The sequence below is a fragment of the Neorhizobium sp. AL 9.2.2 genome (genome assembly GCF_013317225.1).
GTDB classification, from domain to species: domain Bacteria; phylum Pseudomonadota; class Alphaproteobacteria; order Rhizobiales; family Rhizobiaceae; genus Neorhizobium; species Neorhizobium soli.
The window spans coordinates 55,699-113,369 of sequence record NZ_JAALXU010000003.1; the positions used below are offsets into that span (position 1 = coordinate 55,699).

The following is a 57,671-nucleotide window of genomic DNA, read 5'->3' on the forward strand; positions in this document are numbered from 1 at the left end:
TGGCGATGACGGCGGCATCCCTGCTGGCATTCGGCGATCTCTACCGCAACGGCGGGAAAACCAAGGGCGGCCGGCAGGTGGTATCGCAGAGCTGGATAGAGCAGTCCTGGACGCCACGCACGAACTCGCGCTTTTCCGGCGACGGCTATGGCTACGGATGGTTTCTGCGTGAGATCGGCGGACAGGATGTGAAGTTCGGCTGGGGGTATGGCGGGCAAATGGTCTACGTGGTTCCCGCGCTCGACATGACCGTGGTGATGACGTCGAAGGAGAGCGGTCCGTCTGCCCGAAACGGCTACCGTGACCAGTTGCACGACCTTCTCGCCGAGATTATAGGCGCTGTCGCGTCAGCGTAAGCGCCAAGCGTTCGCATAGCAGAGGTCGTCCTGACATGCGCTACGAGCATGCGGGGCCGTGTGAGCCCCGCATGTTTCATTGCAAATTGGACTGCCGGCTTAGCCGGAAATGTCGATGACGCCGCAGTCGCCGGCTTCCGAGGAAAATGCCAGCAGCTTGCCGCTGGCGCTCCAGCTCATGCCGGTGATGGCGCCCTTACCGGGCCGGCGCAGCAGCGCTTCCTTGCCGTCGGCAATGCGAACGCCGAGGATCATACCGTCGATAAAGCCGATGGCGAGCACTTCTTCCAGTGGATGAAACGCCACCTGCGTCACCATGATATTGGCGCGCGTGCCAAGTTCCATCGGTGCCTTGCCCATCGGGCCGTCCTTCGCCGAAAACGGCCAGACGATCGCGGCCGGCGCGCCGGAAGAGGCGAGCCACTTTCCCTTGACCGACCAGGACAGCGATTTCACCTTGGCCGGATAGCCGGTCATCCGCATGTGGCGGCTTTCGCCCGACTTGCTGTCGAGCTTCCAGCCGTGCAGGGCGTTTTCCTGCATCATGGTGACGAGGAAACGGCCGTCCGGAGAGAAGGTGACGCCGGTATGGGCGCCTTTCCAGTCGAGATCCTGCATCGGACTGTTGGTGCCGACCCAATGCAGCGATACGCCGTTATAGCGTGCAGCCGCTATCCGCAGGCCCTTGGGCGCGAAAGCGATCGCTTCGACGCTGCGCTCTTCCTTCACTTCCTTGACGGTGCCGTCGGAGAGCTTGACGAAGCTCGATTTCCCTTGCGCCCAGGCGACCGCACCCTGAGGGCCACCGGCAACGACGGAGATCCACTTGCGCGGCGTTTCCGAAATCGTGCTGACGGTGCCGTCATGGGAGATGCGCTGCACCCTGCCGTCTTCGCCGCCACTCAAAAGCGTGGCGCTGAAGGGGTCGCGGATGCAGGTCAACAGGCCGTGATGCGCGTCCGTTACCTTCTCACCGCCGTCAAGGCGGTGAATGGTGCCGGCTGCGGTGGCAAAGATCGGGATGTCGCCGAGAAAGTGAGCCGCGACGACATGACCGTCGATATCAAGAGGTGCAACGGTTGGCATCAGGCGACAGCAACCTCAGCCTGGCAAGCCATGAAGCTCTTCTGGATCTTGTCGAAATCGAGCTCGCGGCCGATGAAAACGAGGCGGCTTTCACGCTTTTCGCCATCCTTCCACGGACGCTGGTGATCACCTTCGACGATCATGTGCACGCCCTGGATGACATAACGCTCCTCGTCGCCCTTGAAGGCGATGATGCCCTTGAGGCGCAGGATGTTTGGACCTTCCGCCTGGGTGATCTTCTGGATCCACGGGAAGAAACGATCCGGGTTCATCTCGCCGCCGCGCAGGGAGACAGACTTCACCGTGATATCGTGGATCGGCGACATCGCATCGTGATGCGCATGATGGCCGTGGTCATGATGCTTGTGATCGTGCCCGTGATCATGATGATCGTGGTCGTGCGCGTGATGGTCATGCGCGTGGTGATCGTGGCTATGGTCGTGACCGCAATCGGGGCCGCAGACATGGTCTTCGTGGTCGTGGTCGAGGAAATGCGGATCGTTTTCCAGCGCCCGTTCCAGATTGAAGGCGCCCTGATCCAGCACGCGGGCGAGATCGATGCCCGAGCGGCTGGTGTTGTAGATACGGGCCGTCGGATTGATGGCGCGCACCACGTCTTCGACGATCGCCAGCTCTTCCGGGGTCACGAGATCGGTCTTGTTGATCAGCACGACGTCGGCAAACGCGATCTGGTCTTCGGCCTCGCGGGAATCCTTGAGGCGCAGCGGCAGATGCTTGGCATCGACCAGAGCAATGACGGCGTCGAGTTCGGTCTTTGCGCGAACATCGTCGTCCATGAAGAAGGTCTGGGCAACAGGAACCGGATCGGCCAGGCCCGTCGTCTCGACAATAATGCCGTCAAAGCGGCCCGGGCGGCGCATGAGGCCCTCAACGACACGGATCAGGTCGCCACGAACCGTGCAGCAGACGCAGCCGTTGTTCATCTCGTAGATCTCTTCGTCGGACTCGACGATCAGATCGTTGTCGATGCCGATTTCGCCGAATTCGTTGACGATCACGGCGTATTTCTTGCCGTGGCTCTCCGACAGGATGCGGTTGAGCAGGGTCGTCTTGCCGGCGCCGAGATAGCCGGTCAGCACGGTCACAGGAATTGGCTTTACAGCGACGGGAGCGGTGTTTTCAGTCATGGGAAACCTCTAAGGGTTCTGGAGCGCTCGGGGGAGCGCGGAAGCGTGTTGGCCTCATATAAGGGCAAGGCCGCGCGAGTTCAAAGGGGTTTTGAATGTTATATGATCACATCAGGGCAATGTAACCGCGTCGGTTTGCCGAAGAAGCTGGTCAAGCGTGAGAAGCGGCTCGCCGGCCAGTTTTGCATGCGCGTAATGGAAACAGTCGAAGTTGCTCAGGTGCCGCTTACCGATGCCATGTTTCTGAGCCACCGCGACAGCAAAGCTCAGAAGCGCACGCGGCGAGCCCGCCTCACGAATATCAATGCCGCGTGCGTCGAGCCATTCCACGACAGCGCTTTCTGCCTGGCCGTAGGCGCAGTCTAATTGGTCGGGCCGAGAAAGGACGATAATTGCTTCCCAGGCAGCGAGAGGAGACGTGAATGGCAGTGTCGATTTTGCCAACGCCCTTTCATAGGCTTCCGCGGTATCTTCGCCAGCCATCAACGATACGATCGCACAAGCATCGACAAACATGTGCGATCAATCCAGGTCGTGGTCGAGATCGTGATAGGCGGAAGCTGGGGGCACGGGTCGAGTCTGTTTGAAGGAAAGCCCGTGCTTTGCAAGGATGCGGCTGGCTGTCTCGCCTGGCGTCTCCTGCTGCGCGCGCTTGTCGATGGTTTCCCGCAGTGCGGTGACCACCGCTTGCGTGATTGTCGTTCCATCTATCTGCGCGAGCTCTTTCGCAAGTGCCTGAGCTTCTTCACTGCTAATGTTGAGGGTCATGAGACACCACCTTCGTATGCGCAAGTCTCGCACATTATGCGGCTCAGCGCTACTTCAACGCGTCAACATCAAACCGTGCCACATCCCGTAGCAACTCGATGATGCCGTTGACCGCATGCTTCACCAGCTGCTCGCCCCGTTCTGCGGTGGCAGCGGTTGCGTTGCCGGCGGCGCCCTTGGCGTTGAGGTCAGACATCTTCCACCCGAACGCATGTGGGCCGTAGGCGCGCAGGTGACGAAAGTCTTTCGCGAAATCTGTCTGGCGCGATGGGAAGTTTTCGGCCCTCTCCATGTTCACCCGGTCCGGCCACAGTGCCAGCATGACGGAGGTCTCGATATCGCCGCCGTGGATATCGATTGCCTTGTTTTCCGGAGCGATCCAGCCTTCGGGCTGGCCGAAGCGCGTCCAGCTCGTCGCCACCGCCAGCATGTTGAAACGGACGCGGGCCTCTGTCGTGACGGTCGTCAGCAGCGGCGCGTTGCCGCCATGGGCATTCAGCATCACCAGTTTGCGGATGCCTTGCTGGTGAAGTTCATCGGCGATGCCGAGCCAGCGGTCGATGGCCTCGGCGGCGGCCAGCGTCTTCGTTCCTGCCACATCCATGTGCTCGATCGAGTAGCCGACCGGCTCCACCGGGAGGAAGGTGACCGGAAGATCAGCCGGAAGGGCAGGGATGATGCGGTCGACAAGGCCCTGTGCGATCAGCGTATCGGTCTCGAAAGGCAGGTGCGGACCGTGCTGTTCGTGGGCGCCGAGCGGCAGAACGGCGATCCAGTCGCCTCTTTTAGCGCTTTCTGTGGACGGGGGCGTAACATCGTTGTCATGATAGCGCGGCAAGGGATGCGGCATCTGGCGGTCAATTCCGGGTTTCGATAAGGGTGGCGTGGTATATTTATAGCGCCGACTTCCATGACGCAAAACGGGCGGAGCCTATGAGCAAGAAAAAAGGCGACAAGAAATCCAAGTCGGGCAAGAAGAAGGACGGCGCTGGTCTTTCTGCAACCGACCTTGCGCCTGTCATTACACAGACCGCCCGGTCAATGCGCACCGCGTTGTCCCGCAGTCTGGTCGAAAGCGGCCTTTATGCCGGGCAGGACGGGGTGATCCTGGCGCTTTCCGAAGAAGACGGCATGACGCCGGGTCATCTTGCGAACCGCATGGGCGTCAAGGCTCCCACCATGACCCGCACGATCGGCCGCATGGAAGCGCAGGGATTTCTGGAGCGCCGGTCGGATGGAACGGATGGTCGCCTGACCAAGGTGCATCTGACGGAGACTGGTCTGAAGAGCGTCGAGCAGATCGGCCGCGCGGTGGCCGAGTGCGGCGAACTGGCGGTCAAAGGTCTTTCGGACAAGGAAGTTCGCACCCTTCTCAAACTTCTCAAAGCCGTCGAGCACAATCTTCAGTCGGATGAGGGCGATCGCGACTGAGGGTTGCGTTTGCCAACCTGCTCGTCCGAAAAATCCCGTCACAGGATTGTCGCATGGAATTAAATTGTTTATTTAAACTTTAATTCGGGTGCTCTGCGTGGGAATGCAGGCTGCATGGGAACGCGGGGGTAGATGGCGCAGAAAATCAAACTGTCGACGATTGCCGAAAGTCTCGGTCTTTCTACAGCCACGATTTCGCTTGCACTCAGGGACAGTCCGCTCGTGGCTTCCGATACCCGCGAGAAGATCAAGGAACAGGCGCGGGCGCTTGGCTACATCTACAATCGCCGTGCCGCCAGCCTGCGCACCTCGCGCTCCGGGATCATCGGTGTCGTCGTGCATGACGTGATGAACCCGTTCTACGGTGAAATTCTGAAAGCGATCGAGAGCGAGCTCGACCGCAGCCGGCATACGTTCATTCTCTCCAACCATTACGATTCGGTCGAAAAGCAGCGCACGTTCATCGAGACGCTGCTGCAGCTGGGTGGCGACGGCGTGATCATGTCGCCGGCGATCGGGACGCCGATCGAGGACATGAAGCTTGCCGAAGAAAACGGCATGCCGGCCATTCTTGTCGCCCGCTCGATGGAAGGCCTCGACCTGCCGACCTATCGCGGCGACGATGCTTACGGCATTTCGCTTGCCACCAACCATCTTATCGGACTGGGCCACCGGGCGATCGCCATGATCGGCGGCACCGACCAGACATCGACCGGTCGCGACCGTTACCAGGGCTACGTCAACGCGCTGCTGAAAGCCAATATCGAGGTCGATCCGAACCTGCGCATTCCGGGACCCCGTTCGATGCAGGGCGGGTTCGAGGCGGCGGTGCATTTCCTGTCCCTGCCGCAAAAGCCGACGGCTGCGGTCTGCTGGAACGATCTGGTGGCGATCGGCCTGATGAACGGCATCGCGCGGGCCGGGTTGACACCGGGCGTCGATATTTCCGTCACCGGCTATGACGATCTGGAACAAGCTTCGATCTCGACGCCGTCTCTGACCACCGTTTCCAACGGACAGGCCGATGTCGGGCGCTTAGCGGCGCGGGCACTGCTCGATCGTCTTGCCGGGAGCCATGAGCCTGACGGTCTCCATCTGATCAAGCCGGAAATGCGTCTGCGCCAGTCGACCGGCGTCTTTCGTCCACGCTGATTATTCTTCATAAAGAGGTTGCTGCATGTCTGAGAATCCTGCCACCATCTTCGTGCCGGGCCGTATTCATCCGCGCGTTCTGGAGCGTCTGAACGAAAGTTTCGAGGTCATCTCGGCTGCGAATGCGGAACTGGCATCCGTCGACGCCGAAACGAAAGCGCGCGTGCGTGGCATCGCGGTTTCCGGCAAATGCGATGCTGCCATCATCGATGCGTTTCCCAATCTCGAAGTCATCTCCAGCTTCGGTGTCGGTTACGACGGCACCGATACGAAGAAAGCTGCCGAGCGCGGCATCATCGTTACCAACACGCCTGACGTCCTGAACGACGAAGTGGCTGATACTGCCATTGCGCTGCTCCTCAACACGCTGCGCCAGTTTCCGAAGGCGGAAACCTATCTGCGCGAGGGACGCTGGGCGAGCGAAGGCCCGTTTCCGCTGTCGCCGTTTTCACTAAAGGGCCGCAGCATCGGCATTCTCGGCCTTGGCCGCATCGGTCTCGAGATCGCAAAGCGGCTTGAGCCGTTCAAGGTGACGATCGGCTATTACAGCCGCAGCCAGCGCTCGGATGTCGGCTATATCTACTATCCGTCCTTAAAGGAGATGGCTGAGGCCGTCGATACGCTGATCTGCATCGCGCCCGGGACGCCGGATACGTTCAAGATCATCAATGCGGAGATCTTCGAAGCGCTTGGGCCGGGCGGCGTGTTTATCAATGTCGGACGTGGATCGAGCGTTGACGAGGAGGCAATGATTGCCGCCCTCAGCGACAAGACAATTGCCGCAGCCGGCCTCGACGTCTTCTTCGACGAGCCGAACGTACCGGCGGAGCTGATCGCTCTCGACAATACCTGCCTTCTGCCGCATGTCGCATCCGCGTCGGTTCAGACCCGCAATGCGATGGCCGATCTTGTCGTCGACAACCTGATCGGCTGGTTCAAGGACGGCCGCGTGCTGACGCCGGTTCCGGAAACCCCCGTCAAAGGATAACTGGCAAACACGGCGAGGGTGTTTGATTCACGCGGTGCGGGCAACCGGTGTGCTGGTCTCACCGCTCGCCGATGCCGCGTAGGCGCGGACCGCATCGCCGAACGCCTTGAACAGGGCGGCCGAGGGCGCATCGGTTTCGGCCCAGTATTCCGGATGCCACTGGACGCCAACGGCGAAATTCTTCGCGTCGATCACCGACACCGCCTCGATCGTGCCGTCTGCGGCCGTCGCCTCCACCTTCAGGCGGGGAGCGGTCTTTGCAATCGCCTGGCGGTGGAGCGAATTCACCTGGACTTCGCCGGAAAATCCGAGGAAATCCGCGATGCAGGAGCCTTCCTTGACGAAGACCGGCTGGCGGATCGCGTACATCGCGTCGCGGTCTGGCACGTCGGGCTTGCGGTGGTCCCAGTTGCCCGGCTGATCCTGGATCTCGCTTGCCAGCGTGCCACCCAGCGCGACATTCAGCTCCTGGATGCCGCGGCAGATGGCAAGAAGCGGAATACCGCGTTCGATCGCGCGGCGGATCATCGGCAGCGAGGTGGCGTCGCGGCCGTGATCGAAGGGGCCGTCTCCCTCGGTCGCTTCGCGGCCGTAGAGCGACGGGTGGACGTTGCTGACGGCGCCGGAAACCAGCACGCCGTCGACCCGGTCGAGGATCGTGTCGACATCGTTGCCCTCCTCGAAGGCGGGAACGATGAAGCTCATGACGTCCGCCACTTTCAGCGCCGCGTTGACATACTGGTTGGGTGTGGCGTGCCAGAGGGCGCCTTCGAATTGCCTGAGATCGGCGGGAACGGCGACGATGGGCTTGCGGCACGAGACGGGCATGAACAATCTCCAGGCGGGGCAGTGGTTCTTATCCCGTATTGCTGCCGGAGGCGGGGTGAAGTCAAGCCGTAGCGACGCCGTGCAGCGTGAACCACGACGATCGCGGAAGACGAAAGTATAATGCGGTTTAACCTTGGCCCGCCGTCATTGTTACATGGTCTGCTTGCAAGCATTCAAGCAACATGATTACCTCATCTAGGACTGGCGAGGTATGGGAGGAGACATCTTCGCGGTCTGTTCAACCCGGGAGGATTTTTGATGGATCGTCGTTCATTCCTGAAAAAGACGGCAGTCGGCGGCGCGGGAGCCGCTGCAGCCACAGTGCTTGCTGTTCCGCTTTCGACACCTGCCATTGCCCAGCAGAACCCGAAGATCAACTGGCGCCTGACATCGTCATTTCCGAAATCGCTGGACACGATTTATGGCGGCGCCGACGATATCGCGAAGCATGTTGCAGCCGCCACCGACGGCAATTTCACGATCCAGCCGTTTGCAGGTGGTGAGATCGTCCCGGGTCTGCAGGCGGCCGATGCTGTCTCCGCTGGCACGGTCGAGATGTGCCATACCTGCTCCTACTATTTTGTCGGCAAGGACCCGACCTTTGCGATCGGCACGGCGATCCCCTTCGGCATGAATGCGCGCCTGACGAACTCGTGGTTCTACCAGGGCAACGGCAATACGCTGATGAACGAGTTCTATGCCAAGCATCAGATCTACGGCATGCCGGCCGGCAATACCGGGGCCCAGATGGGCGGCTGGTTCCGCAAGGAAATCAACACCGTCGACGACTTCAAGGGCGTGAAGATGCGCATTGCCGGCATTGCCGGGAAGGTGCTCGAAAAGCTCGGCGCCGTACCGCAGCAGATCGCCGGAGGCGATATCTATCCGGCTCTTGAAAAGGGCACGATCGATGCGGCGGAGTGGGTCGGTCCCTATGACGACCACAAGCTCGGCTTCTACAAGGTGGCCAAGTATTACTACTATCCGGCTTTCTGGGAAGGCGGCCCGACAATCCATGCCTTCATCAACCTCGACAAGTGGAACAGCCTGCCAAAGCACTATCAGTCGGCGCTGACCGATGCCTGCGCCTTCGCCAATACCAACATGATGGCGAAATACGACCTGAAGAACCCGATGGCGATCAAGCAGATCGTATCGCAGGGGACGACGTTGCGGCCGTTCAGCCAGGATATCCTCGAGGCCTGCTACACGGCGGCAATGGACGTCTACAAAGGTATTTCCGCAACCAACGCGGATTTCAAGAAGGTCTACGACGACCAGGTCGCATTCAAGAAGGAAGGTTACCTCTGGATGCAGCTTTCGGAGTACACGTTCGACACGTTCATGATGATCCAGCAGCGCAACGGCAAGATCTGAACGTCTACAGCGTTGCTCAGACACGTACCCCGGATCGCAAGGTCCGGGGTTTTCTTTTGCAGCCGAGGGATGGCGCCAGACTGGATTCACGCAATAGACGCGCTGCACGTATGCCCGGTTGTGTCGGCTCGACAATCACACGCTGGTATCTATGATGGTGGCGTTCGAAGGCAAAAGCAGAGCACTCCGTGGCCAGCCGGAGTATCGGTGAAGACGGGCTTCACCGACTTAAGGCAAAAGCCTTGCCGTCGAACAGGAGGTGATGCGATGTGGTTTCCACTGAGCATTACGTTGCTGGTTAGGAAATACCGGACGGGCTGGTCAGTGTCCGTCCGGTTCATTTTCTACATCAGATAACAAAGGGAGAGCAGAGTTCGCGCTTTGCTCTCCACTCCAATGTACTACTGCGCCGGTTTTCTGGCAAGACGAAGCCGTTAAGGGTTGATCTTGGGTGGCTCGCCGAAGTTGGGCATGCCGGGTAGTCCGGGGGCAGGTTGCGCGCCGCCGCCCTGACCGGGCGCACCATCCATCGGCGGCAGGCCAAAATTGGGCATCTGGTTGTTGCCGCTATCATTGCCGAAGCCGGGGATTTCGATCTTGATCGTATTGAGATCGACGTCTGGAGCCTTGTCCAGCCAGTAGGTGACGGATTCCGGCCAGAAGATGATGATGGCGACGAGGATCAGCTGCATCCCGAGCCACGGAATGGCGCCGAGATAGATGTCCTTCGTCTTCACAGTCTTCGGCGCGATCGAGCGCAGGTAGAAGAGTGCGAAGCCGAATGGCGGGTGCATGAACGAGGTCTGCATGTTGACGCAGAGCAGCACGCCGAACCAGATCAGGTCGATGCCGAGCGCGGTTGCGACCGGTGCCAGCATCGGCAGGACGATAAAGGCGATCTCGAAGAAATCCAGGAAGAAGGCCAGGAAGAAAATGAAGATGTTGACGAAGATCAGGAAGCCGAGGGCGCCGCCCGGAATATGAGACAGCAGGAATTCGATCCAGAGCCCGCCGTTCATGCCCTGAAAGACGAGGCTGAAGCAGGTGGCACCGACGAGGATGAAGACGACCATCGAGGTGATCGTCATGGTCGAATGCATGGCCTGCTTGACGAGGTCCCAGGTCAGGCGGCGGTGCATGGCAGCAAGCGCCATGGCGCCGACGACGCCGAGCGCGCCGGCTTCCGTCGGTGTGGCAAGTCCCATGAACAGGGTGCCGAGGACAAGGAAGATCAGCACGACCGAAGGGACCATGCCCCACAGCACTCTCAACACCAGCGCGGCATTGAGTTCGCCGCGGGCCTCCGGCGGCAGCGCCGGAACATCCTGGGGGCGGACGATCGAGGTGAAGAGAATGAACAGCAGGAAGATCACGACCTGCAGGATCGAAGGACCGATGGCGCCGAGATACATGTCGCCGACCGAACGGCCGAGCTGATCGGCCAGAACGATGAGGACGAGCGACGGCGGAATGACCTGGGTGATCGTGCCGGAGGCTGCGATTACGCCGGTCGCCAGCCGCGGATTGTAGCCGTATTTCAGCATGATCGGCAGGGAAATCACACCCATGGTGATGACGGATGCGGCAACCGTGCCGGTGATGGCGCCGAGGATCGCGCCCACGATGATCACCGCATAGGCAAGGCCGCCGGGAATTGCGCCGAACAGTTTTCCGGTGCCTTCGAGCAGGTCCTCGGCAAGACCGCAGCGTTCAAGAATGGCACCCATGAAGGTGAAGAAGGGAATGGCGAGAAGCAGGTCGTTGGAGACGATGCCGAAAATGCGCAGCGGCAGGGCCTGCATGAACGCATACTCGAAATGACCGGTGTAGATACCGAGGAAGCCGAAAAACAGCCCGACCGCGGAAAGGGAAAAGGCGACCGGAAAGCCGTAAAGCATGAAAATGATCATGCCCAGAAACATGGCCGGTGGCATTACGCCGTATTCAAACATGAGCTTGGTTTCCCCCCGGAATGGCGCGGTCTTATTGCAGTGGCTTTTCGTAGGTCGTGTCGACCTGGAGGGTGCCTGTAAGGCCGGCGATCCGCTTAATCAGCTCGGACAGGCCCTGAAAGGCAAGGAGCACGAACCCCGAGACGATGATGAATTTGACGGGCCAGCGGATCAGGCCGCCGGCATTCGAAGACACTTCGCCTTGCATGAAAGACAGGGAGAAGAACGGCCAGGACAGCCATGCCAGAAAGAGGCATGCCGGGATCAGAAAGATCACCAGGCCGATCGCATCGATCCACAACCGCTTGCGATCCGAGACGGCGCCGTAGATCAGATCGACGCGGACGTGTTCGTTGAGACGAAGCGTATGGGATGCGCCCAAGAGAACGATAAACGCGAACAGATACCACTGGATTTCCAGCCAGCCATTCGAGCTGTAGTTGAACGCATAGCGAATGCAGGCATTACCGGCACTGATCAGGCAGCAGGCCAGAACGAGATAACCCGCAAATTTTCCGACGATTTCGCTGACACGGTCAATTAACGCGCTGAATTTCAACAGGCCCGCCATACTCGCTCGCTCCCCAGCAGGTCTTTACCTCTGCCCGAATGAGGCGATGTAAACGAACGCTTATTAAAAGAAAAGACCCCCATAGGTCGCATAAATGCCGTTTCCAGGCATTGCGCGAAATATTATTGCGAAGGTGGTCGCGAGAGCGCATAATTGAGTTTGGAGAGTTTTAGCAATCCCTGTTACTGTTCATTGATCGCTTTTCGACGAACCCCCACAATCCAAGGGGTCGCACTCCGACAACAATCAATTTTTAAAACGTTTTCTCCATTGTCGGTCTGATGGCAAGGGAATGTGCCCCTATGAAGAATGCGGAAGCGCAAACGCTGCCGACAGAAGTGTATCTGTCGTTCGTCGAATCGCTGTTTAGAAATCGTGGAACGCTGTGGACTGGAATGGTGGTCCATATCCTGTCGTGCGCAGTGATTTTTGCGACGACGGGCTCTACCTTCTATATCATGCTGATTGCGGTGTTCTTGGCCGTCTTCACGTTCCGGGTCATCTCGTTCCGTCGCTTCGACAGTCTCGACCGTGCGGTTCTTTCCCGCGACGAGATCGAAAGCTGGGAAACACGCTACGTCTACGGCGCCGCGGCGACTGCTTTTCTTCTCGGTATCAGCAGCGCCTACGCGGTTCTTGTTCTGCGGGACATGATGGCCGCCTTCATGTGCATCGCGGTCACCATGGCGTCGATGGTGTCGATCGTCGGCCGCAACTACGGGTCTGCTCGCGCGGTTGCGCTGCAGACGACCGGCTGCTGCCTGCCGCTGATCATTGCCTGCGTGCTGACCGGCGAAATCAATCTTGCGCTAATGGCGCTCTTTCTCGTGCCGTTCGGGTTGACCACCCAGTCGATGGCGACGGGGGTGCGGGAATTTCTCTACAAGAACGTCATCGTTTCGCGCGAGATGAAGACGGTTGCCGACCAGCTCGACAGTGCGCTCAGCACCATGACGCATGCGCTGATCATGCTGGACGCCGATGGCCGGGTGCAGGTCGTCAACCGGCGCGCGCACGAATTGCTGGGACTGGGCGATGCCGAAGACCTGATGGGCGCGAGTTTCATTGCCGCCCTGCGCGACCGCGAAAACGCGTTTCCGGACGAGATCCTGACGCAGATCGGCGGCCTACTGGAAGGGCAGGCGGGCAAGACGCTGCTGCGTCTCAATGACGACACCTATCTGGAATTCTCGCTCAGCCGCCGTTCCGAGGGCGGTCTCGTGATGATCTTCGAGGATGTCAGCGCAAGGGTCGCTGCCGAAGAGAAAATCCTTCACCTTGTTCGTTTCGACACGCTGACCGGCCTGCCGACACGGGGACATTTTACCGAACAGGTCAAACGTCGGCTGGCAAATGCAGGTCCGGAGATGTGGGCCGGGCTTGCTATTCTTGATGTCGACGGGTTCAAGCATGTCAACGACATGCGCGGCCACGTGGTGGGCGACAAGCTTCTTGCAGCAATTGCCGAACGGGCAGCGGCGTTTGCGAGCGACGAGGTTCTGATCGGCCGGCTGGTGGGCGACGAGTTCGTTCTGCTGGTGACCGGCAAAGACGGTTCTTGCGCGATCGAGGCGCGTATCCGCGAGATTCATCGGACATTCGAGGGGGATTACCGGGTCGACGGGCTCAGTCTTTCGGTATCGCTCAACAGCGGTTGCGTCATTCTGCCCGCTGAAGATTTCGACATGGAATCCTGGCAGATCAAGGCGGACCTCGCCCTCAACGAGGCAAAGTCGACCGGCAACGGCACGGTTAGAACCTTCAGGCCGGAAATGGATGGTCGGTATGTGGCCGAGCAGCGTCTGCGGACCGATCTGCGCCATGCCATCGAAAACGGCCATCTGTCCGTCGTCTACCAGCCGATGTACCGGCCGGACGGGTCCGAGATGGAATGCTGCGAGGCACTGGTGAGATGGTCGCATCCCGAGCGCGGCTGGATCGGACCCAACATCTTCATCCCGCTTGCCGAAAGCATGGGCTTGATTTCGGACGTCACCCGGTTCGTGCTCGACAAGGCATGCGCCGACTGCGCCGAATGGTCGGGCGGTATGGCGGTCTCCGTCAATCTCTCGGTCAAGGATCTTCGTGGCGGTGCGATCACGGCAATGGTGGCCGAGACTTTGGCGCGCTACAGTCTGCCTGCCGCACGGCTGCATCTGGAAGTAACCGAAAGCTGCTTCATGGAGGAGCCTGTCGCCGTGAGTGCGACGCTCAGCCGGTTGCGCGCCAACGGCGTGACGATCGCAATCGACGATTTCGGCACCGGGTTCTCGAGCCTCAGCTATCTGGATTCCCTGCCGATCGATATCGTCAAGATCGACCGCGCCTTCGTGCGCGACATCGGTACCGATCCGCGCCGCATGAAGCTTTTGAGCGGCATCGTGCATCTTTCACGCGAGCTCGATCTCCGCATCGTTCTCGAAGGCGTCGAAACCCAGGAACAGCTGGATCTCGTGCGCAAGCACAATTTTGCGGACCTGGTTCAGGGCTACATCTTCTCGCCGCCGGTGCCGGTCGATGCGCTGGAGAGTCTGCGCGTTAACGGCGTTGCTCTCAGCAAGGCGGGTAGTCGTGCCGTATCGGGCCGCAAGAACGACGCGCCGCGGTCACTGAGCGCGGCTGGCTAGACGCGCTTCCCCATATCTTCACGGGCTATTTTTTGCACCCGCGGCATAAGGTTACCGTTGGCGGTTAACTATTTCTGTTTAAAGTTTGTTAAACATAATTTCGGCGATTGCGATCAAGGCTCAGTTCACGGTTAATCCTGGGTTAACGTCCCATGGATAATTCACATGCCGATAAAGCAATCTGTTCCTGAAGCACCATTTTCCGAAAAGCTCCTCGCATCCCTCGACCACATCGAATACCGCCGCATTCAGAGCGCCGAAGATTTCGAAGATATCGCCAGATTAAGATACAAAGCCTACAAGGCGCAGGATGTTCTCCCCGTCGGTGCGGTGGACATGCTCGATGAGATCGATTTCGACCGCAACGCCTATGTCTTCGGCATTCATCATTACGAAGAACTCATCGCGACGATCCGCGTCCATTACGTGACGCCTGACCATCGTGTGTGCCAGTCGACAGGCGTGTTTCCCGATGCGGTCCACGCTTTCCTCGATGCCGGGATGACGCTGATCGACCCGGCCCGGTTTGCGGTCGATCCGGCTGTCGTCGCCGAATTGCCGACGATCCCTTATATCACGCTGCGGCCCAGCATCATGGCTGCGATCCATTTCGATGCCGACCGGGTGTTGCAGCATATCCGCCCGCCGCATGCCTCGTTCTACAAGCGCATCTTCCTGGCGGATATCGTCGTGCCGCCAACGATGGCCGGCATCTACGGCTTCGAGCTCACGCTTCTTGCGTCACGCGTCAAGGAGGTAAGGCCGCAGTTGATGCGGCGGTTCCCGTTGTTCCGGTCGGAGGCCTATGAACGGCGGATGATGTTCGGCAACGAAGCGCAGTTCGACAGTCCGCCACTCACCGTTCTGCCGACCGCGAGGATCGCGGGAAGGCCGACCTCTCAGGAAATGGCGTTCGCCGAGTAGGTGTTAAAGCACCAGCCGCGGCGTGGCGCGATTGCGCTTTGAAGCGGTGTGTGTAATCTGGATCGAGAGGCGCTTTTCGGTGATCTGCCAAGGATTCGAAGAGCGAGGAGGAGGCTACCGCGCCACCCCGCCGTGATCGGCTCGTGGGCGCGGCATTGAAGGAGATCGATGATGGACAATCACCAGAGCGGACCTATGGAGACCGGTGCTCCCATGGATTATCGCGAGCACGAGAAAACCTACGAGGGTTTTCTGGCCGCTGCAAAATGGGGCACGATGTCTACCGTCGTTCTGATGATCGCCATGGCGGCCGGCTTCTTCGGCGGCGCCGGACTTCTCGGCGGCCTCATCGTTTTCATCATCCTGAATATCGCTGGCGTCTTCCTGCTGCGCTAAGCCGGATCTGTTTCTGTCGGAGCGCGGGTGTGACGTTGCACCCGCGCGACCCTGCCGACAGGTACTCCAGACGCTATTTCATTCCATCTTCACAACACTCGTTCGCAATCTGCGAACAATCCGTCTGCGCCCAATTCGCGGCAGGGCCCTAACGGATGCTGCTCCGGCATGCCATGTAGGGGGCAACACCTCTTCTCATGCGCATATTGCCGGAGCCCTATTATGAAGAAAATCGGTTTCCTATCATTCGGCCACTGGACGCCGTCGCCACAATCGCAGACGCGCTCTGCGGGCGACGTGCTGTTGCAGTCGATCGATCTTGCCGTCGCTGCCGAAGAACTCGGTGCCGACGGCGCCTATTTCCGCGTTCACCATTTCGCCCGCCAGCTGGCTTCGCCGTTTCCGCTTCTGGCCGCCGTCGGTGCGCGCACGTCGAAGATCGAGATCGGCACCGGCGTCATCGATATGCGCTATGAAAACCCCCTCTACATGGCGGAGGACGCGGGATCCGCGGATCTGATTTCGAAAGGACGCCTGCAGCTCGGCATCAGCCGCGGTTCGCCGGAACAGGTGATCGAAGGCTGGCGCTATTTTGGCTACGAACCGGGCGAGGGGATGACGGATGCCGATATGGGCCGCCGCCACGCCGAAGTCTTTCTCGACGTGCTGAAGGGCGAGGGTTTTGCCAAACCCAACCCGCGCCCGATGTTTCCGAACCCGCCGGGCATGCTGCGTCTGGAGCCGCATTCGGAAGGGCTGCGAGACCGCATCTGGTGGGGCGCAAGCTCCGATGCAACGGCAGTCTGGGCGGCCGGGAAGGGCATGCATCTGCAGAGCTCGACCCTGAAGAACGACGAGACGGGCGAGCCTTTCCACATCCAGCAGGCAAAGCAGATCCGCGCCTATCGCGACGCCTGGAAAGCGGCCGGCCATCAGCGCGAACCGCGGGTATCGGTCAGCCGCTCAATCTTCGCGCTGACGGACGATCGCGACCGGGCCTATTTCGGCCGCGGCGGCAAGGAGCAGGACTCGGTCGGATATATCGACGACAGCACGCGGGCGATCTTTGGTCGTTCCTATGCGGCAGAACCGGAAGCCCTGATCGAGGAGCTGCGCCAGGATGAGGGCATTGCCGAGGCCGATACGCTGCTTCTGACCGTGCCGAACCAGCTCGGCGTCGACTATAATGCCCATGTCATCGAGTCGATCCTGAAGCATGTGGCGCCAGCGCTCGGCTGGCGCTGAGGGCTGTCAGCTAAAGCGCGACAGACGGTAGGGGGCGAGAAGCGGTTCTTGCGCCCCTTCCAGGATTTCGGTGGCGGCGAACAGGCCGATCGCCGGAGCGAGCGTGATGCCCGAATGGGTGACGGCAATGTAGAGGCCGGTGAGGGTTTGACCGGTCTGATCTTCGGCACGTCCGATGATCGGAAAGCCGTCCTTTGGCGTGGGGCGATAACCGACGGTGTAGAAGTCCATGACCAGGCTGTCGCCGCCTTTGACGAACCGCTTCAGTTTGCCGAACAGCTCTTCCGCCGCGCCATCCGGATCGGTACCCGGATCCATGCCGCCGAAATCGGTCCCGGCGACGAGCCGACCCTCGGCGGTTTGCCGGACATGCAGTTCCGGCGCAATGACAAGGCCGTTGAGGATCGGTGCGACCGGCGTCGAGTGGACGAGGAGACCCGGTGGTGTGTCGACCGGAACGTCTATTCCGACAGAAGCGGCAAGGGTCGTGGTGCCGGCGCCGGCGGCGAGCACGATTTCACGGGCTGTGAATTCGCCGCTGTCGGTGACCACAGTTGCAACATGGCCTTCGCCATCGCGCCTGAGGGCAGTGACCCGGATGCCTTCGGTGAGAAGCATGCCGCGTCTTTGGGCGTCTGCGATGAGGATCTCGGCGCTCGCCTGCGGCTCGGCTACACCCTCCATCGCGGCGTAAAGCGCGGTGTTAGGCACGTCGTTCAAGGCCGGTTCGATGGCGGCAATCCTGACGGCATCGACCTCAGCGATATCGTAGCCCCAGCCGGAATGCTGGCTGGCGTAGGTCGTCAAGTCAGCCTGCGACATGTCCCAGCATAGGCCGCCCGCGAAAGATAGGGGCAGGGTGGGGACGTCCTTCGCAAGGCGTTTCCATTCGGCGATGGAGCGCATGCGCAGGTCGAAATAGGCGCGCGGATTGCCCCAGCTGGCGTTGATCCAGGCGAAGGAATTCGGCGTCGCTATGCCGCCTGGTTTTTCAAAGAGAAGATGGACTTTGGCGCCTGACACTGTGAGGTGCCAGGCAATCGAGGCGCCGACAATCCCGCCGCCGATGACGATGATATCATGGCGACCGGACTGCTGCATCGTCATGGCTCCGCTTAGCTATTGCCGCCGCGCGTACGTGCCGCGCCGTCCTGGGCCGGCTTGTAGTTCGGGTCCAGACGGACGGCATGCGAGAACGAACGGTTGGCGCGGGCACGGTCGCCGCGATGCTCATACACCAGTGCCTGGTTGGCCCAGGATTCGGCGAGCTTGTCGTTCAGCTCGATAGCGCGGTTGAAGTCGGCAAACGCATTCTCGTCGTCGTTCATGGCGAGATAGGAAATACCGCGACCGTTATAAGGCTCGGCCGAGCTGGAGGAGAGCGAGATCGCCTTGGAGAAGTCGTCGATCGCCTGCGCGTGCTGATTGCGGGCCTGATAGATCAGGCCGCGGTTGTGGTAAGCGCGACCATCGGTCGTATCGAGATCGATGGCCTTGTTGAAGTCACTGAAGGCTTCGTTGAGGCGGCCGGCCTGGCGATAGATATTGCCGCGGCCGATCAGGGCGACGTCGTAATTGGCATTGATCTGGAGCGCGCGGTTGTAATCGTTCGCGGCTTCGACAGGCTTGCCCATGTTGCGATAGACGAGCGCCCGGTTCGCATAGGCCTGGTAGAACTGCGGATTGATCTGGAGCGCGCGATTGAAATCGTCCAGCGCCCGCTTGAATTCGCCGGCGCGGCCGTAGGCCGACCCGCGAATGTTGTAGCCTTCCGGATCAGACGGGTTGGAGCTGATGACGGAGGACAGGGACGAGATGTTCTGTTCCGACCCCTGGGCGCGATCGACGCTGATCATGTCCGTCGACGTGGTCGTCGAGCAGCCGGCCAGCGCGAGCACTGCCACGATACCGATCGGAGCGAGGGCCTTGCGAATTGGGGCGACGGTCAAGGAATGGCCGGAGTTTCGGGTTCCATCGGAAAAAACGGCAGTCTTGGCGGCCATCAGGCGCTTGTCCTCGTATCGGGCTGTCAGGATCGGCAGAACGTGTCGGAATGTCGACTGTTCCGAATCAAAAAAGCGGCGGCGCCCATGTCGCCACCGCTCATAATCACATGAAAACGTCGAAAAAACGACCGATCAACGAGCAGCCGGACGGGCGGTTGCCGGGCGCGGCGTTGCCGGAAGAAGACCTTCGCGCTGCATGCGCTTGCGGGCCAGCTTGCGGACGCGGCGAACGGCTTCAGCCTTTTCGCGGGCGCGCTTTTCCGAAGGCTTTTCGTAGTAATCACGCATCTTCATTTCACGGAAAATGCCTTCGCGCTGCATCTTCTTCTTGAGAGCGCGAAGAGCCTGATCAACGTTGTTGTCCCGGACAAGTACCTGCACGTGAAATCCCGTTCCTTTGGTTTGTTATCGCCAGGGAATCTGCAGGATTCGAGGCGAGAGAATGTCGGAGCCCGGCGGATAGCCGAAGCGATTGGTGAAGGCACTTAACAGAGGAGATGTCAAAAGTCTACCCGCGGCTGCGGGCTTCTCAAGAATTTTACAGCCGCTGCTCCGCGCGGGGTTATATCAGCCCAGCGATGTCCTATATCCGCCACCAAGCCATAGTCGATTTGCGCCCATGCGGGAACCTGTTCCCAACCGGCCCAAGCCTTGTCCTGCTGAGCCACGCGGGACCGAACGGAGAAATCTCATGCGTAGTGCCATTCATTCCAGTTTCGGCGATCCGTCTTCCGTCCTGTCGATCGAGGATCGCCCAATTCCGCAGCCCGGCCCCGGCCAGATCCGGATCCGCATGTCGATGGCGGCGATCCACAATCACGATCTTCTGACGGTTTCCGGCGATTACGGCTACAAGCCCGACCTGCCCGCCGTCGCCGGCACCGAAGGAACCGGTGTCGTTGATGCGCTGGGCGAGGGTGTCTCGCACCTGAAGGTCGGGCAGCGTGTGGCGGCCTCAGGGCAGGGCACCTGGGCGGAGTATTATATCGCGTCGGCCATGGCGGCCGTGCCGCTTCCCGATTCGATTTCCGATGAGGCCGGCGCGCAGCTGATCTCGATGCCGCTCAGCGCCCTGACACTGCTCGATTTTGCGGGTGTCGAAAAAGGTGACTGGATCATCCAGAACGCGGCCAATGGTGCGGTCGGCAAGACGCTCGCGATGTTTGCCAAGCCGCGTCAGATCAATGTCATCAACCTCGTCCGACGTGACGAGGCGGTGCGCGAACTGGCGGATCTCGGCATCCAGAATGTCGTCTCGACGTCGCAGACCGGATGGCGCGAGACGGTCAATGCGCTCTCGGGCGGATCCTCGATCAAGGCGGGGGTCGATGGCGTCGGCGGCCCGGCCTCCGGAGACCTGCTGTCGGTGCTTGGCGAAAACGGCCTGCTGATCTCGTTCGGACTCATGTCGGGAACGCCGATGCAGCTTTCAGCCAGCGACATGATTTTCAAGCAGGCTGTGGTCAAGGGTTTCTGGCTCGCCAAGATCGCGCCCAAGCTTCCTGCGGAAAAGATGAAGAGCCATATCAGCGAGATCGTCGAGGCCGTCGCCAACGGCACCGTGACCCTCACCGTCTCCGAGGTCTTTGGTCTCGATGACATCGCCAAGGCGGCCAAGGCAGCCGGCGAGCACGGCCGCACCGGCAAGGTGCTGCTCCGGGCCTGATTTTGCCTCTCGATGACAAACCGGGGAAACTTTCCCCGGTTTCTGTCTGTCCAAATTTCACAGGAAGCCTGTGGCCGCGTTGACCGCCGGTCGCTCTAACGTCACGACCCCATCTTCCCTCCGCCGTCGTCACATGAACGTCGGCCGGGCCTTTCGTCCGAGGTTCCCGGGCCTGTTTTCCGCGCGTGTCGAAACAATCCTCTGAGGCGTCGCAAAACGGCCATTGCGGCGCATATTGATTTGCGATGGGTATGGTTCTACCCAAGAGCCTTACCGGCGGATCAAGGAGAAGCGGCCTCATGCGCAAATATTCGGTTTTCGCCATAGCCCGCGAGGCACTGCGCGCCCACAAGGGATGGGAGGCGCAGTGGACCTCTCCCGAGCCGCGCAGCTCTTACGACGTGATCATCGTCGGTGCCGGCGGTCATGGTCTGGGTGCCGCCTATTATCTCGCCAAGGAACACGGCATCACCAATATCGCGGTGATCGAGAAGGGCTGGCTCGGCGGCGGCAATACCGGCCGCAACACGACCATCATCCGCTCCAACTATCTCTATGAAGAGAGCATGGACATCTATGAGCATTCCCTCAAGCTGTGGGAAGGCCTGAGCCAGGAGCTCAACTACAACGTCATGTATTCGCCGCGCGGCGTGATGATGTTGTCGCACAACATTCATGACCAGCAGTCGTTCAAGCGTCACATCAACGCCAACAGGCTCTACGGCATCGACAACGAATGGCTGACGCCGGAGCAGGCCAAGGCCTTCGTGCCCGTTCTCGATATTTCGAAGACGGCACGCTACGCCATCAATGGTGCTGCCCTGCAGCGCCGCGGCGGCACGGCCCGCCACGATGCCGTTGCCTGGGGCTATGCGCGCGCGGCAGCCGATCGCGGCGTCCATATCATCCAGAACTGCGAGGTCACCGGCATCCGCCGCGGACCGGGTGGCGAGGTCCAGGGGGTCGAGACCTCCAAGGGCTTTATCGGTGCCAACAAGATCGGCGTGTCGGCGGCCGGTCATTCCTCGGTCGTGATGGAGATGGCGGGCGTTCGCGTGCCCCTGCATTCCAACCCGCTGCAGGCGCTGGTGTCGGAACCGCTGAAACCCATTTTCCCCTGCGTCGTCATGTCGAACACGGTTCATGCCTATATCTCGCAGTCCGACAAGGGCGAGCTGGTGATCGGCGCCGGCACCGACCAGTATAATTCATACTCGCAGACCGGCGGCCTGCAGATCATCACCCATACGCTTGATGCGATCTGCGAACTGTTTCCGATCTTCCGCAGGGTCAAGATGATGCGGCAGTGGGGCGGCATTACCGACAACACGCCGGACAGGTCGCCGATCCAGGGTGTCACGCCGGTTCCTGGACTGTTCGTCAATTGCGGCTGGGGAACCGGCGGCTTTAAGGCGACGCCCGGCTCGGCTAACCTGTTTGCGCATCTGATCGCTAAGGGCGAACCGCATAAACTGGCGTCGGGTCTCAATCTCGACCGGTTCCGCACGGGCCGCCTGATCGACGAGGCGGCAGCCGCTGCCGTCGCGCACTGATAGTGAGGGGATAGACCAGATGCTTTTGATCCACTGCCCCTATTGCGAAGAAGATCGCTCGGAACTGGAATTTCGCTGGGCCGGCGAGGCGCATATTGCCCGGCCGGAGAATATCGCGTCAATTTCCGACGAGGAGTTCGCGGAGTTCTTCTTCCTGCGCAACAACGAGAAGGGTCTCACCTATGAACGGTGGAGGCATATTCACGGCTGCGGCCGCTTCTTCAACGCGGCCCGCGATACGGTGAGCGACAGGTTCCTGATGACCTACAAGGCGGGCCTGCCGAAACAGCCGATCCCGGTTGCAAGCAAGGCGGCGGCGATTGCCGAGGAAAAGACCGTCGAAACCTGGGAAGCTACGGAAGGAGACGCAAGATGAGTTCTTCCTCCAACTCGGGCGAATTCCGCATCAAGGGCGCCGGCCGTCATACGCCGGCCCGCACCGCGCGCTTCACCTTCGACGGCAAAAGTTACACGGCGCTGGAGGGCGATACGGTCGCGTCAGCGCTTCTGGCGCATGGCGTGCATCTGCTCGGCCGCTCGTTCAAATACCACCGCCCGCGCGGCATCCTGACATCAGGTCCGGAAGAGCCGAATGCGCTGCTCGACGTGTCGCGCGATGCCGCTCGCCGTCAGCCGAATGTGCGCGCCACGGTGCAGGAAGTGTTCGATGGCGCAAAGATCGCCTCGCAGAACCGCTGGCCGTCGCTTAAATACGATATCGGCGCGTTCAACGACATGCTGTCGCCGTTCTTTGCCGCAGGTTTCTACTACAAGACCTTCATGTGGCCGCGGGAAGCCTGGCACAAACTCTATGAGCCGATCATCCGTCGCGCTGCGGGTCTGGGCGAAGCGCCGAAGGAAGCGGATCCCGATCATTATGCCAGCCGCTACGTGCATTGCGACGTGTTGATTGCAGGCGCCGGTGTCGCCGGCCTGACGGCGGCACTTTCGGCGGCGGCGACGGGCAAAAAGGTCATTCTCGTCGACGAACAGCCGGAAGTCGGCGGTGCGCTGCATTTCAACAGTTCCACGGTGATCGACGGCCAGAACGGTTTCGACTGGGCACAGGCCATGGCTGCAAAGCTGAAGGCGATGCCCAATGTCACGGTGCTCACCCGCACCACTGTGTTTGGCTATTACAATCACGGTTTCCTCGGCCTTGTGGAGCGGGTGACCGACCATGTCGCGCTTCCGGGCAGGGACCTGCCGCGTGAGCGTCTCTGGCAGGTGCGTGCGAAAAAGGTCGTGCTGGCGACCGGGTCGATCGAACGGCATATGGTGTTTGCCAACAACGACCGGCCGGGCATCATGCTGGCGTCTGCCGCGCGCAGCTTCCTCAACCATCACGGCGTTGCCGTCGGCCGCAATGTCGGCGTCTATACCGCGCATGACAGCGCCTATGAGGCGGCGTTCGACCTGAAGCGGGCGGGTGTGTCGATCGCTGCGATCGTCGACAGCCGCAGCCATCCGGGCGATGGTGTGCTTGCCGAGGCCCGTGCGCTCGGGATCGACGTGCTGACAGGCCATGCCGTGACCGACACGTCCGGCCGGCTGCGGATCAACTCCATCACCGTCACCCGCAATGGCGGCGCCAATGCGCGCAAGATCAAGGTTGACGCGCTGCTCATCTCGGCAGGCTGGACTCCGTCAGTGCATCTGTTCTCGCAGTCTCGCGGAAAACTGCGGTTCGACGAGGCAAACCAGCGGTTCCTGCCGGATATCTACGCCCAGAACTGCATCTCGGTCGGGGCCTGCAACGGAACCGACGATCTGGCCGATCTGATCGACGAGGCGATTGCCGCAGGCGGCGGTACAGCTGTTGTCTCGGGCGAAAACCGGTTCGAATGGACCGGCGGCATGATCGGGGCGGCCGAAGGGGCGGGACCTGATGATGCGGTCAAGGCCTTCGTCGATTTCCAGCATGACGTGACCGCCAAGGACATCCGTCTTGCGGTGCGCGAGGGCATGCATTCGATCGAGCATATCAAGCGCTTTACCACCAATGGCATGGCGTCCGACCAGGGCAAGCTTTCCAACATGCATGGCCTCGCCATCGCGTCGGAAATGCTCGACCGGCCAATCCCGCAGGTGGGTCTCACCACGTTCCGTGCGCCATACACGCCTGTCACCTACGGCACGCTGATCGCCCATTCGCGCGGCGACCTGTTCGATCCGGCCCGCAAGACGCCGATGCATGCGCTCGAAGCGGCTGAGGGCGCCGAGTTCGAGGATGTGGGCAACTGGAAGCGCGCCTGGTATTTTCCAAAGCGCGGCGAAGACATGCACGCAGCCGTCAACCGCGAGTGCAGAACCGTGCGTGATGTCGGCGGCGTGTTCGATGCCTCGACGCTCGGCAAGATCGAGGTGGTTGGCACGGATGCGGCGAAATTTCTCAACCTGCTCTACACCAATGCCTGGGATACGCTGAAACCCGGCAAGAGCCGTTACGGCATCATGACAAGGGAAGACGGGTTCATCTATGACGACGGTGTCGTCGGGCGTCTGGCGGAAGACCGTTTCCATGTGACGACCACGACCGGCGGTGCGCCGCGGGTGCTGCAGCATATGGAAGACTATCTGCAGACGGAATTTCCTCATCTCAACGTCTGGCTGACATCGACCACCGAACAATGGGCAGTGATTGCGGTTCAGGGTCCGAAGGCACGCGAGATCATCGCGCCTTTCATCGAGGGGCTCGATATTGCCAACGAAGCCTTCCCGCATATGAGCGTTGCCGAGTGCACGATCATGGGCGTTCCGGGGCGGTTGTTCCGCATGTCGTTTACCGGCGAGCTCGGGTTCGAGGTCAACGTGCCCGCCGATTTCGGGGCGGCCGTGTGGAAAGCGATCTGGGAGCGGGCGCAATCGATGGGGGCCTGCCTCTACGGCACGGAAACCATGCACGTTCTTCGCGCCGAAAAGGGCTATATCATCGTCGGCCAGGATACGGACGGCACGGTCACGCCTGACGATTCCGGCTATGGCTGGGCCGTCTCGAAGAAGAAGACCGATTTTGTCGGCATCAGAGGGTTGAAGCGTCCGGACCTCGTGCGCGAGGGACGCAAGCAGCTGGTCGGCCTGTTCACCAAGGATCCGACGGATGTGCTGGAAGAGGGCGCGCAGATCGTTGCCGATCCAAACCAGCCAAAGCCGATGACCATGCTCGGTCATGTGACCTCGTCCTACTGGTCGGAAACTCTCGGCCGATCGATCGCGATCGCGCTGGTTGCCGGCGGTCGGGCGAAGATGGGAAGCACGCTCTACGTGCCGATGGCGGACAGGACGATTTCGGTGGAAGTGACCGACATGGTGTTCTTCGACAAGGAAGGAGGCCGCATCAATGGCTGATTTTGCAATACCTCAGCGCGTACTCCCGATGACCGGTTTTCACGGCGGATCTTCCGTCGTCCGGCTTGAACCGGCAGCTCCGGCCGGCCGCATCTCGCTGCGGGCGAAGGCTGAGGATGTCTCAGCACTTTCAGGCTCGCTCGGCGTCGATCTGCCGACAAGGCCGAAGACGTCCGCATCCGCCAACGGCCGCACCGCGCTGTGGCTCGGACCGGACGAGTGGCTGGTGATCGACGAAAGCGAAAGCGGCCTGATGACCGCTGCCGCCAATTCCGGTGTGCTGCATTCCGCGACCGACGTGTCTCACCGCAACACCGCGATCCTGATTTCGGGTCCGGGTGCGGAGGCCGCGATCAACACGGGTTGCCCGCAGGATCTGTCGCTTTCAGTCTTTCCGGTCGGTGCCTGCTCGCGCACGCTGTTTGGCAAGGTGGAAGTGGTGCTTCTGCGCACGGCCGAGGAGGCGTTCCGGATGGAAGTCTGGCGGTCGTTTTCCGACTACGCCTTCGGCCTTCTCTCGGAGGGCGCGAAAGACGCTGCGCTCTAGCTCTTCGACCATCGCCTGACTTGAATTGGGTTCGACAATACCGCACCCTCCCATTGCAGAATGGGAGGGTTTTTTATGGTGGACGCTGGTTGGCCGGATATTCAGTGGGTCTTGCTCGGGATCGCTGCCGCCATCGCCGGGGGCGCGGTAGCGGCGAAGTTGTCCGGTGTCGAACTGTGGAAGGGCATTCTGGTCGGCGGAGTAGCGGTCATTGCGGCGCTACTGGCTTCGCTCGTGCCGGGGATCGACCGCAGTCTGTCGATGCCGATCGCCGGGTTGATCGCGGCCGGGGTTTCCGGTTCTGCGCTGGGGCTGACGGCATCCCGGACGGCGCCCCTTCTCATCGGTGCCGCCTTGCCGCCGCTCATCGGGTTGCTGATTCTGGAATTGGGATGACGCGACAGGAGATGAACGGGAGGTAACTCAGGCGTCTTCCGGCCGATCCTTCGGGTCGAACTGGACGATGGTGATCCAGGTGGCGGTCAGTGCCGGCTTTTTCTCGTTCTCGATCTCGATCGAAACCTCGTAGGTGGTCATCAGCATGCCGGCGCCGCGGAATCGGCTGTCGGCCAGCGTGAAGTGGCCGCGGACCCGCGCGCCACTCTTGACGGGCGACATGAAGCGGACCTTGTCGAACCCGTAGTTGATCCCCATCGTCTGTTCGCGGATTTTCGGCATGGTCTCGTAGTTCATGGCCGACAGCAGCGACAGCGACAGAAAGCCGTGGGCGATGGTGCCGCCGAATGGGCTTTCGGCCTTGGCGCGCTCTGGATCCACGTGGATAAACTGATGATCGAGCGTCGCATCGGCGAACTGGTCGATCATTGTCTGGTTGACGGTAATCCAGTCGGAAACACCCAGTTCCTGACCGACCAGTCCTGCAACATCGGCGAGGGAAATTTCACGCATGCGCTGCTCTTTCCGTTGGTTGTGATGCGGACTCTTACAGGCTTTGAAGGACTTGGCGACAGGTTTTTGCAGTGCATCAATTTTCGATGCAAAAGCTGACCGACCGGGGGGCAAGTGCCGTATCCCACGGCTGGTTATCAGGATAACAACGCCAGTTCGGGCCGGGAAGGGCGAAGGTTTGCGGGGTGTGGCCGCGGTTGACGATGATGGCGAGCCGCGTGGCCTTTCCGGTCGTTGCATCGTCGGTTTTCAGCATGAAACCGAGGACCGGATTGGCGGGGTTTTCCCAGTCGGAGACCTGCATCGGCTGGCCGCTTGGCGAGATCCATTCGATATCGCCATCGCCCGTGAGCAGGCTGGTTTCGGAGAATACGGAGAACCGTTTGCGGAGGGCTGAAAGCATTGCCGTGTGCTCGACCAGCGCCTCGTCGAGCGTTGCCCAGTCCATCCAGGTGATCTCGTTATCCTGCGCATAGGCGTTGTTGTTGCCGAGCTGGGAGCGACCGGCCTCGTCGCCCATCGTCAGCATGATCGTGCCTCGGCTGGCAAACAGCGTCGAAAGCAGGGCTTCGGCGTCCCTTCGACGGTCGGCGAGGATATCGCGGTCCCTTGTCACGCCCTCGGCGCCGTTGTTCCAGGACATGTTGTCGCCGTGACCGTCGCGGTTGTCTTCGCCGTTCGCCTCATTGTGCTTGTGCTCGTTGGACACGAGATCCATCAGCGTGAAGCCGTCATGGGCGGCGAGGAAATTGACCGTGCGCGTGTGTCCGGAGAAAAGGTCAGACGAGCCGGCAAGCCGGGTGGCGAGCGCGCCTGTCGTCCACTCGTCGCCGCGCCAGTAACGGCGGATGTCGTCGCGGGCGCGGTCGTTCCACTCGAGGAATTTTTCCGGAAAATTGCCGAGCTGATAGCCGCCGGGGCCGATATCCCAGGGTTCGGCGATCATGACGCGGTCTTTCAGGACCTCGTCTTCGAGCATCGCGGTCAGCGTTTCGCTATCGGCGTCGAAACCGTTCGAGGTGCGACCGAGGATCGGCGCCAGATCGAAGCGGAAGCCGTCGACGCCAGCGTGGATCACGAAATGGCGCAACGTATCGACGATCAGGCGCCGGACTTCGGGATGGTCGCAGGCGAGCGTGTTGCCGGTACCGGTGTCGTTGATGAGAAGGCCCGGCTCGTCTTTCGCGTGGCGATAGTAGGCGAGGTTGTCGATCCCGCGCATCGACAGCGTGGCACCGTAGCGATCGCTTTCGCCCGAATGGTTGAACACGAGATCGAGGATGACGCCGATGCCGGCCTCGTGCAGGGCGGCGACGGTATCGCGCAGTTCCTGGACGCCACCGGGGCAAAGGCGCGGGTCGAGCGCCATGAAGGCGATGGGATTGTAGCCCCAGCCATTGGTGAGACCGAGCGACGGGAGGTGCCGTTCGTCGATCCAGGCGGTGATTGGCATCAGCTCGATCGCGTCGACGCCGATCCTGTTGAGATGGGCGATGACCGCTGGATGCCCGAGCGCTGCGACCGTGCCGCGGATATCTTCCGGCACGTCGGGGTGGAGAATGGTGAAGGGTTTTACGGCGACTTCGTAGATCAGTCCGCCGGGGGTAAACCGCGGCGCCTCGATCTTGGCTGCGACGTGCTCCGTGACGATCGCCTTGGGCACCAGGCCGGCCGTGTCGAAGTTGAACTGCGAGAGGTTCGGATCGTAGACGAAGGGGCGGTCGAGTTCTTTGGCGTAGGGGTCGACAAGCAGTTTCGACGGGTCGAACCAGAGGCCTTTATCCGGATCGTAGATGCCATGGGCACGAAAACCATAGCGCTGGCCGGGTCTGATCGAGGGAAGGTCGATGCGGTAAAGGTTGTCGTCGCCGCGCGTCATCGGGTGGCGGGCGGTTTCCGTCTCGCCATCGGCATCGAACAGGCAGAGTTCGATCTTTTCCGCATGCTGCGACCAGACCGAGAATTCCGCCATCTTATCCAGGAGAACAGCGCCGCGTCTTTGAGCGTGTGCGTGAGACATATCGGGTTCCTTATCGCTCATCCATTTCGCCAGCGACCGTGCGTTCGCGGCTGACAATCAGCCTGCCTTCTCTCCGCTTGGTGGGAAGAAGAGACGTGTCCTATGGAAGTAGGGTCCCGTGTCGCTGCGGCAAATCCTTCTCCCCGATTGCGGGGAGAAGGTTGCTGTCGCCGGATGAGGGGCAATGTCACCCGGCAGCCTTGATCAGGTGATCACCGTTGGGGCATCCCGGCCGGACCGCTTCTTGAGATCCGAAATCTCGTCTGCCACTGCGATCAGGTCGGCGAGCGCCGTCTGGGTCTCGATGTCGTGGCGGCTGGCATCGGGTTCGTAGCGCTCGACATAGACGCGGATCGTCGCACCCGACGTGCCGGTGCCCGACAGGCGGAACACGACGCGGGAGCCACCTTCGAACAGGATGCGGATGCCCTGGTTCTTCGAAACGGAGCCGTCGATCGGGTCGAGATAGGCGAAATCGTCAGCAAATTCGACCTTGAGTGCGCCGAAGGTCTGGCCGGGGAGCGTCGGGAGCTTTTCGCGCAGGCCCGCCACGAGAGCGTTCGCTGCATCCGAATCCACTTCCTCGTAGTCGTGGCGGGAATAGTAGTTGCGGCCGTATTCGGCCCAATGCGACTTGACGATTTCAGCGACGCTCTCGTTTCTGGCTGCCATGATATTCAGCCAGAACAGAACCGCCCAGAGGCCGTCCTTTTCGCGCACGTGGTCGGAACCGGTGCCGAAGCTTTCCTCGCCGCAGACGGTGGCCTTGCCGGCATCGAGCAGATTGCCGAAGAACTTCCAGCCGGTCGGCGTTTCGTACATGCCGATCTTCAGCTTTTCGGCCACGCGGTCGGCTGCCGCACTTGTCGGCATCGAACGGGCAATGCCTGCAATACCCTTGGCGTAGCCCGGTGCGAGCGTCGCGTTTGCTGCGATGATCGCCAGGCTGTCCGACGGTGTCACGAACATGCCCTTGCCGACGACCATGTTGCGGTCGCCGTCGCCATCGGAGGCGGCACCGAAATGCGGGCCGCTCTTACTCATCACGTCGTCATAGAGTTCCTTGGCATGGACAAGGTTCGGGTCCGGATGATGACCGCCGAAGTCGGGAAGCGGGATCGCGTTGCGTACCGAACCCTCGGGCGCGCCAAGCCGGTTCTCGAAGATTTCCACGGCATAGGGGCCTGTGACGGCGCCCATCGAATCGATCGCAATGCGGACGCCGCTCGCAAGCAGGGCGCGGATTGCCACGAAGTCAAACAGCTGCTCCATCAGTTCGGCATAGTCAGCGACCGGATCGATGACCTGGACTTCCATTCCGGAGATCTTGAACGTTCCGACTTCGTCGAGGTCGATATCGGCGGAGTCGACGATCTTGTAGGTGTCGATCACCTTGGTGCGGGCATAGATCGCGTCGGTGATCTTTTCAGGCGCCGGGCCGCCGTTGCCGGTGTTGTACTTGATGCCGAAATCTTCGTTCGGGCCGCCGGGATTGTGGCTGGCCGACAGGATCAGGCCGCCGAAGGCGTGGTATTTGCGAATGATGTTGGAGGCGGCCGGCGTCGACAGGATACCGCCCTGGCCGACCATGACCTTGCCGAAGCCGGAAGCCGCGGCCATCTTGATCGCCTTCTGGATGACTTCGCGGTTGTAATAGCGGCCGTCGCCGCCGATCACCAGCGTCTTGCCGGCAAAACCCTCGAGACTGTCGAAGATCGCCTGGATGAAGTTCTCGGCGTAATTTTCCTGGGCGAAGACGGGCACCTTCTTGCGCAGGCCGGAGGTCCCAGGCTTCTGATCCTGATAGGGCGTGGTCGATACGGTTTTGATCATCTCAAATGCCTTTTCTTGCAAGTAGGTCGGAATAGAGCGCGGCGTAGAGGCCAGCACTCCTTTCCCAGGAAACGTCGGATTTCATGCCCTGCTTCTGCATTTCCGTCCAGACATCAGGGTCCTTGTAGAGACGGATGGCGCGGCGCAGGGCGCGGCCAAGATTGTCGGCTGTTGCCGGGCCGAAGGAGACACCGGTTGCGGCCTTCGCAGCGAGTGCGGCGGGGCTGGCGTCGATGACCGTGTCGTTGAGGCCACCGGTGCGGGCAACGACCGGGATGCAGCCGTAACGCAGACCGTAAAGCTGGGTGAGGCCACACGGCTCGAACCGGGAGGGGATGATGATGGCATCGGAGCCGCCCTGAAGCAGGTGCGACAGCGGCTCGTCATAGGTAGTCAGAACCGAAACGCTGCCCGGATGGCGGCCTGCAGCGGCGTGAAATGCGGTTTCGAGCGCCTGATCGCCGGAGCCGAGCACCGCCAGCCTGCCGCCGGCTTCGACAAGGTTGTCGATCTCCTGCGCCAGCAGATCCATGCCCTTCTGCGAGGTGAGGCGGGAGATGACGCAAAACAGCGGACCGTCGCTTTCGACGAGGCCGAACCGCTCCTCGATCGCCCGCTTGTTGCCGGCGCGGCTTGCAAGGCTTTCGGCACCGTAGCGGGTGTGCAGGTTGATGTCGGTTTCCGGGTCCCAGATTTCAGCGTCGATGCCGTTGACGATACCCGTCAGATCCACGGAGCGGCGGGAGAGCAGACCCTCGAGCCCCATGCCGTATTCGCCGCTCAGAATTTCCTCGGCATAGGAGGGCGAGACGGTGGAGATTGCCCAGCTCGTCTCCAGCCCGGCTTTCAGATAGCTGATGCCGCCGAAATATTCGATCCCGTCCATGGCGAAGGCATGATCCGGCAGACCGAGAAAGGGGAAGATATCGGCGCCGAACATGCCCTGGAACGCGATGTTGTGAATGGTGATCAGCGTCGGGATTTCAGGCGTTTCCGAGTAGCGCATAAAGGCCGGAAGCATGGCTGCCTGCCAGTCGTGCACATGTGCGATGTCGGGCTTCCAGCCCGCGATGCCGTCCTGCGCAATGATCGCACCCGCCTTGGACAGCGCCGCGAAGCGTCTCCAGTTGTCGGGATGGTCCTTGCCCGTCTGATCGAGATAGGGGCCGCCCGGCCTGTCGAAGAACATGGGGCAGTCGAGCACCAGGAGGTCTAGCCCCTGGTGCGTGACTTCGAGGATATCAGCACTGGCACCGAGAAGGTCGTCGAAACTCATGACGAGTTTTGCATCCTTCAGCACCCGCATGACAGCCGGATAGCCCGGCATCAGGGTCTTCACCGAGATGCCCTGGCTCTTGAGTGCCAGCGGCAGAGCGCCGGCCACATCGGCGAGACCGCCGGTTTTCACCAGCGGAAAGACTTCGGACGCGACCGACAGAACATTCATCGGAGGATCCCGTTCACAGCTCGAGCTTGTCGATCATCGCCTGGGTGATCAGGCAGATACCGCTCTCGGTGCGGCGGAAGCGCTTGGCATCGAGTTCGGGATCCTCTCCGACGATCAGGCCTTCCGGAATGGTCACGCCGTGGTCGATGATGACGTCGCGAAGCTGGGCGCGCCGTCCGATCCGCACGTTCGGCAGCACAACCGCGCCTTCGAGCTTGGAATAGGAATTGGCACGCACGCCGGTAAACAGCAGGCTTCGGTTGAGCGACGAACCGGAAATGATGCAGTCGCCGGAAATGACCGAGGATGTTGCCGAACCGCGGCGGTTTTCGTCGTCATGCACAAACTTTGCCGGTGGGGTAATTTCACCGAAGGTCCAGATCGGCCAGGACTTGTCGTAGAGATCAAGGCCGGGCACGATTTCTGTCAGGTCGATGTTGGCCTGCCAGTATGCGTCCACCGTCCCTGCATCGCGCCAGTAGGGCTCGCGCTCGAAATCGGACCGGACGCAGCTATCGGCAAAGCGGTGCGCGACGGCCTTACCGTGCTCGACGATGTAGGGAATGATATCCTTGCCGAAGTCGCGGCTTGAGCCTTCGGCTTCCGCGTCGCGTTTCAGCGCTTCGATCAGGAATTTCGTGTGGAAGACGTAGATGCCCATCGAGGCCAGCGCGAAATCCGGATTGCCGGGAATTCCTGGTGGGTCGGCCGGCTTTTCGACGAAATCGATGATCTCGTCCTTCTCGTTGACATGCATGACGCCGAAGCCCGTGGCTTCCATGCGCGGAACCTCGAGGCAACCGACGGTGACGTCGGCGCCGGAGTTCACGTGCTGCTGCAGCATGTACTCGTAGTCCATCTTGTAGACGTGGTCGCCGGCAAGGATGACCATGTATTCCGGCGCGTAGCCTTCGATGATGTCGATGTTCTGGAACACCGCGTCGGCCGTGCCTTCATACCATTGCGTTTCCGAAACGCGCTGGGAGGCGGGCAGGATGTCGAAGCTTTCATTGCGCTCTGAACGCAGGAAGTTCCAGCCGCGCTGCATGTGGCGGATCAGCGAATGCGCCTTGTACTGGGTCGCAACGCCGATGCGGCGGATGCCGGAATTCAGCGCGTTCGACAGCGCGAAATCGATGATGCGCGCCTTGCCGCCGAAGTAGACCGCTGGCTTGGCGCGGCGATCCGTCAGTTCCTTCAGGCGACTGCCGCGGCCGCCGGCCAGGACATAGGCCATCGCGTCGCGTGAGAGTGGCTGTATGCGTTTGTCGTTCATGGTTCTCCCTCCCGGTCGTTATTGCAATTCCAGCATGATCGTCGCCAGAGGCGGCAACGTGATGTCGGCGGTGATCGTTCCTCCCGCATTCACCGCCTGCACGCGTCCGCCATTCCCCTTGCCGGTGCCGCCATAGATCTCGGCATCGGTGTTGAGGATTTCCCGCCATCTGCCCTCGCTTGGCAAGGGAATACGGTAATTTTCCCGGTAGACCGGGGTGAAATTCGTGATCACCGCCACCGGCTTTTCCCCCGGCGCCATACGCAGCCAGGCAAACACGGAGTTTTCGGCATCATCGGCAATCAGCCAGCGGAACCCTTCGCTCTCGCAATCGCGGGCATGCAGGGCGGGCTTGGAGCGGTAGCAGAAGTTCAGATCGCGGACGAGACGGCGCATGCCTTCGTGCGGGCTGTATTGCAGCAGGTTCCAGTCCAGCGACCGCTCCTCGCTCCATTCGCTCCACTGGGCAAATTCCTGGCCCATGAACAGCAGCTTCTTGCCGGGATAACCCCACATGAACCCGTAATAGGCGCGCAGATTGGCGAATTTCTGCCAGTCGTCGCCGGCCATCTTGGCGATCAGCGACCCCTTGCCGTGCACGACTTCGTCATGGCTGAGGGGCAGGACAAAGTTTTCGGAATAGGCGTAGACCATGCCGAAGGTGATGGCGCTGTGGTGATGCTTGCGGTGAACAGGCTCGCGCGCGAGATAGCTCAGCGTGTCGTGCATGAAACCCATGTTCCACTTGAACCCGAAGCCGAGACCGCCTTCGTGGACCGGCGCCGATACTTTGGGCCAGGATGTGGATTCCTCGGCAATGGTCATCACACCGGGATGATTGCCGTAGGAAAGCGAGTTCATCTTCTGCAGGAAGCGCACGGATTCGAGGTTTTCGCGGCCGCCATATTCGTTCGGCACCCATTCGCCCTCGCGGCGCGAATAGTCGAGATAGAGCATCGAAGCGACCGCATCGACACGCAGGCCGTCGAGGTGGAATTTTTCCGACCAGTAGAGCGCGTTGTTGACGAGGTAGGACAAGACTTCGAGACGGCCGAAATTGTAGATCGCCGTGTTCCAGTCGGGGTGGAAACCCTGGCGCGGATCTTCATGCTCGTAGAGTGCGGTGCCGTCGAAATGGCGCAGCCCGTGCGCGTCGACCGGGAAGTGGGCGGGCACCCAGTCGAGGATGACGCCGATGCCGACCTTGTGGCAGCCGTTGACGAAGCGGGCAAAGCCTTCCGGCTCGCCGAAACGGGCCGACGGCGCATAGAGACCGGTGGTCTGGTAGCCCCAGGACGGATCATAGGGATGTTCGGTAATCGGAAGGAATTCGATATGGGTAAAGCCCATGTCGGTGCAGTAGGGAATGAGTTCGGCGGCAAGCTCGTCCCAGGAGAGGAACGAACCATCCTGCTTGCGGCGCCATGAACCGGCGTGCACTTCGTAGATCGAGATCGCCTGCCGGCGGTGATCGGCCTTTTCCCAGAATTCCCGATGGGCTTCGTCATCCCATTTCTGCACCAGTTCCGGCGTGGTGACGGACGCCGTCTTCGGGCGCATTTCGGCGCGCCGGGCGTAAGGGTCGGCCTTGAGGGGCAGAACTTCGCCGTCGCTGCCGACGATCTCGAACTTGTAGGGGGTGCCAGCCAGGATATCGGGCGCGAAGATTTCCCAGATGCCGGTGTCTTGACGCAGCCGCATGATGTGGCGGCGGCCATCCCAGGTGTTGAAATCGCCAACGACAGAGACGCGCTTGGCATTCGGTGCCCAGACGGCGAAGTGATATCCCTCGACGCCCTCGTGCTTCATCGGATGGGCGCCCATCTTGTCGAACAGGCGAAGATGCGATCCCTCGCGGACGAAATAATCGTCCATCGGTCCCAGAACCGGGCCGAACGAGTAGGGGTCCGTCACCGCCCACTCGTCATCACCGCGGCGGGCGCGATAACGGACGGGCTGGCGTTGCGACGCGGAGACGATGCCTTCGAAATAACCGGCTTCGTGGCGGCAGGTGAGTTCGCCCAGTTCCGTGCCGTTCAGCGCCGTGGCCGTGACGGCCTCGGCGCCGGGGATGAAACAGCGGACCCTGTAGACGTCCCCGACCTTGTGCAGGCCGAGAACGGCAAAGAGGTTTGTATGCCTGCCTTCCAAAATCGCCTCGATCTCGGATAACGGGATTTCTCCAGGAGCTCTCCCGTCATCGAGCGTACGCGGCGCTTTTGTCATCAGGCTCTCCAGATTTCCGACGCGTATTGGCGAATGGTTCTATCGGAGGAGAACCAACCCATGCGGGCGGTGTTGAGAATAGTCTTCGAATACCATGATTTAGGGTCCGACCAGATTTGGTCAACGCTGCGCTGCGCCGCTGCGTAAGCATCGAAGTCGGCGGCAACCATGAACCAGTCGTGATTGTAGATCCCGTCCATCAGGACCGTGAAACGCGACCGGTCATCCGGCGAGAACACGCCGGTCGCGATGGCATTCAGGGCCTGTGCAAGTTCCGGAGACTGGTCGATAACGGCGCGGGGATCGTGGCCCTCGTCGCGGACCTTCTGCACCTCGTCGGCTTTCAGGCCGAAGATGACGATGTTGTCTTCCCCGACATGGTCGCGCATTTCGACATTGGCGCCGTCGAGCGTGCCGATCGTCAGTGCCCCGTTCAGGGCAAACTTCATGTTGCCGGTTCCCGACGCTTCCATACCGGCCGTCGAGATCTGCTCGGAAAGATCGGCCGCGGGGACCATGATCTCGGCGAGAGACACGTTGTAGTTCGGTATGAAGACGATCTTCAGGAGACCGCGCACCGACGGGTCGTTGTTGATGACGCGGGCCACATCGTTGGCGAGCTTGATGATCAGCTTGGCGTTGTGGTAGCTCGGCGCCGCCTTGCCGGCGAACAGTTTGACACGCGGCACCCAGTCAAGTTCCGGATGCGAGCGGATCTGGTCGTAGAGCGCTACCGCCTCGATGATGTTGAGGAGCTGGCGCTTGTATTCGTGGATGCGCTTGATCTGGATGTCGAACATGGCCGACGGATCGAGCCTGATGCCCATGCGGCTGCCGACCAGATTGGCGAGTGCGATCTTGTTGGTGCGCTTGATCGCAGCAAACTTGTCCTGGAACGAGCTGTCGCTTGAGAATTTCTCAAGATCTGTCAGCGCCTCGGTGTCATCAAGGAATTTGTCGCCGATGGCGTCCTGGATCAGCGAAGTGAGGCCCGGATTGCACTGCATCAGCCAGCGGCGAGGGGTGATGCCGTTGGTCTTGTTGTTGATGCGGGTGGGATAGAGCGTGTGCAGGTCCTGGAACACAGTGACCTTCATCAGGTCGGTATGCAGGGCCGAGACGCCGTTGATCGAATGCGAGCCGACAAAGGCAAGGTTGCCCATGCGCACGCGGCGCTCGCCACCCTCGTCGATCAGCGAGATCGAACGGATCTGGGTTTCGGAGAAGTTCTTTAGCTTGCGCGCTTCCAGCAAGATCTTGGTGTTGATCGCATAGACGAGCTGCATGTGGCGCGGCAGCAGGCGCTCGAACAACGGTACCGGCCAGCTTTCCAGCGCCTCGGGGAGAAGCGTGTGGTTGGTGTAGGAGAAGGTCTTGCGGACGATCTCCCAGCTCTCGTCGAAATCCACGCCGTGGATGTCGACCAGAAGGCGCATCAACTCGCCGATCGAAATTGCCGGATGGGTGTCGTTGAGCTGGATCGCGACCTTGTCGGGAAGATTGGTGAAATCCGGATACTGCTGCAGGTGGCGGCGCAGGATGTCCTGGAGCGAGGCGGAGGAGAAGAAGAATTCCTGGCGCAGGCGCAGTTCCTGGCCGGCCGGGTTGGCATCGGCCGGGTAGAGAACGCGGGTCAGGCTTTCGGCCTTGTTGCTTTCGCGCAGCGCACCGATGTGGTCACCGGCGTTGAAGGCGTCGAGCAGGATCGGATCGATCGGCTGGGCCGACCAGAGGCGCAGCGTGTTGACGCGCTTGCCACGCCAGCCAACGATCGGCGTGTCGTAGGCCATGGCGATGACGCGTTCGGCCGGCTTCCAGACATAGCGCGGCGCATCGTCGTAACCGCCGACCGTGTCCACCGTGCCGCCGAAGCCGATTTCGTAGGAGCTTTCGCGGCGCTCGAATTCCCAGGGGTTGCCGTGGGCGAGCCAGGTTTCCGGCAGTTCCACCTGCCAGCCATCGGCCATCTGCTGACGGAACAGGCCGTGGACGTAGCGGATGCCGTAGCCATAGGCCGGGATCTCGACGGTTGCCATGCTCTCCATGAAACAGGCGGCGAGACGGCCGAGGCCGCCGTTGCCGAGGGCTGCATCGGGTTCGAGGCCGGCAATGACAGCCACATCGACGCCGAGCGATGTCAGCGCATCGCGAATTTCCGACATCAGGCCGAGATTGCTGACGGCATCGCGCATCAGGCGGCCGATCAGGAATTCCAGCGATAGATAGTAAACGCGCTTCTCGCCTGTCTTGTAGACCTTGCGGGTCGAATCCATCCACCGGTCGATAATGCGGTCGCGCACCACCAGGATCGTTGCTGTCAGCCAGTCATGCGGCTTGGCGACCTGCGCATCCTTGCCGATCCGATAGGTCAGGCGCTCGATGATCTCCTCCGCCATGATTTCAGGCCGGGAGCTGCGTGGTGCCGGAAAGGGGAGTTCGACGTTAGAAGAGGTCTTGTCCATGTCGCGCTAACTTTCTGGTTAAGCGTGAGAATTGCGTCCGATTCGGACCCTCGTTGAAGATCTGGGAAACCAGTTATGCACCGTTACGAAACGCTTGCAACGGGCAATGATATTGGTCTTGAAATATGTCATGGGCATGTAAAATCGCAAAAAAGCAAAACCCCGCCGGTTGGACGGGGTTCTGCAAATAATCAAACGTTCCGAGAGACTTAGACTGCCGCCTAGTTGGTGAGGCGAACCGCAGATTTTGCCGCCTTGTTGGCGATATCGCCGAACGCGTTGACGAGATCGGTCATGTCTTCAGGCTCGTAATAGTAGTCGCTGGCGCTTGCGCAGGTGCTCAGCAGCGACTTGCCCTTGTCCGGCGCCATGAAGGCAACGGTGAAGATCTTGATGCCATCGGCCTTGGCGGTTTCGCACTGGCTGCGCACTGTTCTGTCCAGCGCCGGATTCCAGTTGGCACTTTTGCCGGTCATCTCGCCATCCGTCATCAGCACGATGTAGCGGTTGAAGGTGGCATTGCCCTTGGCCGTATGCGCCGTTGCCTCGGTCGTGTTGCTCGATTTCAGTGCATTCAGTGCGAGGGTCATCGCGCCGCTGGCATCGGTGCCGCCGGTCGGAACGCTTGGAAGCGCCGCCACGTACTTGGCAGCCTCGGTCGTACCCCATGTCATCGGTGTCGGAGACTGCGTCTCATCGGTGTAGGAAACCGCACCGACACGGATCAGCGTATTTTTCGGGTCGGACGTCTTCAGCGACGTGAACAGCCCCGTCGCCGCCGTCTGCAGGGCCTCGATCTTGCGGATGTAGCAGGGCCAGTAGAAGGCGACCGACGGCCAGTCAGCGTTGGTGTAGTTGTCACAGTAGGACCGCAGTGTATTCCTGTCGCTGGTGACAAAGGACATCGAGCCGGACCGGTCAAGCGCCAGGTACATCGAGATGCCGTTGGTCGTTTCCGAACTGCTGGATGCCGTGGCCGCGATATTCAGCGTGATGGACTGGCCGCCGATCATGCTGGTGATCGGGTTCAGCTTCATCGTGTACTTGGTGTTGAGCGCCACCGTATAGCCCTTGCTGGAAGCGCTGTTGTTGGTGGTTTTGGCGCTGACGGCGGTGGCCTTGCGGATCGCCTCCTGCTGCGCTGCCTTTTCTTCAGGTGTGGCGTTCGCGTCTATGCCATTGGCAAGGATCTGGCCGGCAAGGTAGTCGGTCGCCAGTTCCTGGGCGTCCTTCTCGTTCATGCCTTTCTGGGCCATCGATGAGGCAGCTGCCAGTGCCGCGGAATCCGCCAGACCCTGCATCTTGCTCTTGATCTGCATGGCATTGGTGAAATCAAGCGCGACGCCCGCCGAACCCAGGAGGATGGGCAGGAGCACCGCTGTCATAAGGCCGAAATTTCCGTCGCGGTTCTTGGCAAACCGCGTCCAAATTGATGCTGTCATCGCACTTACCCCCGTGCCGAAACCGCGCAACTCATTTGCACTAACACGTGGTCTTGATAGCGCGGAGCGGGTGGAGGAACCGCTAAATCAACCCTTAAAAATTGAACCAACACGACGATTCAGCGCCAAAACGGGTCTATCTGACCGGTATCACATCAACCCCCTGGATGATCTTTCGATTTCCGTAACCTTTGAGCACGCCGATGACAGGTGCGATATCGGAATAGTCACGGCCGTAGGCGACAACGATATGGTCGGTGCCGGCCATGATGTCGTTGGTGGGGTCCAGTTCGGCATAGCCGACCGCCTCGCCGCACCAGACCTTGACCCAGGCATGCATCGCGTCGGCGCCTTCCAAACGCTCCTTGCCCGGGGGCGGGAGCGTGCGCAGGAAGCCCGAAACATAGCCTGCGGGGATGCCGAGGCTGCGCAGCGCCGTGATCATGATATGGGCGAAGTCCTGGCAGACGCCGCGCTTCAGCTTGAAGGCCTCGCGCGGGGTTGTGTCGACCTTGGTCGCCTTGGAGTCATACTTGAAGTCGTCGTAGATGCGGGTGCAGAGCTCCTTTGCGATCTCCAGCACCGTCTGGCCCGGCTTGACGACGTCGCGGGCATAGGCGGCAATCTGCGGATCTTCGGGCAGGCGAGGGCTTGCGCCCGTCAGGTTGTGCGGCGAGCTGCCGTCGACGCTAAGATACGCTGCAAGCTCCCGCCTCAAGCCATCGAGCCGTGGCGACAGATCCGCGGAGATTGTCGGGGTCTCGACCATGACGCGCGCCTGCATACGGATGTCGAACCGTTCATGCGGCGCGCGCAGCAGGATGGAGGTCGCCTGCTGGCCGAAGAAATCGATGAAGGTGGCTTTCTCCTCTGCGTTCGGCGTGACGGTGATCGTGCCTGCAATCAGCCGCTGGCGGCCGGGCAGCGACAGGGGCAGGACCCGGATCACATGCCGTGCGACCGAGGCCGGCTGGTCATAGACATAGCCCATGTGCATGGAGAGGTCGTAAAGCATGGCGTGTCCTCTCTCCCGCTCAGTTGAAATAGGTTCGGGCGAGAATATCGGAAAGCCGTTCAAGCTCCTGCTCGAGCTTGCGGTAAACCTCCACATCCATGCCCTCGGGGGTCATGACCGCGAGGCCCGAATGCAGCCGCATCGCTTCCCTGTAGAAGGGCGACATCTGGCCGTTGAGAACCGCATTCGGCAGTTGCTCGACTTCGGTGCGGATCTCGGCCAGCTGGAACAGGATCGAACGCGGGTTGAGCGGATCGAGCGCAAGCAGGTCGGCGACCGTCAGCCGCGCGGTGTTGACGTTGTAGCGCCGACGGTGGGTCATGACGCTGTCGCCGATTTCAAGCAGCATGTCGAGCGAACCATCCGGTGCGTCCGGGCCGGACATATGGGCGAGCAGCCGCGTCATATGCAGGCCGCGCTCAAGGTAGCGGCCGATGGAAAGAAAACGCCAGCCCGTGAAGCGATACATGTTTTCGTGCACGAGACCGGCAAAGCCCGCCAGCTTGCGCAGAAGGATGGTGCTGGCATGGGCGGCATCGTCGCCCGGTTGTGCGGTCTCATGAAAGCGCTTGGTGGTCTTGGCAAGATCCGTGAGGGCCAGCCAGCCATCCGGCGAAAAGCGGTCTCGGATGTTGCTGGCCGAATAGATGGCGCTGTTGAGGTGAGACAGAAGCGGCGCCGGCACGGCCTTCGCCATGTCCATATCGATCGATTTCAGATAGCCGGCGACGTCGACGAGAAGCGGCGCGTCCGGATCTGCTGACTCCGCGTAGCGCAGGTGCCAGGAGCGCAGGATGCGCAACGCACCCTCGGAGCGCTCGATATAGCGGCCGAGCCAGAACAGATTGTCGGCGGCGCGTGACGGAAGCGACCCCGGCATGTTGCGGGTAAAGCTTTCCTCCGGCGGCAGCAGGGTCGGCTTGTCGACGGGCTTGTCGGAAACGATCCAGACATCGGCCGCGGTGCCGCCTGCCTGCATGGCAATTGCGGCCACGTCGTCGCCGGAGCCGATACGGGCAAAACCGCCGGGCATGAGCTGCCAGCCATCTTCGGTGCGGGCCGCGAAGACGCGCAGCGACATCGGCCGCGGCACCAGCTTGCCGTCGACATAGGCAGGCGTTGTCGACAGCGTCACGACTTCCTGGCCGACGAGCTTGGCGCCTTCGCTCGACAGCCACTCGCCGATCGATTCTTTTGCAGTCTCTCTCAGAGCAGAGCCGAGAACCGACTGGCCGTTGTCGTCGAAGAAGGGCAGGCCGGAATAGGCCGGGCCGATCACCATCCGCCCGATATTCTTGGCCACATGGTCCCGCTCGGCCTTCTGGCCGCACCACCAGGTCGCGATCGACGGCATGATCGGCGCTTCGCCGAGAAGGCGGCGGCAGATGGCGGGCATGAAGGCGAGAAGCGCCCGGGTTTCGAGAATGCCGGAGCCGAGCGCATTGACGAGTGTCAGCGACCCGGACCGCAGCGCCTGCACCATGCCGGGCGTGCCGATATGAGAGCTCTGGTTCAATTCCATCGGATCGGCATATGATGCGTCGAGGCGGCGCCAGAGAACGCCGATGGGTTTGAGACCCGCCGCGGTGCGGACCATGACGCGGTTGTTGAGAACGGTCAGGTCCTCGCCTTCCAGCAGCATAAAGCCGAGATAGCGGGCGATATAGGCGTGTTCGAAATAGGTTTCGTTGGCGGGGCCGGGGGAAAGAACCGCAATCCGGTCGTCGGGATATTGCTTGTGGCTCTGCAGCGCATCGCGGAAGGCGCCGAAGAAGGAGGCTAAGCGGTGGACATGGCTTTCGGCATAGATATCCGACAGCGCGCGTGTGGTGGCGACGCGGTTTTCCAGCGCAAAGCCTGCGCCTGACGGGGCCTGCGTGCGGTCAGCCAGCACCCACCAGTCGCCATCCGGACCGCGGCCGATTTCGAACGAACAGAAATGCAGGTAATGGCCGCTGACCGGCTTTATGCCCACCAGCGGGCGCAGAAACTCCGGGTTTCCGGCAACGAGCTGCGGCGGCAGAAAGCCTTCCTCGACCAGCTTGTTGTCGCCGTAGATATCGGCAAGCATCGCTTCCAGAAGGTCGGCGCGCTGCTTGAGGCCGCGGGAGATCTCCTCCCATTCCTTTTCTGCGATCAGGACCGGAATATGGCTGATCGGCCAGGCACGCTCGCCGCTGCCGCTTCCGGCCGTGGTGCCGGGTGCCGCATAGGTTCGGTAGAACACGCCGGCATCGCGCAGGTAGCGGTCGGCGCGGGCAAACCGTTCATGCAGCTCTGCCTCCGAGAGACGGCTCAGATGCGCGATCAGGTTCTCCCAGACCGGCTTGATGCGACCTTCGGCGTCCAGCATCTCGTCGGTGACGCCGGCCAAGGCCGCGTAGCCGAGGATCGGGTCAATGCCGATCTCGCCAACGCCTCTCTCGCCAATGGCGGCTTCCGCCTTGGCGTGCTCTGTTGCCGGTCCGTTGGACATGGCTTGCTGTCAACTCCAGTTAAAACCCAGGCGGTCCGTTTAAATCCCGGGTGGCCGGCGCAGATCGAGTGTCAGCGGAAATTCGGGCGATGGCATTTCCTGCATCAAAGCATAACTGCCGGCCGTGTGTCCCCACGGTTCGAACCGTGCGAGCCTTCGCGCTTCCGCTTCGTTGCCATTGACCGGAAAGGTCTCATAGTTGCGACCGCCCGGATGGGCAACATGATAGATGCAGCCACCGATCGAGCGGCTGGACCATGTATCATAGATATCGAATGTCAGCGGCGTATTGACCGGCAATACCGGATGCAGGCCGGATGACGGCTGCCAGGCCTTGAAGCGCACGCCGGCGACCGAAACCCCGGATATGCCCGTCGGCGTCAACGGCACGGCGCGACCGTTGCAGGCGACGGTATAGCGCTGCGGATTGCTGGTTTCGAGCCGCACCTGCAGGCGTTCTACTGAACTGTCGACATAGCGCACCGTGCCGCCGATCGCGCCCTGTTCGCCCATCACATGCCAGGGCTCCAGCGCCTGGCGCAGTTCGAGCTTGGCGCCCTCGTATTCTACCTCTCCGAAGAACGGGAAGCGGAACTCGAGCTGTGCCTCGAACCATTCGGGCCGAAGGTCGAAGCCGTTTTCGCGAAGGTCCGCCAGCACATCCATGAAATCGGCCCAGATGTAATGGGACAGCATGAACCGGTCCGCCAGCGCCGTGCCCCAGCGGGTAAACCTGCCCTGAACCGGGTTTTTCCAGAAGCGGGCGATCAGCGCGCGGACAAGCAGCTGCTGGGCGAGCGACATGCGCGCATTCGGCGGCATTTCGAAACCGCGGAATTCGACAAGGCCGAGGCGACCGGTGGGTCCATCGGGGGAAAACAGCTTGTCGATGCAGATTTCCGAACGGTGCGTGTTGCCGGTGACGTCGGTCAAGAGGTTGCGGAACAGCCGGTCGACGAGCCATGGCAGCGGTGCTGCACCCTGGCCCGGCATCGGCACCTGCGACATCGCGATTTCGAGCTCGTACATCGAATCGTGACGGGCCTCGTCGAGACGCGGTGCCTGGCTGGTCGGTCCGATGAACAGGCCGGAGAACAGGTAGGACAGCGCCGGATGGCGCTGCCAGTGCAGCACGAGGCTTTTCAGCAGGTCCGGGCGACGCAGGAACGGGCTGTCGTTCGGGTTGGCGCCGCCGACCACCACATGGTTGCCACCGCCGGTGCAGGTGTGGCGGCCGTCGATCATGAACTTGTCGGCGCCGAGACGGCTCTGGCGGGCCTCCTCATAGATCGCCGTTGTGGTCTCGACCGTCTCCTTCCAGCTTGCGGCAGGATGGATGTTGACCTCGATGACGCCAGGATCGGGCGCGACGCGGATGACGTTGATGCGCTCGTCATGCGGCGGCGCGTAGCCTTCGATATGGACGGCGAGACCGAGCTTGGTCGCGGCGTTTTCGGCAGCAGCGATCAGTTCGAGATAGTCCTCGATCTTTTCGACCGGCGGCATGAAGACGCAGAGACGGCCATCGCGCGGCTCGACGGAAATTGCCGTGCGCACCGCGCCGCCGATTTCACCGAGTGTCTGCTCGACGCGGCCGGGATTGGTCGGGTCGCCGGCCGTGAACGACTGCTCGGGCATCGCCCGGCCTTCGGTCGCTTCGTGACCCGGCGGGACGATCACGTCGGGCAGGGCGGTGCGGGGGATCGAGGGATCGGCCTCGTGGATATAGGGGAATTGCGATGGCGGAATATAGGGAAGCGTGCCGAGCGGCAGGCGGTATCCGACCGGGCTGTCGCCGGGCACAAGGAAGATCTTGCCGCGACGGGTGCTCCATTTTTCGCTGATCCAGCGCTTTTCGCCCATGCTGCCGCCTCTCGCGTGCGACTGCCAGGCCTGAACAGGCAGGATATAGCCGGACGGGTTGGTCAGGCCGCGCTCGAACACGCGGGCGATGCGGTTGCGCTCTTCCGGGTCTTTGAGTTTCGAATTGGATGGATCGACATTGTCAGGCAGCGAGCCTTCCTTGATGATCCACTCGGCCGGATCCTCATAGGCCGGCACGACCATCTCTTCGCCGATATCGAGTTCCGCTGCGAGTGCGGTCAGGAATTGCTGCGAGTCCTGCTCGCCGCTGCCATAGTCGCGGCCTTCTTCGGCCACCAGATCCGGGTTGCTCCAGATCGGCTTGCCGTCCTTGCGCCAGTAGAGCGAGAAGGTCCAGCGCGGCAGGCTTTCGCCCGGATACCATTTGCCCTGGCCGTAATGCAGGAAGCCGCCCGGCGCGAACTTTTCACGCAGCTTGCGGATAAGGACGTCGGCCTTTTCGCGCTTGGTGGGGCCGACGGCGCCGGTGTTCCATTCGTCGGATTCGAAGTCGTCGATCGACACGAAGGTCGGTTCGCCACCCATGGTGAGGCGCACGTCCTGGGCTTCCAGCACGCGGTCCACCTGTTCGCCGAGATCGTTCAGCGCGTCCCAGCTCTCATCCGAGAAAGGCTTGGTGATGCGCGGATGTTCGGCAACGCGCGTGACGTTCATGGCGAAGTCGAACGACGTGTTCGCCTCGCCGAAGTAACCGCCTGAAATCGGCGCGGCGTTGCGGTAATGGGGCGTGGCGGCCAGCGGAATGTGGCTTTCGCCGGTCAGCAGGCCCGATGTCGGATCAAGGCCGATCCAGCCGGCGCCTGGCAGATAGACTTCGCACCAGGCATGCAGATCGGTGAAATCGACTTCGGTGCCGGAGGGGCCGTCGAGCGCCTTCAGGTCCGGCGTCAGCTGGATGAGGTAGCCGGAGACGAAACGGGCGGCGAAGCCCAGATGGCGCAGGATCTGCACCAGCAGCCAGCTCGAGTCGCGGCAGGAGCCCATGGCCGAGGTCAGCGTCTGCTCGGGCGTCTGGACGCCGGGTTCCATGCGGATGACATAACCGATCGCCTGCTGCAGGCGGGCGTTGATACCAACCACCATGTCGACGGTTGGCTGGCCGGGCGACATGTCCAGCGTCTTCAGATATTCAATGAGCGCCGGTTCCGGCGGCTCGGGCGTGCGGTAGATCGACAGGTCTTCGATAAGGTCGGCCGGATAGGTGAACGGCCAGGCCTGCGCCTCCTCCTCGACGAAGAAGTCGAAGGGATTGTAGACCGTCATGTCGGCGACGAGGTCGACCTCGATCTTGAATTCGGTCACCGGTTCGGGAAACACGAAGCGGGCCAGGTAGTTGCCGTAGGGGTCCTGCTGCAGGTTGACGAAGTGATTCTCCGGCGTGACCTTCAGCGAATGCGACAGCACTTTTGTGCGGGAATGGGCGGCGGGCTTGAGCCGGATGATCTGCGGCCCCATCCGGACCGGCCTGTCATAGCTGTAATGGGTGAGATGGTAGATGCTCGCCTTGATCGACATTATGCCCCTTGCCGGCCTTGTTGAACGGGCCGTTACGTCATCGTTGCCGCGAGTTTGTGCAATGCATGAAAAGAATGCAAGGCGGGGCAGGCTGTTTTCCCGCTCACGTCGAAAGGTGAGCTTCGTTCGGTTTTCGCTCGTTGTGCCGGGTAAGGGTCATCCGGCTGAGATTGCCCCTCATCCGCCTACCGGCACCTTCTCCCCGCGGGCGGGGAGAAGGGCGCAGGCTGCGCGCACAGAGTCAGATCAGGGTACGTGCCCACTCCCCGCGAGCGGGGAGTGGGGCATTCCCAGGTATTTCCGTTAGGCCGCGACGGCTTCCGTCGGGACCTTGGCGCCGGTCATGAAGGCGACGGCGTCGGACATCGTGTAGTCTTTCGGGTTGATGACGGTCAGTCGTTTTCCGAGCCGGTGGATGTGGATACGATCGGCCACTTCAAAGACATGCGGCATGTTGTGGCTGATCAGCACGATCGGAATGCCGCGCGAGCGCACGTCGAGGATCAGTTCCAGAACCTTGCGGCTTTCCTTGACGCCGAGCGCCGCCGTCGGTTCGTCGAGGATGATCACCTTGGAACCGAAGGCCGCAGCGCGCGCCACAGCCACACCCTGGCGCTGACCGCCCGAGAGTGTCTCGACCGCCTGGTTGATGTTCTGGATGGTCATCAGGCCGAGTTCGGAGAGCTTGCCGCGGGCAAACTTTTCCATGGCGCCATGATCAAGCTTGCGCAGGTATTTGCCCATGAAACCCTTGCTGCGGATCTCGCGGCCGAGGAACATGTTGTCTGCGATCGACAATGCCGGCGAGAGCGCGAGGTTCTGGTAGACGGTCTCGATGCCCGCATCGCGGGCCTCGATCGGCGAACGGAACTGCACCGGCTTGCCTTCCAGCGTGATCTCGCCCTCGTCTGGACGGATCGCGCCTGAGATCGCCTTGATCAGCGAAGACTTGCCGGCGCCGTTATCGCCGATGACGGCGAGGATTTCACCCGGATAGAGGTCGAAATCGGCGTTGTCGAGGGCGGTCACCCGGCCGTAGCGCTTGACCAGGCCGCGGGCGGCGAGGATGGGTTGAGTGTTCGGATCGCGTGCCATCAGCCGGCTGCCTTTCTGATCCATTGATCGATTGCGACGGCGGCGATGATCAGCACGCCGATCAGGAGGTAGGTCCACTGGACGTCGGTGCCGAGCATTCGAAGGCCGAACGAGAACACGCCGACGATGAGGGCGCCGAACACCATGCCGAGGATCGAGCCGCGGCCGCCGAACAGCGATATGCCGCCGATCACCACGGCGGTGATGGATTCGATGTTGGCGAACTGGCCCACTGTCGGGGAAACCGAACCGTTGCGGCCGATCGAGACCCAGCCGGCAAGCGCGCAGATGGTGCCGGCCAGAACGTAGACCGAAATCAGCATGCGCTTGACGTTGACGCCGGAAAGCTCTGCCGCTTCGGGATCGTCACCGACTGCGTAAAGATGTCTGCCCCAGGCGGTCTGGTTGAGCACGTACCAGAGGACGGCGACCAGCAGCACCATCGCGACAACGCCGAAGGTGAAGACGGCGCCGCCGACCTTGAACGTCGTGCCGAGGAACTGCAGAAGCGGAGCCGTCGCCTCGATTTCCTGCGAGCGGATCGTCTCGTTGGAGGAATAGAGGAAGTTGGTGGCAAGCACGATCTGCCACATGCCGAGCGTGACGATGAAGGGCGGCAGTTTCACACGGGCGATCAGGAAGCCGTTGATGAAGCCGCAAATCGCGCCGACCGCGAAGCCGCAGGGAATGGCGATCTCGACAGGAACCCCGTAGCGGAAGACCATCTGGCCCATGACGACAGAGGAAAGGACCATGATGGCGCCGACCGAAAGATCGATGCCGGCGGTCATGATGACAAGTGTCTGTGCCGCGCCGATAATGCCGGTGATTGCCACCTGCTGCAGGATCAGCGTCAGGGAGAAGGCGTTGAAGAATTTTCCGCCGAGAAGGATGCCGAACACCAGCAGGGCTGCGACGAGGACGATCAGCGAAACCGCCGACGGACTGGTGTGCAGGAAGTGCTGGAATTTCTGGACTGGCGTTTTCTTGTCGCCGTCGAAGGATGCGACGTCGGTCGAACTGTCCTTCAGAACCTTTTCGTAGTCATGATGCGGCGATGCCGCCGTTGGCTCGGTCATGGATGTTCCTCCGAGAAATTCCGTTGTCGCTCGACAGTGAGAGACCCTCTCCGGCCTGCCGGCCATCTCTCCCACCCCGGTGGGAGAAGACTTGCGGCGGACGCAGGGATTGTCTGAGCGGTTGCCGCCGGATCAAGCCCTCCCCGTTGCGGGGAGGGTAGTGGTTTGATCTTTCAAATGCAGGTGGGGATCAGCCCCAGCACTTGTTCAGACCTTCCTTGGTGTCGATCGACTTGATCGCGGGAACCGGCTTGTCGGTCACGAGCGTCACGCCTGTGTCGAAGAAATCCTTGCCGGCAGTCGGCTTCGGCTTTTCACCGGTATCGGCGAACTTCTTGATCGCCTCGATGCCGAGCGACGCCATCTGCAGCGGATACTGCTGCGAGGTTGCACCGATGACACCGCCGGCAACGTTCTTGACGCCTGGGCAGCCGCCGTCGACGGAGACCAGAAGCACGTCCTTCTCGCGACCGACGGCCTTCAGCGCTTCATAGGCGCCGGCTGCTGCCGGTTCGTTGATCGTGTGAACGACGTTGATGGTCGGATCCTTCTGGAGAAGGTTTTCCATCGCGGTGCGACCGCCTTCTTCATTGCCGTTGGTCACGTCATGGCCGACGATGCGCGGATCGTCTTCGTCGCCGATCTTGTTCGGATCCTTCGGATCGATGCCGAAACCGATCATGAAGCCCTGGTCGCGCAGGATGTCGACGGAAGGCTGCGACGGGGTAAGGTCGAGGAAGGCCACCTTGGCTTCCTTGGCCTTGTCGCCGAGCGTTTCCTTGGCCCACTGGCCAATCAGCTTGCCGGCCAGAAGGTTGTCGGTCGCAAACGTCATGTCGGCCGCGTTGATCGGCTCCAGCGGCGTGTCGAGCGCGATGATCAGCATGCCGGCGTCGCGAGCCTTCTTGAGGTTCGGCACGATGCCCTTGGTGTCGGACGCGGTGATCAGGATACCCTTGGCGCCGTCGGCAATGCAGGTTTCGATCGCGGCAACCTGGCTTTCGGAATCGCCATCGATCTTGCCGGCATAGGATTTCAGCGTGACGCCGAGTTCCTTGGCTTTTGCGGTCGCACCGTCCTTCATCTTCACGAAGAACGGATTGGTATCTGTCTTGGTGATGAGGCAGGCGGAGACGCCGGCTGCGTGCGCCGGAGCGGAAAACGCAACGCCGAGGACAAGCGCCGCAAAGGCGCCAGAAAGCACAGTCTTTTTCATGATATCTCCTCCCGAGAGATCTTTTCCCCAAGCCTGGGGCGATTGATGCAAATGTTCAGAAACACCGGGTGCCATCGAATTCGACGAGCGCCGTCTCCAAGCCTCCCATGTCCTCTGCAGCCCGGATTAAGACCAGTTTTCCATGAGCTGTCAATAATTAATTCCGATTGAATTATTTATCCACGGTGGCATATTCGGCGTGCGTGGAGCGACGATCCACGGCGAGTTTCGGGAGGAGTTCCAATGTCGATCGCGGGAAGTACCGCGACAGGGTCGATGCCGCTCGGCAGTTTTTCGGGCGGATCGAACCAGGTTCGCGTGCGTGCCTATAACGAGAGGCTGGTCCTTTCGCTTGTTCGCATGCACGGCGAAATGTCGAAGGCGGACATTACCCGCGCCAGCGGACTGTCGGCGCAGACTGTGTCGGTGATCATGCGATCGCTCGAAAAGGACGGGCTTCTGCTGCGCGGCGAACCGATCCGCGGCCGGGTGGGGCAGCCGTCGGTCCCGATGCGGCTCAATCCCGATGCCGTGTTTTCCTTCGGGGTGAAAATCGGCCGGCGCAGCGCCGATCTGGTGCTGATGGATTTCGTCGGGCAGATCCGGATGCATCATCACGAAACCTACGCCTACCCAGTGCCGCAGAAGATCATCGAGATCATCGGCAAGGGGATCGGCAGGCTCGAGGGCCAGCTCAGCATGGTCGAGCGTGAGCGGATCGCCGGCATCGGGATCTCGGCGCCGTTCGAACTGTGGAACTGGGCAGACGAGGTCGGCGCGCCTGCGGGCGCGATGGACCTCTGGCGCGATTTCGACCTGCAGCAGGAGGTCTCCGCCTCGACCAAGCATGCCGTCTACCTGCAGAACGACGCGACCAGCGCCTGCGGTGCGGAGCTGGTGTTCGGGATCGGTCCGTCCTATCCGGACTTCGTCTATTTCTTCATCGGGTCATTTATCGGCGGCGGCATCGTTCTGAACTCCGCGGTGTTTTCCGGCCGTACCGGGACGGCAGGCGCCGTCGCGCCACTTCCGGTGCGCGGCAGGGACGGTTCAACCCGGCAGTTGCTCGACGTCGCTTCAATTTTCGTTCTCGAGAACATGCTGAAGGAAAAGGGGATCGATCCGGAGCCGCTCTGGTATTCGGCCGACGAATGGATCGATTTCGGCGCGCCGCTCGATCTGTGGATCGGCGAGACGGCGGCAGCGCTTGCCCAGGCCATCATTGCCAGCGCCTCGATCATCGATTTCGGGGCTGCCGTGATCGATGGCGGCTTTCCGTCATGGGTGCGCAAGCGGATCGTCACCGAGACGATCGAGGCCGTCAAGCGGCTGGACCTGCAAGGCGTCATCATCCCCGATATCATCGAGGGCAAGGTCGGCAGCCACGCCCGCGCCATCGGCGGCGCCAGCCTGCCGATCTTTGCGAAATACCTCACCGATCCGAGTGTGCTGTTCAAGGCGATGTGACGAGCGGACGTCTGCATTCGATTGTGGGACGCTCGACGCTGTTCCCAGTCAGCCGTGAACGGCACGCCTTTCTCGCACCTTCGCAATTCCCTTGTGGTAGTTAGGACTCGACACAGACAGGCAGGAGCCGGCGGCAGATGGTGAATTCGCAAGATAAGGCGGAGCCCTATGAACTTCCTCTGTCTGGCCAGCTCAAAATGATGACAGGGGCGTTCTGGGCGTCCCCGGTGCGCAATCCCGTTCTCGCGCTCACGGCCGCGCTGCTCTGCGTCATCTTTGCGACCACCTACGCCACCTATCGGCTGAACGAGTGGAACGGACCGTTCTACGATGCCTTGGCGCGGCGCGACATGCCCGAATTCCTCCACCAGCTTGTGGTGTTCGGAGTCCTCGCCTCGCTCCTGACACTGCTCAACGTCATCCAGCAATGGCTGAACCAGATCGCCGCGATGCGGATGCGAGAAGGGCTGGCCCGCGATCTCGCCGATGTCTGGCTGACGCCGGGGCGGGCCCTGAAGCTTGCCGGTGCCGGCGCGATCGCCGACAATCCGGACCAGAGACTGCATGAGGACACCCGCATCCTGGCCGAAAACACGACGTCACTGTCGATCGGTCTCGTCAATTCGACCATTCTTCTTGCAAGTTTCATCGGCGTGCTATGGGCGATCTCGACCGATTTCGGCCTGCAGATCGGCGGTCGCACCATCGTCATTCCCGGCTATATGCTGTGGGCGACGATTCTCTACGCCCTTTTCGGATCCGTCATGAGCAACGTTGTCGGCAGCCGGCTGGCGCGGCTGAATGCGCAGCGCTATGCCCGCGAGGCTGATCTGCGCGCGACCCTTGTCCGGGCGAACGAGAACATGAAGCCGATCACGCTTGCGCGTGGCGAGGAAAGCGAGCTTTTCCGCGTTCACGCCGCAATCGATGGCGTGCTCGGCATGCTGCGCAAGCTTGCCTGGGCGCTTACCAACCTGACCTGGGTGTCGGCCGGTTTCGGTTGGCTGGCGTTGGTGGCGCCGATCATCATTGCCTCGCCGATGTATTTTTCCGGCAATCTTTCGTTCGGCGGTCTGATGATGGCGGTCGGCGCCTTCAACCAGGTCAACCAGGCACTGCGCTGGTATGTGGCGAATTTCAGCGTCATCGCCGACTGGCGGGCGACGCTCGGCCGTGTCTCCTCGTTCCGCAATGCCCTGGTTTCGATGGATACGCCGGCGATGGAAGGCTCCGTCCTCACCTACCGGAAAAGCGATGGGGAGGACGTGCTGTCCGTGACCGACCTTGCGGTCTTCGGCGAACCCGACAAGGGCGGGGACGGCCATGGCATCAGGGTCGCGGAAGGCGCCTTCACCATCCGGCCCGGCGAGCGGGTGCTGATCAACGGCAATCCGGGGACAGACCGGCATCTTCTGTTCCAGGCACTGTCCGGTATCTGGCCCTGGGGCAAGGGCGAGATCCGACTGCCGGCCGCAGATCGGATGATCATGATGCCGCAGGAAGGTTATCTGCCGACCGCATCACTGCGCGAGGTCATGACCTATCCGGCGACTGGGCCTGCTGGCATGCGCGATGGCATTCCCGACATGACCGACGCGGCGCTGGCGCAAGCGTTGAAGAAAGTCGGTCTGCATCGGCTCGTCGATAAACTCGACGAGGTGGAGCGATGGGACCGGCTGCTCGACAAGGACGAGGAAGTGGCGCTGCAGATCGCCAATGCCGTGCTTCGAAAGCCGGACTGGCTGATCATGGACGACGTTCTGGAGGGTCTCGAACCGGAGACGCAGGCGCTGTTGCTCGACGTGCTGGCCGGGCTTACCGGCTCGACACTCCTCTATATCGGCCGCTCCGACGTGTTTTCGGACAGATTTTCACCAAAGGTATTTCATCTGGCGCCGCTCCTGGCTGTCGATACGAAGAACGAGGCTTCAGACAATGGGTAAGCATGCTTCTCAAACGACCGGGAGAACCGGGCAATGCCTGATCTGCGGTCGCACGTTTGCGGTATCGAAGCTTCACAAGGCGGGCACTCTCAGGCCGCATCTCTTCGAGATGATCGCGGAGGAGGTAAAGACCTGTAGCGCCGACAGTCTGATCTGCGACGAGGATCTGGCGCGCTTCAGGCGGCGCTACGTGGAGGCACTGCTGGAAGAGGAGCGGGGCGAGATCACCGAGCTTGACGCCCGCGTGCTCGACAGTTTCGAAAAGGGAACGCTGACGGTTCAGGCGGGCGCGCCCGCCGCAATCGACCAGGCGGAAACGTTCGGGGAAAGGGTCGCCGACAGGGTCGCCGCCTTCGGAGGCTCCTGGACCTTCATCCTGTCCTTTTTAGCCGTGCTGGTTTTGTGGATGGCGCTTAACGTGGTCGGTTTGTCCGCCGATCCGTTCGACCCCTATCCGTTCATCCTGCTCAATCTCGTCCTGTCCTCGCTTGCCGCCCTGCAGGCACCCGTCATCATGATGAGTCAGAGGCGGCAGGAGGACAAGGACCGGCTGCGCAGCGAAAACGACTACATGGTCAACCTTCGAGCCGAACTCGAAATCCGCCAGCTGCATGAAAAGATCGATCACCAGATGGCCAAGCAGTGGGAACGGCTCGCAGAACTCCAGCAGATCCAGATCGAGTTGCTGGAGAAGCGGTGACGAGTTGCGCGAGGGGATACGCTTTACGTGGATGTCGAAGATTGATAATTTCGGTGAAACAAGGGTGGATCTTATGCCTTCCAGTTATGAACTCGGCCCCCGTTACGAAAGCTTCGTGCGCAGGCTGGTGGAAAGCGGACGCTATGCAAGCGAAAGCGAAGTCATGCGCGATAGCCTTCGCCTGCTCGAAGAGATGGAGGAGCATGGCAAGGCCGGCTTCGACGCACTGAAGGCGGATATACGCACCGGGATCGAGAGTGGGCCGGGCATTCCGGCGGATGACGTCTTCGATCGGCTTGAAGCCAGATATGGCGGACGCCGCTCCTGATGCGCGACCGGGCTTCGTTGCATCCACTTCAAACGGTACGTGATGTTCTACACCGTGTCCCAGGATGGTGTGAGAATTGAGCGCATCCTGCACGGCGCGCGATATCCCCGCAGCATTCAAGGAACAAGACTAAACCGATCTCACGGCGGCGTCTGTTGGATTCTTCCGGCGTTCGGGCGTCGGAGGTTGAAGAGGTTGCCGGCGAGGATGAGGATTGCGCCGGCGGCGGTCAGGCCGTCGATGGCTTCGGCGTAGAGAAGGTAGCCGATGAGGGCCGAGGCCGGCACGCGGAGATAATCCATCGGCATCGCCACCGTCGCATCGGCATAAGACAGCGCCTTTGCCATGCAGTAATGCGCGAATGTCCCGGTGAACGCGATCAGGAAGATCCACGGCCAGATCCCCGCGGACGGCCAGGTCCATACCCTGATTGCCGGGATCAGCCCGATGATCGACTGGATGATCAGCATCCAGAAGATGATCTTGGTGGCGCTGTCGGTGCGCGTCAGGAGCTTGGTGGTGATGAAGGAGATGGCGAAGAAGAAGGCCGCGCCCAGCACGATCAGGTGGCCGGGATTGAGCGGGGCGGCGCCTGGCCGCAGGATCAGAAGCACGCCGGCGAGCCCGAAGCCGATCGCTGCGCCCTTGCGCCATGTCAGCTTCTCGCCGAGAAACGCCGCTGCCATGAGCGCTGCCCAAATTGGCGCGGTGAATTCGATGGCGATCACCTGGGCGAGCGGGATCAGCGTCAGGCCCATCAGCCAGGCGAACTGGCCGATATAGTGGGCGACGTTGCGGCCGATATGGGCCGGCAGGATGGTCGTGCGCATGGCTTTGAAGCCGCCCTCGCGAAACACCAATGGCAAAAGCATGAAGAAGGCGATGATCGAGCGCATTTCCATCACCTGGAACACGTCGATCTCGCGGGTGATGATCCGGCCGGAAATCGCCATCAGCAGCAGCAGGCTGATCGACGTCAGCATCCACGCTGCAGCCTTCTTCGTCGACGGGGCCGGCTGGGCTGACGACGTCGCCCGCGAGGCCCTTGCCGATTGATTGCTGTCCACTTCAGTCTCCTTCGACGCAGAACGGTCGCTCTAATGCTTTTTCGGTTTGAAAGGAAAGCCTTTCCGCCCACCGGTTGTGTCTGCTGCTTATCCCGACGTCAGAATTCCCATCGAGCGGAGCAGGTTTTCGTGCTGGTCGCGGCTGACAGTCATGCCCTTGAACGACGCCATGGCTGCAAGATCCATCTCGTCGAAGGTCGCCTGCGAGAGGTTGGCGAAATCAAGCGTCGCGCCGGTGAAATCGATATTGTTGAGGCTCGATCCCATCAGGCTGACGCGGCTGAGATTGCTTTCGACAAACGAGCAGTCTCTGAGATCGCAGCTCTCGAACCGGCTCTCTTCGTAGCTTGAGGCCGCAAACACCGCGTACTGCAGCTTGCAACGCTGTAAGACGACGCCGCCAAACATCATGCGCTTGCTGATCTTGCGATGAACCTCGGCGTCGAACTGCAGACCGACGGCCGACGAATCGGTGATCTCGAGCAGGAAGGCTTCGCATTTGACGATGCGGTTGTTGGAAAGGTTGCAGGCCTTAAACTTCGCCTCGTTGAGGTCGCAGTAATTCCACGCAGATCCTGCCTGCGTTTCGCGATCGACGAAGATGCAGTTGAAAAACTCGGCTTCCTTGAAGGAGCAGTTGGAAAAGCTGCAGCCGATGAATTCGCATTCTCTGATCTTCGCGCCATCGAAGATGCAATCGTTGAACCGGCAATCCAAAAATTTCGATTCGGACGTGATGAAATCGGACAGGTCTTCGGATGCAAATCGGAGGCCGATGACCGGCTCCTTCATCGAGAATGCGGTTTCAAGCGACGATATTTCCAACACGCAATCTCCATTGTCAGGCAGCTTGCCTATACGTTCGCGCAACTTGTGACGGTCAGCGCCACATGCCGCGCATTCTTGCGGTTACGTCGATGCGGATCTGGTGGCGGGCTTGGCGTTCGGCTTCGGTCATTTGCGCCACCACCGGCCAGGCGGTGCTTTCGAAGAACTGCAGCAGCGTTGCCGGGATGAAGCGGGAGCGTGAGGCGTAGACGAGCCTGTCGCCTTGGGAATGCTGGCCGTGGGTAAAGAAACGCTGCGGCGTGATCAGGTGAAGGTGATCCTTCGCGCGCGTCATCGCCACGTAGAGCAGCCGCCGTTCCTCCTCGATTTCGGCTGTCGTGCCGGTGCCGAGATCGGAGGGAATGCAGCCGTCGACACAGTTGAGCAGGAAAACCGAGCGCCATTCCTGGCCCTTGGCGGAATGGATGGTCGAAAGGATCAGGTAATCCTCGTCCAGCAGCGGAACGCCGGCCTGATCGCTCGTCGCATCCGGCGGATCGAGCGTCAGTTCGGTGAGGAAGCGTTCGCGCGACGCGTAGCCGGAAGCGATCTGCTCCAGTTGCAGAAGGTCGGCCTTGCGGGTGTCGGCATCTTCGTGGATGCGGCTAAGATGCGGTTCGTACCATCGGCGGGCGAGCCCGATTTCGGAAGGCCAGCCTTCGCTTTTCCTGACGGCGCCGAGCATCTCGACAAAGGCCGGCCAGTCTTCTCCGGACCTCGGAGGCGAGGGGATTTCCTGGAGTGCCGCCAGCGGTTCCGGATCGGCGGCGATCGCATCGAGGATCTTCGCCGCCGTTTGCGGGCCGATGCCCGGAATGAGCTGCAGAAGCCTGAACCCCGCAACCCGGTCACGCGGGTTCTGGGCAAAGCGCAGGGCCGCCAGCATGTCCTTCACATGGGCGCTATCGAGGAATTTCAGGCCGCCGAACTTGACGAAGGGAATGTTGCGGCGCGTGAGTTCCACTTCCAGCGGACCGGAATGGTGCGAGGCGCGAAACAGCACGGCCTGCTGCTTCAGCAACATGCCGGTTTCGCGGTTCTCGAGGATTTTTTCCACGATATAGCTCGCCTGTTCAGTCTCGTCCTTGACGGTGACCAGACGCGGTCTCTCCTCCGACTGCCGGTCGGTCCACAGGTTTTTCGTGAACCGCTCGCGGGCAAGTTCGATGACGCCATTGGCGGCTGCCAGAATGGTGGTGGTCGAGCGGTAGTTGCGGTCGAGCGTGACGATGTTGGCCGGCGGATCGAAGGTTGCCGGGAAATCGAGGATGTTGCGGATCGTGGCGGCGCGGAACGAATAGATCGACTGGGCGTCGTCGCCCACCACCGTCAGCCCGCGGCCGCCGGGCTTCATCGCCATCAGGATCGAGGCTTGCAGCCGGTTCGTGTCCTGGTATTCGTCGACCATGACGTGATCGAACCGTTCGCCGACATCCTGCGCAATCAGCGGCTCGCTCATCATCTGCGCCCAGTA

The 57,671-nt window shown here is 61.2% G+C and carries 47 protein-coding genes (2 of these 47 only partly in view); 19 read left to right on the forward strand and 28 right to left on the reverse strand.

Annotation, left to right across the window (positions count from 1 at the left end):
• Positions 1-356, forward strand: the 3' portion of a protein-coding gene (locus G6K99_RS06830) for a serine hydrolase (protein WP_174196099.1). 676 nt of this gene lie to the left of the window's left edge; 356 of the gene's 1,032 nt are visible here — the last part of the coding sequence; the start codon falls outside the window, past its left edge; the stop codon is at positions 354-356.
• Positions 357-455: 99 nt separating this feature from the next.
• Here G6K99_RS06830 and G6K99_RS06835 read toward each other — a convergent pair whose 3' ends face one another.
• The 5 genes from G6K99_RS06835 to G6K99_RS06855 all read right to left on the reverse strand — a co-directional run bounded on the left by G6K99_RS06835 (position 456) and on the right by G6K99_RS06855 (position 4,208).
• Positions 456-1,442, reverse strand: coding sequence for a WD40 repeat domain-containing protein (locus G6K99_RS06835; protein ID WP_062461116.1), 987 nt, complete (start codon positions 1,440-1,442; stop codon positions 456-458).
• Positions 1,442-2,590 carry a GTP-binding protein gene (locus tag G6K99_RS06840; RefSeq protein WP_174196100.1) on the reverse strand — a complete coding sequence of 383 codons (1,149 nt, stop codon included), beginning with the start codon at positions 2,588-2,590 and terminating at the stop codon, positions 1,442-1,444. Before G6K99_RS06840 ends, G6K99_RS06835 begins: the two co-directional genes overlap by 1 nt.
• 111 nt (positions 2,591-2,701) lie before the next feature.
• Entirely contained in the window at positions 2,702-3,106 is a 405-nt protein-coding gene (locus tag G6K99_RS06845; RefSeq protein ID WP_113167148.1) for a type II toxin-antitoxin system VapC family toxin, read from the reverse strand.
• A 6-nt stretch (positions 3,107-3,112) separates the two neighbouring features.
• On the reverse strand, positions 3,113-3,358 hold the full coding sequence (locus tag G6K99_RS06850; protein ID WP_062461108.1) for a type II toxin-antitoxin system VapB family antitoxin: 246 nt from the start codon (positions 3,356-3,358) through the stop codon (positions 3,113-3,115).
• 49 nt (positions 3,359-3,407) lie between these two features.
• Positions 3,408-4,208 (reverse strand): creatininase family protein, encoded by an 801-nt coding sequence (locus G6K99_RS06855; protein WP_174196101.1) that lies wholly within the window; start codon positions 4,206-4,208, stop codon positions 3,408-3,410.
• 83 nt (positions 4,209-4,291) lie between these two features.
• On the opposite strand from G6K99_RS06855, the gene G6K99_RS06860 reads away from it, so the two are divergent.
• The 3 genes from G6K99_RS06860 to G6K99_RS06870 all read left to right on the forward strand — a co-directional run bounded on the left by G6K99_RS06860 (position 4,292) and on the right by G6K99_RS06870 (position 6,929).
• Entirely contained in the window at positions 4,292-4,789 is a 498-nt protein-coding gene (locus G6K99_RS06860; protein ID WP_062461102.1) for a MarR family winged helix-turn-helix transcriptional regulator, read from the forward strand.
• A gap of 132 nt (positions 4,790-4,921) precedes the next feature.
• Positions 4,922-5,941 carry a LacI family DNA-binding transcriptional regulator gene (locus G6K99_RS06865; RefSeq protein ID WP_062461099.1) on the forward strand — a complete coding sequence of 340 codons (1,020 nt, stop codon included), beginning with the start codon at positions 4,922-4,924 and terminating at the stop codon, positions 5,939-5,941.
• 25 nt (positions 5,942-5,966) lie between these two features.
• Positions 5,967-6,929, forward strand: a complete 963-nt coding sequence (locus tag G6K99_RS06870; protein WP_174196102.1) for a 2-hydroxyacid dehydrogenase — start codon at positions 5,967-5,969, stop codon at positions 6,927-6,929.
• A 27-nt stretch (positions 6,930-6,956) separates the two neighbouring features.
• Here G6K99_RS06870 and G6K99_RS06875 read toward each other — a convergent pair whose 3' ends face one another.
• Positions 6,957-7,757 carry a gamma-glutamyl-gamma-aminobutyrate hydrolase family protein gene (locus G6K99_RS06875; protein WP_174196103.1) on the reverse strand — a complete coding sequence of 267 codons (801 nt, stop codon included), beginning with the start codon at positions 7,755-7,757 and terminating at the stop codon, positions 6,957-6,959.
• A 258-nt stretch (positions 7,758-8,015) separates the two neighbouring features.
• Between G6K99_RS06875 and G6K99_RS06880 the strand changes: the two genes are divergently transcribed.
• Positions 8,016-9,134: a TRAP transporter substrate-binding protein gene (locus G6K99_RS06880; protein ID WP_062461086.1), complete on the forward strand. Its 1,119-nt coding sequence runs from the start codon at positions 8,016-8,018 to the stop codon at positions 9,132-9,134.
• 434 nt (positions 9,135-9,568) lie between these two features.
• Here the strand turns inward: G6K99_RS06880 and G6K99_RS06885 are convergent, their stop codons facing one another.
• Both G6K99_RS06885 and G6K99_RS06890 read right to left on the reverse strand, forming a co-directional pair.
• Positions 9,569-11,086 carry a TRAP transporter large permease subunit gene (locus tag G6K99_RS06885; RefSeq protein WP_062461083.1) on the reverse strand — a complete coding sequence of 506 codons (1,518 nt, stop codon included), beginning with the start codon at positions 11,084-11,086 and terminating at the stop codon, positions 9,569-9,571.
• Between the two features lie 31 nt (positions 11,087-11,117).
• Positions 11,118-11,657: a TRAP transporter small permease subunit gene (locus tag G6K99_RS06890; protein ID WP_062461080.1), complete on the reverse strand. Its 540-nt coding sequence runs from the start codon at positions 11,655-11,657 to the stop codon at positions 11,118-11,120.
• Positions 11,658-11,959: 302 nt separating this feature from the next.
• On the opposite strand from G6K99_RS06890, the gene G6K99_RS06895 reads away from it, so the two are divergent.
• The 4 genes from G6K99_RS06895 to G6K99_RS06910 all read left to right on the forward strand — a co-directional run bounded on the left by G6K99_RS06895 (position 11,960) and on the right by G6K99_RS06910 (position 16,849).
• Positions 11,960-14,284: a bifunctional diguanylate cyclase/phosphodiesterase gene (locus G6K99_RS06895; protein ID WP_062461077.1), complete on the forward strand. Its 2,325-nt coding sequence runs from the start codon at positions 11,960-11,962 to the stop codon at positions 14,282-14,284.
• A 165-nt stretch (positions 14,285-14,449) separates the two neighbouring features.
• Positions 14,450-15,208, forward strand: a complete 759-nt coding sequence (locus tag G6K99_RS06900) for a hypothetical protein (protein WP_180215465.1) — start codon at positions 14,450-14,452, stop codon at positions 15,206-15,208.
• Positions 15,209-15,379: 171 nt separating this feature from the next.
• Positions 15,380-15,604: an aa3-type cytochrome c oxidase subunit IV gene (locus G6K99_RS06905; protein WP_062582159.1), complete on the forward strand. Its 225-nt coding sequence runs from the start codon at positions 15,380-15,382 to the stop codon at positions 15,602-15,604.
• A gap of 222 nt (positions 15,605-15,826) precedes the next feature.
• A complete protein-coding gene (locus G6K99_RS06910; RefSeq protein ID WP_062461071.1) occupies positions 15,827-16,849 on the forward strand; it encodes an LLM class flavin-dependent oxidoreductase in 1,023 nt (340 codons plus the stop codon).
• A 6-nt stretch (positions 16,850-16,855) separates the two neighbouring features.
• Here G6K99_RS06910 and G6K99_RS06915 read toward each other — a convergent pair whose 3' ends face one another.
• The 3 genes from G6K99_RS06915 to rpsU form a co-directional block, all read right to left on the reverse strand.
• Entirely contained in the window at positions 16,856-17,950 is a 1,095-nt protein-coding gene (locus tag G6K99_RS06915) for an FAD-binding oxidoreductase (RefSeq protein WP_174196104.1), read from the reverse strand.
• Positions 17,951-17,964: 14 nt separating this feature from the next.
• Entirely contained in the window at positions 17,965-18,852 is an 888-nt protein-coding gene (locus G6K99_RS06920; protein ID WP_082476443.1) for a tetratricopeptide repeat protein, read from the reverse strand.
• Between the two features lie 135 nt (positions 18,853-18,987).
• On the reverse strand, positions 18,988-19,236 hold the full coding sequence (gene rpsU / locus G6K99_RS06925) for a 30S ribosomal protein S21 (RefSeq protein ID WP_062461068.1): 249 nt from the start codon (positions 19,234-19,236) through the stop codon (positions 18,988-18,990).
• A gap of 310 nt (positions 19,237-19,546) precedes the next feature.
• On the opposite strand from rpsU, the gene G6K99_RS06930 reads away from it, so the two are divergent.
• The 6 genes from G6K99_RS06930 (at position 19,547) to G6K99_RS06955 (ending at position 26,365) form a co-directional block, all read left to right on the forward strand.
• A complete protein-coding gene (locus tag G6K99_RS06930) occupies positions 19,547-20,521 on the forward strand; it encodes a zinc-binding dehydrogenase (protein WP_174196105.1) in 975 nt (324 codons plus the stop codon).
• A 299-nt stretch (positions 20,522-20,820) separates the two neighbouring features.
• A complete protein-coding gene (locus G6K99_RS06935; RefSeq protein ID WP_174196106.1) occupies positions 20,821-22,074 on the forward strand; it encodes a sarcosine oxidase subunit beta family protein in 1,254 nt (417 codons plus the stop codon).
• Between the two features lie 19 nt (positions 22,075-22,093).
• Positions 22,094-22,450 (forward strand): sarcosine oxidase subunit delta, encoded by a 357-nt coding sequence (locus tag G6K99_RS06940; RefSeq protein WP_174196107.1) that lies wholly within the window; start codon positions 22,094-22,096, stop codon positions 22,448-22,450.
• Positions 22,447-25,422, forward strand: coding sequence for a sarcosine oxidase subunit alpha (locus tag G6K99_RS06945; protein WP_174196108.1), 2,976 nt, complete (start codon positions 22,447-22,449; stop codon positions 25,420-25,422). Before G6K99_RS06940 ends, G6K99_RS06945 begins: the two co-directional genes overlap by 4 nt.
• Positions 25,415-25,969, forward strand: coding sequence for a sarcosine oxidase subunit gamma (locus tag G6K99_RS06950; protein WP_174196109.1), 555 nt, complete (start codon positions 25,415-25,417; stop codon positions 25,967-25,969). The genes G6K99_RS06945 and G6K99_RS06950 overlap by 8 nt, the downstream gene beginning before the upstream one ends.
• Before the next feature lie 75 nt (positions 25,970-26,044).
• Positions 26,045-26,365 carry a hypothetical protein gene (locus tag G6K99_RS06955; RefSeq protein ID WP_174196110.1) on the forward strand — a complete coding sequence of 107 codons (321 nt, stop codon included), beginning with the start codon at positions 26,045-26,047 and terminating at the stop codon, positions 26,363-26,365.
• Between the two features lie 27 nt (positions 26,366-26,392).
• On the opposite strand, the gene G6K99_RS06960 is transcribed toward G6K99_RS06955, so the two are convergent.
• From G6K99_RS06960 to G6K99_RS07025, 14 genes are all read right to left on the reverse strand, one after another.
• Positions 26,393-26,878 carry a MaoC family dehydratase gene (locus G6K99_RS06960; protein WP_062461045.1) on the reverse strand — a complete coding sequence of 162 codons (486 nt, stop codon included), beginning with the start codon at positions 26,876-26,878 and terminating at the stop codon, positions 26,393-26,395.
• Between the two features lie 76 nt (positions 26,879-26,954).
• The gene (glgX, locus tag G6K99_RS06965) at positions 26,955-28,898 is read right to left on the reverse strand and encodes a glycogen debranching protein GlgX (protein ID WP_174196111.1); all 1,944 of its coding nucleotides are present in this window, start codon (positions 28,896-28,898) and stop codon (positions 26,955-26,957) included.
• A 204-nt stretch (positions 28,899-29,102) separates the two neighbouring features.
• Entirely contained in the window at positions 29,103-30,731 is a 1,629-nt protein-coding gene (locus tag G6K99_RS06970) for an alpha-D-glucose phosphate-specific phosphoglucomutase (protein WP_174196112.1), read from the reverse strand.
• 1 nt (position 30,732) lies between these two features.
• Complete coding sequence (glgA, locus tag G6K99_RS06975; RefSeq protein WP_174196113.1) at positions 30,733-32,178, reverse strand: glycogen synthase GlgA; 1,446 nt, start codon at positions 32,176-32,178, stop codon at positions 30,733-30,735.
• Positions 32,179-32,191: 13 nt separating this feature from the next.
• Positions 32,192-33,454 carry a glucose-1-phosphate adenylyltransferase gene (glgC, locus tag G6K99_RS06980; protein ID WP_062461037.1) on the reverse strand — a complete coding sequence of 421 codons (1,263 nt, stop codon included), beginning with the start codon at positions 33,452-33,454 and terminating at the stop codon, positions 32,192-32,194.
• An 18-nt stretch (positions 33,455-33,472) separates the two neighbouring features.
• Complete coding sequence (glgB, locus tag G6K99_RS06985; RefSeq protein ID WP_062582180.1) at positions 33,473-35,680, reverse strand: 1,4-alpha-glucan branching protein GlgB; 2,208 nt, start codon at positions 35,678-35,680, stop codon at positions 33,473-33,475.
• The gene (locus G6K99_RS06990) at positions 35,680-38,142 is read right to left on the reverse strand and encodes a glycogen/starch/alpha-glucan phosphorylase (RefSeq protein WP_062461031.1); all 2,463 of its coding nucleotides are present in this window, start codon (positions 38,140-38,142) and stop codon (positions 35,680-35,682) included. The genes glgB and G6K99_RS06990 overlap by 1 nt, the downstream gene beginning before the upstream one ends.
• 221 nt (positions 38,143-38,363) lie before the next feature.
• Entirely contained in the window at positions 38,364-39,584 is a 1,221-nt protein-coding gene (locus G6K99_RS06995) for a TadE/TadG family type IV pilus assembly protein (protein ID WP_062461028.1), read from the reverse strand.
• A gap of 136 nt (positions 39,585-39,720) precedes the next feature.
• Positions 39,721-40,599, reverse strand: coding sequence for a transglutaminase family protein (locus G6K99_RS07000; RefSeq protein WP_174196114.1), 879 nt, complete (start codon positions 40,597-40,599; stop codon positions 39,721-39,723).
• A gap of 19 nt (positions 40,600-40,618) precedes the next feature.
• Positions 40,619-43,075, reverse strand: a complete 2,457-nt coding sequence (locus G6K99_RS07005) for a circularly permuted type 2 ATP-grasp protein (RefSeq protein WP_174196115.1) — start codon at positions 43,073-43,075, stop codon at positions 40,619-40,621.
• A gap of 39 nt (positions 43,076-43,114) precedes the next feature.
• Positions 43,115-46,474 carry a DUF2126 domain-containing protein gene (locus tag G6K99_RS07010; protein WP_174196116.1) on the reverse strand — a complete coding sequence of 1,120 codons (3,360 nt, stop codon included), beginning with the start codon at positions 46,472-46,474 and terminating at the stop codon, positions 43,115-43,117.
• Between the two features lie 303 nt (positions 46,475-46,777).
• Positions 46,778-47,569, reverse strand: coding sequence for an ATP-binding cassette domain-containing protein (locus G6K99_RS07015; protein WP_062461891.1), 792 nt, complete (start codon positions 47,567-47,569; stop codon positions 46,778-46,780).
• Complete coding sequence (locus G6K99_RS07020) at positions 47,569-48,648, reverse strand: ABC transporter permease (protein ID WP_062461017.1); 1,080 nt, start codon at positions 48,646-48,648, stop codon at positions 47,569-47,571. The genes G6K99_RS07015 and G6K99_RS07020 overlap by 1 nt, the downstream gene beginning before the upstream one ends.
• A 190-nt stretch (positions 48,649-48,838) precedes the next feature.
• Positions 48,839-49,864 carry a sugar ABC transporter substrate-binding protein gene (locus G6K99_RS07025; RefSeq protein WP_062461015.1) on the reverse strand — a complete coding sequence of 342 codons (1,026 nt, stop codon included), beginning with the start codon at positions 49,862-49,864 and terminating at the stop codon, positions 48,839-48,841.
• Positions 49,865-50,107: 243 nt separating this feature from the next.
• Between G6K99_RS07025 and G6K99_RS07030 the strand changes: the two genes are divergently transcribed.
• The 4 genes from G6K99_RS07030 (at position 50,108) to G6K99_RS07045 (ending at position 54,302) form a co-directional block, all read left to right on the forward strand.
• Entirely contained in the window at positions 50,108-51,331 is a 1,224-nt protein-coding gene (locus G6K99_RS07030; protein WP_062461012.1) for an ROK family protein, read from the forward strand.
• A gap of 137 nt (positions 51,332-51,468) precedes the next feature.
• The gene (locus G6K99_RS07035; RefSeq protein ID WP_174196117.1) at positions 51,469-53,274 is read left to right on the forward strand and encodes an ABC transporter ATP-binding protein/permease; all 1,806 of its coding nucleotides are present in this window, start codon (positions 51,469-51,471) and stop codon (positions 53,272-53,274) included.
• Entirely contained in the window at positions 53,267-53,974 is a 708-nt protein-coding gene (locus tag G6K99_RS07040) for a DUF1003 domain-containing protein (protein WP_092659788.1), read from the forward strand. Before G6K99_RS07035 ends, G6K99_RS07040 begins: the two co-directional genes overlap by 8 nt.
• A 73-nt stretch (positions 53,975-54,047) precedes the next feature.
• Positions 54,048-54,302 carry a type II toxin-antitoxin system ParD family antitoxin gene (locus tag G6K99_RS07045; RefSeq protein ID WP_062461888.1) on the forward strand — a complete coding sequence of 85 codons (255 nt, stop codon included), beginning with the start codon at positions 54,048-54,050 and terminating at the stop codon, positions 54,300-54,302.
• A gap of 140 nt (positions 54,303-54,442) precedes the next feature.
• On the opposite strand, the gene G6K99_RS07050 is transcribed toward G6K99_RS07045, so the two are convergent.
• From G6K99_RS07050 to G6K99_RS07060, 3 genes are all read right to left on the reverse strand, one after another.
• Positions 54,443-55,285 carry a DMT family transporter gene (locus G6K99_RS07050; RefSeq protein WP_174196783.1) on the reverse strand — a complete coding sequence of 281 codons (843 nt, stop codon included), beginning with the start codon at positions 55,283-55,285 and terminating at the stop codon, positions 54,443-54,445.
• A 171-nt stretch (positions 55,286-55,456) separates the two neighbouring features.
• Complete coding sequence (locus G6K99_RS07055) at positions 55,457-56,197, reverse strand: pentapeptide repeat-containing protein (protein ID WP_174196118.1); 741 nt, start codon at positions 56,195-56,197, stop codon at positions 55,457-55,459.
• Between the two features lie 52 nt (positions 56,198-56,249).
• Positions 56,250-57,671, reverse strand: the 3' portion of a protein-coding gene (locus G6K99_RS07060; protein ID WP_174196119.1) for an ATP-dependent helicase. 648 nt of this gene lie beyond the right edge of the window; only the last 1,422 of its 2,070 coding nucleotides appear in the window; its start codon lies beyond the right edge, outside the window; the stop codon is at positions 56,250-56,252.

Coding starts and splice junctions, on each gene's coding strand:
- G6K99_RS06835 (WP_062461116.1), bottom strand. CDS start 1,442: ATGCCAACCGTTGCACCTCTTGATATCGACGGTCATGTCGTCGCGGCT.
- G6K99_RS06840 (WP_174196100.1), bottom strand. CDS start 2,590: ATGACTGAAAACACCGCTCCCGTCGCTGTAAAGCCAATTCCTGTGACC.
- G6K99_RS06845 (WP_113167148.1), bottom strand. CDS start 3,106: ATGTTTGTCGATGCTTGTGCGATCGTATCGTTGATGGCTGGCGAAGAT.
- G6K99_RS06850 (WP_062461108.1), bottom strand. CDS start 3,358: ATGACCCTCAACATTAGCAGTGAAGAAGCTCAGGCACTTGCGAAAGAG.
- G6K99_RS06855 (WP_174196101.1), bottom strand. CDS start 4,208: ATGCCGCATCCCTTGCCGCGCTATCATGACAACGATGTTACGCCCCCG.
- G6K99_RS06860 (WP_062461102.1), top strand. CDS start 4,292: ATGAGCAAGAAAAAAGGCGACAAGAAATCCAAGTCGGGCAAGAAGAAG.
- G6K99_RS06865 (WP_062461099.1), top strand. CDS start 4,922: ATGGCGCAGAAAATCAAACTGTCGACGATTGCCGAAAGTCTCGGTCTT.
- G6K99_RS06870 (WP_174196102.1), top strand. CDS start 5,967: ATGTCTGAGAATCCTGCCACCATCTTCGTGCCGGGCCGTATTCATCCG.
- G6K99_RS06875 (WP_174196103.1), bottom strand. CDS start 7,757: ATGCCCGTCTCGTGCCGCAAGCCCATCGTCGCCGTTCCCGCCGATCTC.
- G6K99_RS06880 (WP_062461086.1), top strand. CDS start 8,016: ATGGATCGTCGTTCATTCCTGAAAAAGACGGCAGTCGGCGGCGCGGGA.
- G6K99_RS06885 (WP_062461083.1), bottom strand. CDS start 11,086: ATGTTTGAATACGGCGTAATGCCACCGGCCATGTTTCTGGGCATGATC.
- G6K99_RS06890 (WP_062461080.1), bottom strand. CDS start 11,657: ATGGCGGGCCTGTTGAAATTCAGCGCGTTAATTGACCGTGTCAGCGAA.
- G6K99_RS06895 (WP_062461077.1), top strand. CDS start 11,960: ATGAAGAATGCGGAAGCGCAAACGCTGCCGACAGAAGTGTATCTGTCG.
- G6K99_RS06900 (WP_180215465.1), top strand. CDS start 14,450: ATGCCGATAAAGCAATCTGTTCCTGAAGCACCATTTTCCGAAAAGCTC.
- G6K99_RS06905 (WP_062582159.1), top strand. CDS start 15,380: ATGGACAATCACCAGAGCGGACCTATGGAGACCGGTGCTCCCATGGAT.
- G6K99_RS06910 (WP_062461071.1), top strand. CDS start 15,827: ATGAAGAAAATCGGTTTCCTATCATTCGGCCACTGGACGCCGTCGCCA.
- G6K99_RS06915 (WP_174196104.1), bottom strand. CDS start 17,950: ATGCAGCAGTCCGGTCGCCATGATATCATCGTCATCGGCGGCGGGATT.
- G6K99_RS06920 (WP_082476443.1), bottom strand. CDS start 18,852: ATGGCCGCCAAGACTGCCGTTTTTTCCGATGGAACCCGAAACTCCGGC.
- G6K99_RS06930 (WP_174196105.1), top strand. CDS start 19,547: ATGCGTAGTGCCATTCATTCCAGTTTCGGCGATCCGTCTTCCGTCCTG.
- G6K99_RS06935 (WP_174196106.1), top strand. CDS start 20,821: ATGCGCAAATATTCGGTTTTCGCCATAGCCCGCGAGGCACTGCGCGCC.
- G6K99_RS06940 (WP_174196107.1), top strand. CDS start 22,094: ATGCTTTTGATCCACTGCCCCTATTGCGAAGAAGATCGCTCGGAACTG.
- G6K99_RS06945 (WP_174196108.1), top strand. CDS start 22,447: ATGAGTTCTTCCTCCAACTCGGGCGAATTCCGCATCAAGGGCGCCGGC.
- G6K99_RS06950 (WP_174196109.1), top strand. CDS start 25,415: ATGGCTGATTTTGCAATACCTCAGCGCGTACTCCCGATGACCGGTTTT.
- G6K99_RS06955 (WP_174196110.1), top strand. CDS start 26,045: ATGGTGGACGCTGGTTGGCCGGATATTCAGTGGGTCTTGCTCGGGATC.
- G6K99_RS06960 (WP_062461045.1), bottom strand. CDS start 26,878: ATGCGTGAAATTTCCCTCGCCGATGTTGCAGGACTGGTCGGTCAGGAA.
- glgX (WP_174196111.1), bottom strand. CDS start 28,898: ATGTCTCACGCACACGCTCAAAGACGCGGCGCTGTTCTCCTGGATAAG.
- G6K99_RS06970 (WP_174196112.1), bottom strand. CDS start 30,731: ATGATCAAAACCGTATCGACCACGCCCTATCAGGATCAGAAGCCTGGG.
- glgA (WP_174196113.1), bottom strand. CDS start 32,178: ATGAATGTTCTGTCGGTCGCGTCCGAAGTCTTTCCGCTGGTGAAAACC.
- glgC (WP_062461037.1), bottom strand. CDS start 33,454: ATGAACGACAAACGCATACAGCCACTCTCACGCGACGCGATGGCCTAT.
- glgB (WP_062582180.1), bottom strand. CDS start 35,680: ATGACAAAAGCGCCGCGTACGCTCGATGACGGGAGAGCTCCTGGAGAA.
- G6K99_RS06990 (WP_062461031.1), bottom strand. CDS start 38,142: ATGGACAAGACCTCTTCTAACGTCGAACTCCCCTTTCCGGCACCACGC.
- G6K99_RS06995 (WP_062461028.1), bottom strand. CDS start 39,584: ATGACAGCATCAATTTGGACGCGGTTTGCCAAGAACCGCGACGGAAAT.
- G6K99_RS07000 (WP_174196114.1), bottom strand. CDS start 40,599: ATGCTTTACGACCTCTCCATGCACATGGGCTATGTCTATGACCAGCCG.
- G6K99_RS07005 (WP_174196115.1), bottom strand. CDS start 43,075: ATGTCCAACGGACCGGCAACAGAGCACGCCAAGGCGGAAGCCGCCATT.
- G6K99_RS07010 (WP_174196116.1), bottom strand. CDS start 46,474: ATGTCGATCAAGGCGAGCATCTACCATCTCACCCATTACAGCTATGAC.
- G6K99_RS07015 (WP_062461891.1), bottom strand. CDS start 47,569: ATGGCACGCGATCCGAACACTCAACCCATCCTCGCCGCCCGCGGCCTG.
- G6K99_RS07020 (WP_062461017.1), bottom strand. CDS start 48,648: ATGACCGAGCCAACGGCGGCATCGCCGCATCATGACTACGAAAAGGTT.
- G6K99_RS07025 (WP_062461015.1), bottom strand. CDS start 49,864: ATGAAAAAGACTGTGCTTTCTGGCGCCTTTGCGGCGCTTGTCCTCGGC.
- G6K99_RS07030 (WP_062461012.1), top strand. CDS start 50,108: ATGTCGATCGCGGGAAGTACCGCGACAGGGTCGATGCCGCTCGGCAGT.
- G6K99_RS07035 (WP_174196117.1), top strand. CDS start 51,469: ATGGTGAATTCGCAAGATAAGGCGGAGCCCTATGAACTTCCTCTGTCT.
- G6K99_RS07040 (WP_092659788.1), top strand. CDS start 53,267: ATGGGTAAGCATGCTTCTCAAACGACCGGGAGAACCGGGCAATGCCTG.
- G6K99_RS07045 (WP_062461888.1), top strand. CDS start 54,048: ATGCCTTCCAGTTATGAACTCGGCCCCCGTTACGAAAGCTTCGTGCGC.
- G6K99_RS07050 (WP_174196783.1), bottom strand. CDS start 55,285: ATGCTGACGTCGATCAGCCTGCTGCTGCTGATGGCGATTTCCGGCCGG.